Here is a 57,671-nt window from a genome sequence, read left to right as displayed (position 1 = left end):
CCTCCCAGTCCTTCACGGCGGAGGAGCTCACGGGCGCGGGCTACGGCACGGCCGGCCACCTGATGACCGTCATCGGCTTCACCGCCGCCGGCGACGTGATCGCCAACGATCCGAACTCGGCCGACAACCCCGCCGTGCGCCGCGTCTACCGCCGTCGGCAGTTCGAGAACAACTGGCTGCGGACCAAGCGTCACAACGCGGCCGGCAAGGTCGTCTCCGGCACCGGAGGCGTCTGCTACCTCTACGGTCCGATCAGGCCGAGCCCGGCCCAGGTCCTCGCGCTGCGGGCGGTCGGCGTGCTCTGAGAATTCGCATTGCCCCGAACGGCATGTAAGTGCAACATAAAGGGCAAAAGGGCAATAGGAGCTTCTCATAGGAGGCAGCCCGCCATGACCACCCAACCGAGAATCGAACACCACCCCGACCTCGCTGAGATGCGCTCGCGGTTCGAGCGGGTCACCAGCACCCCGAGCGCCCAGGTCGTCGAAGCACTGGCCCTGATGACGGGCCTCTACATCGCCGCTTCGCCGTGGATCGCCGGATTCAGCGGGCTCAGCTCGCTGGCGATCAACAACCTGATCGCGGGCCTGGCGTACTGCCTGTGCATGAGCGGACTCGGCTCCGCTTACGAACGCACCCACGCCATGGCCTGGACGGCGGTCGGTCTCGCCGCCTGGACGATCGTCGCGCCCTTCGTCATCTCCGGCGACGTCAGCACCACCCGCACGGTGTGGAGCAACGTCATCGCCGGCGGCATCGCCCTGTGCCTGGCACTGGCGATGGCGGGCATGGCGGGCCGCGACCGCACCACCTGATCCGGCACGCACCCCTCACGCCCCCGGTCCGCACCACGCGGCCGGGGGCGTGAGACATGCCACCCGTGACCATCGTCTCTACCGCGAGGGCCGCCCCCGCTGTCACATTGGAGGGCATGACCGCACACAGCGCCGCCCTGACCGCCCGCGCCCGCAACCTGGTCCGCACCGGCGGACCCGAGGACGATTCCTCCTCCTGGCTGGAGCACGTGCTCGGCTGGACCCTGGTCGTGGTCGTGGCCATGTTCGTCACCCAGGTCGGCTGGTTCTTCTAAGCCTCCGGCTCCGGCTCCACCCGCCAGTGCCCGTCCGGCACGCCCACCAGCCCGTACAGCGTCCGCACGGGCGAGCGCGCCGGCAGCAGCACCACCCCGGCCAGCAGGGCGAACCCCCCGGTCCCGGCCCACCACCCCAGCAGCCGGACGAGGACGCTCGCGCCCACCGCCCCCGCGAAGGGCAGCGCGTAGACCCCCGCCCCGGCGATCGCCACCGCGATCACCCGGGGCACCTTGAGGTCCGCCGCGGCGCCCGGCAGTCGCCAGCCCTCCACCAGCCAGCCGATCTCGGCCAGCAGCATCGTGCCGATGACGGCCGTCCCGAAGATCAGTACGGCCAGGAAGGTGCCCGAGGTCGCGAAGGCCAGGACGCCGTTCGCGACGCCCTGCGAGGACCAGTCGGCGAAGGCCCGCGGATCGGCGCTCAGCAGCCGCTCGTACCCCGTGCCGTCCCACCCGTGGATCAGGGTGAAGAACAGCAGGAAGTACCCGGCCACGGCCTGGAGGTACCCCCAGTACCCGGCCCCGACCAGGACGAACAGCCGCGCCGCCAGGAACCCGAGCAGCGCGCCGACCACCACCGAGGCCCCGTAGAAGAGGGCGAATCCGGCCCACACCCCGTCGTGGTCGCGGGCCGCGTGCATCGTCGCCCAGGCAGGGTTCTGCCAGAGCAGGTAAGCCCCGGTGGGGGCGGGCAGCAGGGCCGCGTAGAGCAGGGTGAGGGCCAGGTACGGATTGGCCGCGCGGCTCCTCGTGCGGACCCCCTCGCCCCGGACCGACCGCTGCCACCACTGGAGCTGGCGCCCGGCGGCCACCGCGAAGGTGGCGCCGATGCCGTACGCCCACAGCGGCGCGGCCTGGACGGGGATCACGAGGCCACCAGCCGCAGATCGTCGGTCTTGATCACGTCGGAGGTGACGAGCGCCTGCTCCGCGCTCACCCGGGTCATGAAGACGAACGGCGGGATGACCGGGGGAGCGGGCAGCCCGTCCGGGCTGAAGGTCACGCAGAGCAGCCCTTCGATGCACCCGCTGAACCTCGTCAGGTACAAGGTCACGTCGCCGCTCAGGTCGAGCCGCCTCGCGGCGAGCCCGTACTCCTCGCGGCCGTCGCGGCTGCGGAGCTCGTAGTCGGTGAGCGTGGCGGCCCGCATCCGCAGGACCAGCACCTTCAGCGGGCCGTCCGCCGTGGGCACGTGGGTGACCCCCGCGAAGGCGAACCCCTGCGGAGCGAAGAGCGAGGTGGTCACGGTCGGGGGCGTGCGCGCGGCCATCGGCGGACCGCCATGGGCGGCCCTCGCCTCCCCGGTGCCGCCCATCAGCGAGGCGAGCAGCACCACCGGCAGGGCGGCGGCCAGCGTGCGCGGCCCGCTGCCGTCCAGGCTCGGGAGGTACGGGCCCTGCTCGCCCGCCTCCGGGTCGGGCAGCGGGGTCCAGCCGAAGGCCAGCGCGCTGCCCGCGATGCCGAGCAGCATGCCGAGGAGGAAGCCGCCGAGGTTGGTCGCCACGAAGGACAGCACCGAAAGCAGCAGCGCGTGGACGGAGACGTAGGCCCGGGCCTGCGGCAGCAGCCACAGGAACAGGCCGGCGGCGATCAGCGCGAGGCCGATCCCGATGGCGGCGATCCCGCCGAGGCCCAGGCTGACCAGCACCGTGAGAGGGGAGAGCGGGACCAGCAGCAGCTCGGTCCCGCCCGCGATCACGAGCAGCCCGCCCCAGAAGGGGCGGGTGCGGCGCCAGGCGCGCAGTCGCCGCCGGGGGCCGGGCAGCGGGAGCCGTCGTTCCAGCCACCCGCTGCCCGGCCCGGCGGCCCCGCGCGGGCCTAGAAGCACTTCTTTCCGTCCAGGCTGACGTTCAGCTTCAGGCCCTTGAGGTGGAAGTTGCCGCCGGTCGCCGACCAGGCGTGCGACTTCACGTCCACCACCTCGATGTCCCCGGCCTGGAGGCCGAACTTGCCGGCCTCGCCCTTGATCCCGCCGACCTGATCGAGGGTGGAGGCGTCGCGGCCGATCTGGGCCGTCCCGAAGACGGCGTCGCCGGCCAGGTCCTCGCCGTCGATGACGAGATTGCTGGCGGTGACGTTGCCGGCCGGGCCGCCCGCGGTCAGCTTGAAGACCACCTTGCCCACCGGGGTGTCGACCTCGGCGGCCTGGCAGATGTCCGTGAGGGTGGCCTCGCCGATGCCGAGCAGCGCGACGGGATGCCCCTTGCCGTCGACGGAGCGGTCCGTGTGCACGTAGGAGGCCAGGCCCTTGCTGCTCAGTTTGGACGAGGAGACCTGGAAGCTGGTCCCCGAGACGGCGAAGGAGGCGGCGAGCGCGCCCTGCGCCATGACCATCGTCATCGCCCCGACCGCGACGACCGCGGGCATCGCGAGGGCGGCCGTCTTCTTCCAGTTGACCCGGCCCTCGGGTGCGTTTCTCTTGGTGCTCGTCCTGCCGTTGCCCATGAGGTGTTCCTCCCGTACGTCGTCCGGTGCGCAGGGGGAGTGCAAAGGGGGGTGCACAGGGGTCTGCCATACTGCGGGCTTCCTGTGGCAGTTCGAGGCTAGGGCTGAATTTGAATAATAGTCAACAGCGCGGAACGACCGGACGTTCGCAGGTTCGGCGGGCCGAACTGATAGCGATCGGCCGCAAGTTGTTCGCCGACACCTCGTACGACGCGCTCTCCATGGACGACATCGCCAAGCACGCAGGCGTGGCCAAGGGGCTCATCTACTACTACTTCAAGAGCAAACGCGGCTACTACCTGGCCATCGTCGAGGACTCGGTGGCCGAGCTCGTGGCCCGCGCCGCGGGCGAGAGCGAGCTGCCCAACGCGCAGCGGGTGCGCACCACCATCGACGGCTACCTGTACTACGCCGAGCACCACCAGGCCGCCTACCGCACCATCGTCACCGGTGGCGTCGGCTCCGACTCCGAGGTCCTCGCCATCCGCGACGCCGTCCGCGAGGAACTCATCGCGACCATCGCGGAAGGCGCGTACGGCCGCCGCGAGATCCCGCCGATCGCCCGGCTGGCACTGGTCGGCTGGCTGGCGGGCGTCGAGGGCAGCACCCTCGACTGGATCGGCCCGGGGGAGCCTGCGACGCAGGTCCTGGTGGAGGTCCCGGCGCAGGTCCCGGCCCAGGTCCCGGCCCAGGCTCCCGCGCGAGTTCCTGCGCCGGCTTGTGACGAGACTCCTGGCGGGACCGCCGCCGAGACTCCCGGCGACACCTCCGGCCAGACCTCCGAGTGTCCCCCTGGACACCCCCCTGAGCACCTCCCTGAGCACGCCCTCGCTCAGGCCCGGGAGGGCCGTGGGCCCGGGGTTCCCGGGCAGCCCGGCCACCCCGACCGGGCCGAGTTCGGCGCCCTGCTCGTGCGCACGCTGCGTGCGACCCTGACGGTGATCGAGGAGTTCGCCCCCGAGTGCCCGGCCCCGCCCGTCCCCGAGGAGGATCTCGCGCCCGTGACGGGAAGCCCCTGATCGGGCATACTCAACCGCCGCAGCCCCTTGAACTGGACCTTCCCGCGATCCGGGAGGGCACCATCGGCTGTGAGCCCCGAGACCCGGCGACGCGTACCACCCTCACGCGCCGCCCCGTGCTGGACGAGTGAGGAGAGCGCAGCCATGACCGACCGCGCGCCGCAGGTGGACCGATCGCTGCCCACCGAGGAGTCCCGCGACCTGCTCGCACTCGTACGCGAGATCGCGCAGCGGGAGATCCGCCCCCGGGCCGCCGAGGAGGAGGACGCCGGCAGCTTCCCCCGGGAGGTCTTCGGACTGCTCTCCGAGGCCGGACTGCTCGGGCTCCCGTACGCAGGCGAGTTCGGCGGCGGCGACCAGCCGTACGAGGTCTACCTCCAGGTGCTGGAGGAGCTGGCCGCTGCCCGGCTGACCGTCGGGCTCGGCGTCAGCGTGCACTCGCTGGCCTGCCACGGCCTGGCCGGCTACGGAACCAAGGAGCAGCAGGCCGCCCACCTGCCCGCCATGCTCGGCGGCGGGCTGCTCGGCGCGTACTGCCTCTCCGAGCCCGCCTCGGGCTCGGACGCGGCCTCCCTGACGACGAAGGCGGTCCGGGACGGCGACGGCTGGGTGATCAACGGCACCAAGGCCTGGATCACCCACGGCGGCGTCGCCGACTTCTACACGGTGCTGGCCCGCACCGGCGTGGCCGGCCCGAAGGGCATCACCGCCTTCCTGGTCCCGGGCGACGCGGAGGGCCTCACGGCCGCGGTCCCCGAGAAGAAGATGGGCATGAAGGGCTCGCCCACCGCCCAGCTGAACTTCGACGGCGTCCGGGTCCCCGACTCGCGCCGCATCGGCGAGGAGGGCCAGGGCTTCACCATCGCCCTCGCCGCCCTGGACGCGGGCCGCCTCGGCATCGCCGCGTGCGCGATCGGCGTGGCCCAGGCCGCCCTGGACGAGGCCCTGGCCTACGCCCTGGACCGCAAGCAGTTCGGACACCCCATCGCGGACTTCCAGGGCCTGCGGTTCATGCTGGCCGACATGGCGACGAAGATCGAGGCGGGCCGCGCGCTGTACCTCGCGGCGGCCCGGCTGCGGGACGCGGGCAAGCCCTTCTCCCGCCAGGCGGCGATGGCCAAGCTCTTCTGCACCGACGCGGCGATGGCCGTCACGACGGACGCGGTCCAGGTGCTGGGCGGCTACGGCTACACGGCGGACTTCCCGGTCGAGCGGCTGATGCGCGAAGCGAAGGTCCTCCAGATCGTGGAAGGCACGAACCAGATCCAGCGCATGGTGATCGCCCGCCACCTGGCGGGGCCGGAATCCCGCTGACAGGCCGGCCCGGGACACGTCCTTCGCGCCGGTCCTGGCCCACGGCCTGACCTGGATCGCGGCACGCAGCGGCGGGCGGCTCGTCGGCTACGTCAACGTGGCCTGGGACGGGGGCGCGCACGCCTTCGTCCTCTCGACACCACGGTGCACCCGGACGAGCGCCGCCACGGGCTCGGAGTGCGGGCGCGCAGTGGTTCCACGTGGACTACGAGCCGCACCTCGGCGCGTTCCTCGCCCGGTGCGGTTTCCGCCCGACGGCGGCGGGCCTGATCGCTCTGTGAGCGGTCAGCCGCCGCCGAAGAGGGGGCCGGTCGGCCAGATGGGCGAGGAGGCGATCCGGGACCACTCCGGATCGCGCTGCCCCGGCACGGTCCGGCCGTCCGCCTCCCACCGGGTGAGCAGCGCGCTGTAGATGGGCGGGTCGGGGGCCTGCCGAACCGATTCTTCGTACCCTGCGGCCGGCGCCCTTCGGCGGCGCCCCACCCTCGGCGTGGAAGTCTCCATCGTGGTCATACCGGGCCAACGCGTCACCGGACCCACGGGTAACCCCGCCCATCCGTTCGACCTGTCCCCACCCCCGACACCACCCGAGCCGTGCTCGCCGCACCCCTGCAGCCCGACGCCGGCCAAAACTCCAGCCCCGCCCGGCGTTTGAGGCGCGGGGGCGCGGGGGCAGGCCCCCCGAAACGGTGCCGCACCCGGCAACGGGTCCGGGACGCAGCCCCTGGGAACTGTGCGGGGGCAGGTCCCCCGAAGTGGTGCCGTACCCGGCAACGGGTGTGGGACGCAGCCCCTGGGAACCGTGCGGGGCAAGCCCCCCGAAACGGCGCCGCACCCGGCGACGGGTCCGGGGCGTAGCCCCGGGGAACGGTGGAAGGGCGGGTAGGGGACAGCCCCGCAGGGCGCCGCGGGTTCGGTGCCGACCGACCAGAGCTCCGGGCGCCCGGCCGGGGAGCACCCCCGGCGAGCACACCCCGGCCCGCCGGGCCCCACCCCGGGGTCAACCCCGCACCCCCAGGGGGCCCACGCCCAGGAGGGCCCGCCCCCCGTCGACGGCCCGCCCCAACCGGGCCCCCGCACGACGTGTCTCCCTGACAGTCTGTGCCACAACTCTGGCCCCCGCCCCGCAATCTGACGTACCGTCATTTCCGCTCAGGTGTCATCCCTCGCACCCGTATCCGGAGGTTCGTCATGCCCGCCGACCGGCCCGTACCGCTCGATGAATACCCCATCCACCAGGCCCCGTTGTCGATGAAGCACCTCGTCACCGGCGACCGCAACGCCTACGACCGCTGCATCTTCCACGTCTTCGACCACGCGGGCCGCGCCGTTCTGATCCTCGGCCTCGGGGTCTACCCCAACGCCGGCGTCATCGACGCCTACGCCACCCTCCGCGTCGGCGACGAACTCCTCGCGGTCCGGGCCTCCGACGCCCTCACCGACGACCGCATGAACCTCTCCGTCGGCCCGCTGCGCATCACCGTCGACGAACCCCTCCGGCGGATCACCCTCACCTGCGCCGCCGACCCCGAGGACCCCGACGGGCTCTCGTACGAGATCGCCTGGACCGCGGAGTTCCCCGCCGTGTGGGAGCCGCACCACACCCAGCGCCGGGGTGACCGCCTGATCCTCGAAGGTCGCCGCTTCGTCCAGGCGGGCAGCGTCACCGGCACCATCCGTGCCAAGGGCGAGGAGTTCACCCTCGACGCCGACTGGACCGGCACCCGCGACCGCAGCTGGGGCGTGCGCCCGATCCCCGGCGAGGAGGGCGGCCGGGCCGCCGAGGAGCACCGGCCCGAGGGCTTCCACTGGCTCTGGATCCCCGTCCGGTTCGAGGACCGCTTCCTCATGGTCATCACCCAGGAGGACGCCGACGGCCACCGGGCCCTCAGTGAGGCCGTCCAGGTCTTCCCCGAGGGCAGCGGCCGCCACGACGTGCAGCTCGGCTGGCCGCACACCGACATCCGCTACCGACCGGGCGGCCGCCACCCCGAGAGCGCCGTCGTCCACCTCACCGATCCGGCCGGCCGCAAACCCCTGGAACTCGGCGTGGAGATCCTGAACTCCTCCCCGCTCGCCGTCGGGGCCGGCTACCCGCCCGCCTCCGACTGGCAGCACGGCACCTGGCAGGGCCGCGGCTGGACCGACCGCCGCACCTACGACCTCTCCGACCCCGCGGCCCACCCCATGGCCGCCTTCGGCGTCACCGACCACTCGGCCCGCTTCACCCTCGAAGGCCGCACCGGCTACGGCATCTTCGAGCACGGCAGCTTCGGCCGCCACGACCCCAGCGGCTTCGCCGACTACAGCTCGGTGGCCCCTTAGGGCCTGTCACGGCGACCGGCACCTCACACCCAACAGCCAAGCCAGAGAAGGGGTTTCCCATGGCAGGACCGGCACCGCGCCCCCGTACCTCCACCCGCGAACCCGAGGAGCTGGGCCGGCGCCTCGCCGCCTGGCTCGACACCGAGCTCCCCGGCGCCAAGGTCACCAACATCTCCGTCCCCGGCTCCAACGGGATGTCCAGCGAGACCCTGCTCTTCGACATCGACCACCCCGACGCCCCGATCCGCGCCTGCGCCCTGCGCCTCGCCGCCGACCCGGCCGCCTACACCGTCTTCCCCACCTACGACATGCCCCGCCAGCACCGGGTCATGAGCCTGGTCGCCGCCCACACCGACCTGCCGGTCCCGCGCGTGCAGTGGCTGGAGGAGGACCCGGGCCCGCTCGGGGCCCCGTTCTTCGTGATGGCCCGCGCCGAAGGGCGCGTACCGCCCGACGTGATGCCCTACACCTACGAGGGGAACTGGCTGCACGCCGCGACCGACGCGCAGCGCGCCGCGCTCCAGGAGTCGAGCATCGCGCTGCTCGGCCGTCTGCACGACCAGTTCCCGCCGGAGGAGGCGTGGTTCCTCCTCCCGGACGGCGACGGGAGCCCGCTGCGCCGCCACGTAGAGTCCCAACGCGCCTACTACGACTGGGTGGTGGCGGGGAAGTCCCGATCACCGCTACTGGAGCGGGCGTTCGCCCGCCTCGAAGAGCTCTGGCCGGACGACGAGGGCGGCCCGGCCGTCCTCAACTGGGGCGACGCGCGCATCGGCAACGTCATCTACGAGGCCGACGGCTTTGAACCCGTGGCCGTACTCGACTGGGAGATGGCGGCCTGCGCCCCGCGCGAGGTCGATCTGGGCTGGACGGTCTACCTGCACCGCTTCTTCCAGGACCTGACCGTCAGCTTCGGCCAGCCGGGCCTGCCGGGCTTCCTGCGCCGCGAGGACATAGAGCGCCGGTACGCCGAACTCACCGGGCACACGCCGCGGGACATGGAGTTCCACACGCTCTACGCCGCCCTGCGGCACGGGATCGTGATGCTGCGCATCGCCTACCGGCAGGCGCACTTCGGCGAGGTGGAGATCCCGGCGGATCCCGACAGCTTGATCCTGCACCATGCCAGCCTCACCGCCATGGTGCAGGGAACGTACTGGTAGACCCCCGGCGGCCGCTCGGCCCGGGGCTCAGGCGGCCTGCGCGTGCTGGCGCATCTGCGGCATCGCCGCGAGCGCCGGCATCCGCACGGGACGCGAGCCGGGGCCGCCGACGTGCGAGAAGGGCTGCGTCCGCCAGTCCAGCCCCTGCGGTAGCGCCAGGTGGACGACGGGCTCCAGCTCGAGTTCCTCGGCGGGCTCGTCGTCACCGAAGCCGAGGGTGGGCAGCGCGTCGGAGGCGGGCCGTCCGGTGCCCGCGCACACCGTGAGCCCGAAGGGGTTCCACGGGGTCAGGCAGAGGGCGTGCTCCGGCAGGAACTCCTCGTCCGCGACGAGCGCGATCGACTGGCCGCAGTCGGGGCAGGTCGCGTGGTGGATCTCGAAGCCCTCGGAGTATTCGAGGTAGTCGTCGTCATCGGCGTAACCGCTCTCGACGATTTCCAGGGGCTCCGGTTCGGTACGACCGGCGCGCTTGGTGTTCAGCATGGATGTACTCCCCCTTGGGTGGGCCGGGCGGGCAGGTTCTTCGGCCACGGCCACCCCAAGCACTTCCCGTCGCGCGGCACGAGTAACCACATCAGGCCGCCGTACGCCCGCATACCCCTGTGGCCTTGGTCACATGCCTGCCGCAGGTGCCACCTCAATCCGTGGACACGGCTGGGCCTGAACGGTTCGGGGACGTAAGTTGTGCGGCTATGAGCGCAATGGAGGAGCTGGACCGCCAGATCGTGGATCTGCTCGTGCGGGACGGGCGGATGAGCTACACGGACCTGGGCAAGGCCACCGGACTGTCCACGTCGGCGGTCCATCAGCGAGTACGCCGGCTGGAGCAGCGCGGTGTCATCCGCGGGTACGCGGCCGTCGTGGACCCGGAGGCCGTCGGTCTCCCCCTCACGGCCTTCATCTCGGTCAAGCCCTTCGACCCGAGCGCACCCGACGACATCGCGGACCGGCTGTCCGGGGTTCCCGAGATCGAGGCCTGCCACAGCGTCGCGGGCGACGAGAACTACATCCTCAAGGTCCGCGTGGCCACCCCGCTCGAGCTGGAAGACCTCCTGGGCCGCCTGCGCGCCCTGGCCCACGTCTCCACCCGCACGACGGTGGTCCTCTCCACCCCGTACGAGGCCCGCCCGCCCCGGGTGTAAATCAGCCCCTCCGGCCAACCCCAGCCCCTCCGGCGTTTGAGGAGCGGGGGTCCGGGGCCAGGCCCCCGGGGAACGGGCGAAGGGCGGGTAGGGGAATCGCCCCCGGACCCCCTGCGAAGGGGCCGCGGTCCGGAACCGGGAACGCACCCGCCAGACTGTCGGCATGACAGACCGCACCGCCGACTCCGCCAACGCCGCCGGAGGCCCCCGCACCGCCGACTCCAGCCCCACCGCCGGAGGCCCCCGTACGGTCCTCCTGCGCGGCGGCGAGGTCCACAGCCCCGCCGATCCCTTCGCCACCGCGATGATCGTGGAGCGCGGCCACATCGCCTGGGTCGGCTCCGAGGGCGCCGCGGACGCCTTCGCGCAGGGCGTGGACGAGGTCGTCGACCTCGGCGGGGCGCTCGTCACCCCCGCCTTCACCGACGCCCACGTGCACACCACCTCCGCCGGCCTCGCCCTGACCGGCCTGGACCTCTCCACGGCCGCCTCCCTCGCCGAAGCCCTCCAGCGCGTGCGCGCGTACGCGGATGGCCGCCCCGCCGACCGGGTGCTGCTCGGCCACGGCTGGGACGCCGCCCGCTGGCCCGAGCGCCGCGCCCCCCGCAGGCAGGAGCTCGACGAGGCCACCGGCGGCCGCCCGCTCTACCTCAGCCGCATCGACGCGCACTCCGCCGTGGTGACCACGGCCCTGCTCCGGCTCGTACCCGAGGTCCGCGAGGCCGCCGACGAGCCGCTGACCCAGGGCGCCCACCACGCCGTACGCCGCGCCGCGCTCGGCGCCCTCACCCCGGCCCAGCGCGCCGAGGCCCAGCGGACCGCCCTCGACCGGGCCGCGTCCCTCGGGATCGGCTCCGTCCACGAGTGCGGCGGCCCGGAGATCTCCTCCCCGGAGGACTTCACCGCCCTCCTGGAGCTGGCGCGGACCCACCCCGGCCCCCGTGTCTTCGGCTACTGGGCCGACCGGGACCTCGCCCGGGTCAAGGAACTCGGCGCGGTCGGGGCCGCCGGCGACCTCTTCGTCGACGGAGCCCTCGGCTCGCACACCGCCTGCCTGCACGCCCCGTACGCCGACGCGGAGCACACCGGCGTCGACTACCTCGACGCGCGGGCCGTCGCCGAACACGTCGCCGCCTGCACCGAAGCGGGCCTCCAGGCGGGCTTCCACGCCATCGGAGACGCCGCGATCACCGCCGTGGTCACCGGGGTCCGGGCCGCCGCCGACAAGGTCGGCCTGGACCGCGTCCGTGCCGCCCGGCACCGGGTCGAGCACGCCGAGATGATGACCCCGGCCACCATCGCGGCCTTCGCCGAGCTCGGCCTCACGGCCTCCGTGCAGCCCGCCTTCGACGCGCTGTGGGGCGGCGAGCAGGGCATGTACGCCGACCGGCTCGGCGGCGAGCGCGCCCGCACCCTCAACCCGTACGCGGCCATGCTCAAGGCAGGCGTCCCGCTCGCCTTCGGCTCCGACGCCCCGGTCACCCCGCTCGACCCCTGGGGCGCCGTCCGGGCGGCCGCCTTCCACCACACCCCCGCCCACCGGATCTCCGCACGGGCCGCCTTCGCGGCCCACACGCGGGGCGGCTGGCGGGCCCTGGGACGCGACGACGCGGGCATCCTCGTCCCCGGCGCCCCGGCCGACTACGCGGTCTGGGACACGGCCGAACTGGTGGTGCAGGCCCCCGACGACCGGGTCGCCCGCTGGTCCACGGACCCCCGTTCGGGCACCCCCGGACTGCCGGACCTGACCCCCGGCGGCGAGCTGCCGGTCTGCCTGGCCACCGTGGTCGGCGGCCGGGAGGTATTCGTACGGCCACAGGGGTGATCCGGGTGGCCGTGGTTCGGTGAGGGCGGCCGGACCCGGATAGGTTCGGCCGGGTCCACCACCGGACGTCCGAACCGGACGGAGCCGATCGCACAGCCGCGCCCGCGCCTCGGGGGCGAGGGAAGGTTTCGCCGCAAGGGTGTCCCCCCTGCTTCGCAGGAGTGGGGCGGGGTTCCCCCCTGCTCCGAAGGGGCTTGGGGGCGGGTGGCCTCAGATCGGGGCCCTGCGGTCCAGTAGACAACGGTCAGGCGGCCCGCAGCCAGCGGGAGCCGGTCCGGCCCGAAGGACCGCGGGCCCCGATCGCTGTTCTAAAATCATCCTCTGCGACACGACGTACAGGATGTACGAGAACGCAAAAGGGGAATCAGTGAGCGACGGCGGACAGCGAAGCTACGGACCGCTCGGCACGGCCTTGGTGATCATTCCGACCTACAACGAGGCGGAGAACATCGGGCTGATCGTCGGCCGCGTCCGCGCGGCTGTACCCGGGGCCCACGTCCTGGTCGCCGACGACAACAGCCCTGACGGCACCGGAAAGCTCGCCGACGAGCTGGCCGCCGCGGACGACCAGGTCCACGTCCTGCACCGCAAGGGCAAGGAAGGACTCGGCGCCGCCTACCTGGCCGGCTTCGGGTGGGGCCTGGAGAACGGCTACGGCGTCATCATCGAGATGGACGCCGACGGCTCCCACCAGCCCGAGGAGCTGCCCAGGCTGCTCACCGCCCTGGAGGGCGCCGACCTGGTGCTGGGCTCCCGCTGGGTGCCGGGCGGCCGGGTCGTCAACTGGCCCAAGAGCCGCGAGTTCCTCTCCCGGGGCGGGTCCACGTACTCCCGGCTGATGCTGGGCGTCCCGATCCGCGACGTGACCGGCGGCTACCGCGCCTTCCGCCGCGAGACCCTCGAGGGGCTGGGCCTGGCCGACGTGGCCTCCGCCGGCTACTGCTTCCAGGTGGACCTGGCCCGCCGGGCCGTGCAGAAGGGCTTCCGCGTGGTCGAGGTGCCCATCACCTTCGTCGAGCGCGAGTTCGGCGACAGCAAGATGAGCAAGGACATCGTGGTGGAGGCCCTCTGGCGGGTCACCCAGTGGGGCATCAAGGAGCACGCCGGCAAGCTCTCGGGCAAGGTGTCGGACACGCTGACGGGCAAGCGGACGGGCAAGGCCCGGGACAAGTAGCCCGCGCGGGAGGTCGCCACCCCTAGGGGATGTCCGGTACCTCCGGCTGAGGACGTCTTTACTCCGGCCCAGGCACACTGGGGTTATGACGACCGGAGTTCCGACCTCTACGGCCCCCCGGCGGCGTTCGCCCGCCCGTACGTACCTTCCCCTGGCCATCGCGGCCTGGTTGATCCTGGAGATCTGGCTGCTCGGCCAGGTCGCCGGAATGATCGGCGGCGGGGGTGTCGCCCTGCTGCTCGCGGGCGGCCTGGTGCTGGGTGCGGTGGTCATCAAGCGGGCCGGGCGACGTGCCTTCAAGAACCTGACGGACACCTTCCAGCAGGCCCAGGAGGGCCGTCAGCCGACTCCGCCGCAGCCCGGCAAGCCCGGCTCGGGCAACGGGCTGACCATGCTGGCCGGCCTGCTCCTCATGATGCCCGGCCTGATCTCCGACGCGGCCGGTCTGCTGCTCCTGCTCCCGCCGGTCCGCTCCCTGATCGGCCGCCGGGCCGCCCGCTCCCTCGAGCGGAAGATGGCCTCCGCGCCGGCCGGCTCCTTCGGCGACGCCTTCCAGCAGGCCCGGATCCACTACCCGGACGGCAAGGTCGTCCCGGGCGAGGTCATCCACGGCGAGGTCATCCGCGAGGACGGGCCGCAGCGGCCCGACAACGGCCACCGGCCGCTGACCCCCTGACCACACTGACCCCCTGACCACACTGACCCCCTGAGCGCCCTGACCGGGAACCGTTCAGCGCGGCACCGCAAGACAGCACGAAGCCGAGGGGCCCCACCACACAGTGTGTGGTGGGGCCCCTCGGCTTCGTGCTGTCTTGCGGTGCCGCGGGTGCTGCTTGCCGCTGTGGCGTCCGGCTGTCAGGCGGACTTGCGGCTGTCCCGCGGATGCACGGCAATGTTCATGGCGCCGGAACGAAGGACCGCGAGCCTCTCGGCCAGCACTTCCTCCAGCTCCTCGCGGGTGCGCCGCTCCATGAGCATGTCCCAGTGCGTTCGCGCAGGCTTGCCCTTCTTCTCTTCGGGCCCATCCCCGTCAACCAGGAGTGCCATGGCGCCACACGCCTTGCACTCCCACTCCGGCGGAATTTCTGCCTCAACCGAGAACGGCATCTCAAATCGATGTCCGTTCTGGCATGCGTACTCCACCGCCTGGCGCGGGGCCAGATCGATGCCGCGGTCCGTCTCGTAGCTGGTAACCACGAGCCGCGTACCGCGGAGAGCTCGCTCACTCATGAATCGTGCCTCCCGGGCTTGTCGCCCACAGGACAGGTGTCGCTGTCGTCGTCATCCGGTCAACGTCCGGTCGGCGGTATAGATTCCCGCTCCGGGTCATGCGTCGCCCGTCGTACCGCCCCTTGTTGTACCCACCAGTGCCCGTTTTGTCACATCTGGCAGCAGATGTCACCCAACGTCTTCACTTCATAAGCACGCAGTAACGGTCCGCCTGGCAGGCCAAAGGCGTACACTACCGGCCCTTAGCTTGAACGTCGAAATTCGTTCCGAATTCGCGCGGCTGTGACCCCTCGGATGCGGCGGATCCCCGGTCAGATCCGCTCGGGTACAGGATTCCCCGCCGCCTCCACCGCGCGCCGCACCGGCACTCGGGCGAGCAGCACGAAACCCAGTGCGAAGAAGACCACCAACGAGATGATCGCGTCCCGGTAGCTGCCCGTGACCTGGTACGTGAGCCCGAAAACCAGCGGCCCCACCCAGCTCAGCCCCCGGTCGCTCATCTCGTACGCCGAGAAGTACTCGGCCTCCTTGCCCGCCGGAACCAGGTGCGAGAACAGCGAGCGGGACAGCGCCTGGCTGCCTCCCAGCACCAGCCCGATCATCGCGGCGAGTGCGAAGAACCACACCGGGGTCCGGGCCGGCAGGAAGTATCCGGCGGCCAGCGTCACGCCCCAGGCCGCCAGCGATCCGAGAATCGTCCGCTTGGCGCCGTACCGGAGGGCCAGCCGGCCCATCCCCAGCGCACCCGCCACCGCGAGGACCTGGACGAGCAGGATCGCCCCGATGAGGGTGGACTGCTCCAGCTTCAGCTCCTCCGATCCGTAGATCGAGGCCTGGGAGATCACCGTCTGCACGCCGTCGTTGTAGATCAGGTACGCCAGCAGGAACGACAGGGTCAGCGGGTAGCGCCGCATGTCCTTCAGGGTGGCGATGAGCTGCTTCCAGCCGCTGACGGCCGGGGCGGCGCCCGGCTCCCGGACCACGGCGCGGTCCCGCAGCCTGCGCAGCGGGATCAGCGCGAAGGCACCCCACCACAGGCCCGCGGAGGCCAGGCAGATGCGGATCGCCATGCCTTCGGTGAGACCGAAGGAGTCGTGGCCCATGTAGAGCGCCAGGTTCATCACGAGCATCAGCGAGCCCGAGGTGTATCCGAAGGCCCAGCCGCGCGAGGAGACCGTGTCCCGTTCGTCCGGCGTGGAGATCTGCGGCAGATAGGCGTTGTAGAGCACCATCGAGACCGACAGGGAGGCGTTCGCGACGATCAGGAGCAGTCCGCCCAGCAGGTAGCGCTCGCCCGCCAGGAAGAACATGCCGGCCGTCGCCGCGGCCCCGGTGTACGCGGCCACGGCCAGCAGCGGCTTCTTGCGGCCGGTCCGGTCGGCGACCGCCCCCGCCATCGGCATGAGCAGCACGGCCAGGATCACCGAGGCGGACACCGTGTAGGCGAAGAAGGAACCGGCCCGCACCGGGATGCCCAGCGGGTGCACGAAGCCCTCGGCGTCCGCCGCGGCCTTGGCGATCGACGTGAGGTACGGCCCGAGGAACACGGTGAGCACGCTCGCCGAGTACACCGACACCGCGAAGTCGTAGAAGTACCACCCGCGCTGCTCGCGCTTGCGCGCTGCCGTAGCCGCGGCCGTTGCCGCGCCGCCGGCTCTGCCGTCCTCGGCCCCCGGTTCCGCGTCTTCCGTCGTCTGCGCACTCATTGGTGCCCCCTCGCTGGTCCCCGTACCGCCGCGGCCGCCGCCACCTGGCGCGCAGCCGAACGGGCCGGTCAGGCCCAGGCTCCGCGCCGGTCCAGCACCGTGCGCAAGATGTCGATCCGGTCGGTCATGATGCCATCGACTCCCAGGTCCAGGAGAGCCTCCATGCGTTCCGGTTCGTTCACGGTCCACACGTGCACCTGGAGGCCCCGCTCGTGGGCCGTCCGCACGAACCTGCGATCCACCACGCGGATGCCCGCCTGGGTCTCCGGCACCTGCGCCGCCACCGCGCCCGCGCGCAGCGCGGCGGGGATCGCGTACGACCGCAGCCGCAGCCCGAGCACCCCCGCCACCCCGAACGAGGTAGCCAGGCGGGGTCCGGCGATCTTCTGGGCCCGGGCGACCCGGCGCTCGGAGAACGAGCCCACGCAGACGCGGTCCCAGACCCCGGTCCGCGCGATCAGGCCGACCAGGGGGTGCACGGCGGACTCGTCCTTGATGTCCACGTTCCACCGGGCGTCGGGGAACTCCTCCAGCAGGTCCTCGAAGAGCGCGAGGGGTTCGGTCCCGCCGGCCCGGACCTCGCGGATCCGGCTCCACGGCTGCTCCCGGATGCGCCCCCGTCCGTCGGTGACCCGGTCCAGGGTGGCGTCGTGGAAGGCGACCAGTTTCCCGTCGGCGCTGGCGTGCACATCGGTCTCGAAGTAGCGGTAGCCCGCGGCGGCGGCCCGCCGGAAGGCGGCGGCGGTGTTCTCCAGCCCGTCCGCGGCCCCGCCGCGGTGCGCGAAGGGGATCGGACCCGGGTGGTCGAGATAGGCGTGGGTTGGGCGTACGTGCGTCACCGCGGCAGTATGCCCCGTGCTCCCGCCGGCGCGGGAGCGCCCCCGGTGGCCGGTGGGTGAACGGCCGCCGAGTCGGTTCCGCGGCGTCCGGCGATCGAGGCCGGAGTACACGTCCGGGATGCCGCGGGGGAAGAGGTCGGGGGCCATCCTCCGGACGCTACAGGCGGACCCGATCCCGGGGCCTCCTCTATGTCGCGCGGGCACTCCGTGGCACCCTGGACCCCGCAGAACCAATCCAATGCGGGCCCCCGCGGGCCGGCAGGGGCCAATTCGACGAAGGTGGACCGGACGACATGGCGCAGTGGACCTCGGCCGTCGGTGCCGCACAGCTCGGCCGGCTCATCACCTCCCAGCAGGGCCGGACCGCCGCACCCGGCGGGCGCAAGCTGCCCGCGTACCGCTCGCTCGCCGACGGGGTCCGCCTGCTGGTCCTCGAAGGCCGCATCCCCGTGGCGGCCCGGCTCCCCGCCGAGCGGGAGCTGGCCGTCGCGCTCTCCGTCAGCCGCACCACCGTCGCCGCCGCCTACGAGGCCCTGCGCGGCGAGGGGTTCCTGGAATCCCGCCGGGGCGCGGGCAGCTGGACCTCGGTGCCCGCCGGCAACCCCATGCCGGCCCGAGGCCTGGAGCCCCTGCCCCCCGAGTCCCTCGGCTCGATGATCGACCTCGGCTGCGCCGCACTCCCGGCTCCCGAGCCCTGGCTCACCAAGGCCGTCCAGGGCGCCCTGGAGGAGCTCCCGCCGTACGCCCACACCCACGGGGACTACCCGGCCGGCCTGCCCGCGCTGCGCCGCATGCTCGCCGACCGCTACACCGAGCGCGGCATCCCGACCATGCCCGAGCAGATCATGGTCACCACGGGTGCGATGGGCGCCATCGACGCCATCTGCAGCCTCTTCGCGGGGCGCGGCGAGCGGATCGCCGTCGAATCCCCGTCCTACGCCAACATCCTCCAGCTCATGCGCGCCGCCGGGGTCCGCCTCGTGCCCGTCGCCATGGGGGAGGGGCTGACCGGCTGGGACATGGACGTCTGGCGCCAGGTGCTGCGCGACTCCGCCCCCCGCCTCGCCTACGTGGTCGCCGACTTCCACAATCCGACCGGGGCCCTGGCCTCCGACGAGCAGCGCCGCGCGATGGTCGAGGCGGCCCGTTCGGCGGGCACCGTCCTCGTCGCCGACGAGACGATGGTCGAGCTCCAGCTCGATCCGGCGATGGAGATGCCCCGCCCCGTCTGCTCCTTCGACCCGGCCGGCTCCACCGTCATCACCGTCGGCTCCGCCAGCAAGGCCTTCTGGGCGGGCATGCGCATCGGGTGGGTCCGCGCGGCCCCCGACGTCATCCGCAGCCTGGTGGCCGCCCGTGCCTACGCCGACCTGGGCACGCCCGTGCTGGAGCAGCTCGCGGTGGACTGGCTGATGCGCACCGGAGGCTGGGCGCAGGCCGTGGAGATCCGCCGGGACCAGGCCCGCGAGAACCGGGACGCCCTGGTGGCGGCGGTCCGCCGGGAGCTGCCGGACTGGGAGTTCCGGGTCCCGCTCGGCGGCCTGACCCTGTGGGCCCGCGCGGGCGGGCTCTCCGGTTCCCGGCTGGCCGAGGTGGGGGAGCGGGTGGGCGTACGGGTCCCCTCGGGGCCGCGGTTCGGCGTCGACGGGGCCTTCGAGGGGTACGTCCGGCTCCCCTTCACCGTCGGCGGCCCGGTGGCCGAGGAAGCGGCGGCCCGGCTGGCGGCCGCGGCCCGGCTGGTCGCCACCGGAGCGGGCGGCGGCGGCGCGGAGCCGCCGCGCACCTTCGTCGCGTAGGACAAGGCAGGCCACCGGCCAGGCCGGGGACCGGCCCTACGGGGCGTCCGCCGGGACCTCGGGGATCTCCGAGGCGTCGATCGCCGGGCCCTGCGCCTGGGCGGGCGGCTGGACGATGTGCAGCGGCTTGCCCAGGGTGACGTGGTCCGGGACGGGCTTGTGCGGCGCCTGCCGCTCGGGCAGCAGCTCCAGGACCGCCTGGCGGTGTCCCGGATGGGTGGCCTCGTCGTACGGGTCCGGCGTGGCCGGCACCTGGAGCCGGTGCACGGGACCGGCGCCGAGCCGGGCGTACCCGCGCCCCGGCGGCAGTACGGCCGTCGGCGTGGTGTGCGGGGGCAGCCCCAGCACGTCGGCGATCTGCTGGATCGTGGCGGCTCCGAGCACCACGCGGGCCCTGGTGTGCTGCCAGACGGAGTCGCCCAGCAGCTCCAGGTGGTCGAACTGCTCGGCCACCACCACGGTGACGTGCGCGGCGCGCCCGTGCCGCAGCGGCACCTGGAGCTGCGCGATCGGATCGGGGGCGCCCTCGGCGGCGGACAGGTGGGCCAGCACGCTGGGCCGGTCGAGCAGGATCCACAGCGGGCGGCGGGTGTCCTCGGGCGCGGGCCGGCCGGCTTCGCGGGCCCGGTGGGTGGCGATCAGGCGCCGCTCGGTCTCGCGGGCGGCCCATTCCAGGGTGGCCAGGGCCCCGGTCGGCCCGCACTCCACGGCGAGGACGCCGGCGCGGCCGGAGAGGCAGGAGTACTCGCCGGTGCCGCCGCCCTCCACGATCAGTACGTCGCCCCCGTGCCGCAGGGCCTGCAGGGCGACGGACCGCAGCAGGGTGGACGTACCGCTGCCGGGCTGGCCCACGGCCAGCAGGTGCGGCTCGGCGGAACGGGAGCCGGTGCGCCAGATGACCGGCGGCATGTCCCGGGGCTCGTCGCCGTCCAGGACGGGCAGCGTGCGCTGCACGCTGCCGCCGTCGGTGAAGCCGAGCACGGTCTCGCCGGGGGAGGTGACGAAGGGCTGGGCGGCGATACCTGTGGGCAGCGCCGCCAGCACGCACAGGTCGAGCTGGTTTCCCTCCTCGTCCCAGTCGAAGAGATACTCCCGTCCGCGCCCGGACTTGGCGTGCAGCAGTGCCTCGATCCGGGCCCTCGACGCGGCCTCGCCGTCGGTGAAGTAGGCCGGGTAGCGGATGTGGAGCCGGGTGACGCGGCCCGCCTCGTCGAACTCGTAGCCGCTGAAGGCCTTGTCCCACTCCCCGCCGTGGGCGAAGAGGGGGCTGGGGTCCTCCGGGATGGAGAAGTACGGCACGAGGGCTTCGTAGAGGGAGCCGAGCCGTTCGGTCTCGGCATCGCTGGGCCCGGTCTTCACCGGGGTGCGGTCGCGTCCCTGCCAGGCCGCCGCCGCCATGAGGGTGATCAGGGCGGTGAGGGGGCCGTAGGGGACGAGCGCGACCACGAGGACGCAGGCGGCCCCCAAAAACAGCGCGGGACCACGCTTGTCCTTGGGGGTGTCGCACCATTTGCGCCGTCCGGCCGAGGCCAGGACGCGCAGGCCCCGTCCGATGGTGAGGAGCGGATGGAGGACGTCCGTGGCGCTGTCGGCGGCCGTGCGAGCGAAGTCGCGGCCCCGGGTCAGCGACACGGTGCCGCTGCTGAGGATGCGGGGAAGTGGGCGCCGGGCCACGGGCGTCTCCTGGAGTTGTGGATGCTTCGGGGTGGGTGCCGGGGCCGGGCGCTAGAGCTTGATCCCGCCGAGAAGGCTCGCGAGGCTCGCCGTGCTCGCCGTGATGCTGGGGGCGATGGCGGAGCCGGCGAGGAAGAAGCCGAAGAGGGCGCACACGAACGCGTGCGTCAGCTTCATGCCGTCCTTCTTGAAGAACAGGAAGCAGATGATGCCGAGCAGGACGACACCTGAGATGGACAGGACCATGAGTCAGTTCTCCTGGTGGGTGGGGACAGTCACCATCAGTTCTTCCAGGCTCACAGGAAGTATCAATGCGATAAAAGGTGCATATGGGTGAATCCAGCAATCTTTCACTTGACCGGCCCATCCCGGCTGGCGCGCCTGGCGGGATGGGGGCGCGCGGGCCGCAGGGTGATCATTGCCTCGGCCCGCGCCGCTCATGTGCAGGTCCGGGCGCTACTCTGGCGCTTCACCCGTACGGACGCAGTGCCGTGCGCAGCCCTGCCCGTGAAAGGCGGTACGACCGATGAGTGAGCACGTCGAGAGCGGCTCCCGGGACTCCCGGGACTCCCAGGCCTCCCAGGACTCTCCGGACGTTCCCGACGAGGACGTCGTCGAGCTGGCCACCAAGATCTTCGACCTCGCCCGCCGCGGTGAGACCGAGACCCTCGCCGCGTACGTGGACGCGGGCGTCCCGGCGAACCTCACCAACGACCGCGGCGACACCCTCGTCATGCTCGCCGCCTACCACGGCCACGCCGACGCCGTCACGGCCCTGCTGGCCCGCGGAGCCGAGGCCGACCGCGCCAACGACCGAGGTCAGACCCCGCTCGCGGGTGCGGTCTTCAAAGGCGAGGAGGCCGTCATCCGCGCACTGCTCGCCGGGGGCGCCGACCCGAACGCCGGAACGCCCTCCGCCGTGGACACGGCCCGCATGTTCGCCAAGGCCGACCTGCTGGAACTTTTCGGAGCCAAGTAGTCCGCTTCTGCCGGTCCCCAGGCCGGTTCCAGGCCGGTCCAGACCTCACGGGTTGGTCACGGCGGCCTTAAATGTGGTCGCGGCGCACAAACCGCCTGGGTCATCATGGCGTCGGATTCGATTCGCGGACAGGGCGGACGGGCAGGAGCGGGCAGGACACAACGGGTGTCCGGCCCCTGCTCCTGGCCGGGGGACCGCCGCCCTGGCCGAGAACACCGACGAGAGTGAGAAGGCAATGGTCTACATCGAGCTGAACCAGACGGCGGACGTCCTCACATGCTGTTACGCGGCCCTGTGAATTCCGATTCCCGGTTGCGTCCCCAGCTTGATTTGAGGCCATTCCCATGTTCGAACCAGTCATAGCGCCGAGCGGCACCCTGCTCGGGCTCCTCCAGCGCGGCCGCGGCGACGGCACGCTGCACGCACTCGCGGCACCCAGGGCCGAGGCCCTCGCCGCGCTCAACCACTGCGTGGCCGGCGATCCGCGCCAGGACTGGCAGGTAGAGAACCGCTCCCTGTACTACGCACGCCTGTACCTGGACCTCGACGGCCCCCTGGGCGAGATCGAGGCCCACCTCTTCAGCGTCGACGACCTCCTCGACGAGGACGACCGCCGCACGGGCCTCGCCCTGTCCGTCCTGGGCCACCTGGCCTCGTACGGCCGTGACGACGCGCTCATGCTGCTGCGCCGGTACGCCGCCACGGGCGCCAACTGGGCCTGGGCCCTCGACGAACTCGCCCTGCGCGACGACGACGAGGGGCTGCGCTCACTGGCCTCCCCCGTCCTCGCCCGGTTCCCCGCCACCGCCGAGGGTGAGGCGCGGCTCGCCGCCGCCGTCCGTGACGCCTACGAGCCCAGGCCCTGGTGCCTGTGGGAAGAGGATCCCGGCGCCCCCGCCTACGCCGCGCGGCTGCGCGCCGCCCGCCAGCAGGGCTCCTTCGACCGCTGGCAGCGTCAGCTCACCCCGCGCGGCCCCCAGCCCGGCTGGGGCGTCCAGGCCGTCTTCGACTGGGCCGCCGACGGACTGCGCCGGGGCACCCCCCTGCACGTCCCGGCCGCCCGCTGCCTCGCCGCCGTGGCCACCCCCGAGGACCGCTCCGCGATCCTGGCGGCCGCCGCCGGCGCGTCCGGAGAGGCCGCCCGCGCCACCGCGCTGCACCACCTGGTCCTCGCCGAGCCGGAGAACCCGGCCGTACTGGACCTCATCGAAGCCGCCGGCGACGAGCCGGCCGTAGCCGCCTACGAGCGCATGTGCGGCCCCGCCGCCGTCGAGCGGGCCCGACGCTGGGTCCAGCGCCCCGACGCCCTCGGAACGGCCGCAGGGACCCTCCTGGCCGCCCGCGGCGGAGCCGAGGACGCGACCCTGGTCCTCGGGGCCCTGCGCTCCACCGTCCGCGGCTCGGGCCCGGACTCGACGCCGCTGTTCACCCTGGTCGACGGAGCGGGCCGGCTCCGCATCGGCTGCGCGGCGCCGGTACTGCGCCACATCTACCGCGAGACGTCCTCCTCCCATCTGCGGGGCCGCGCCGCGCGGGCCCTGGCGGCGACCGACCCCTCCTTCGCCGCGGGCTTCGCCGTCGAGTGCCTCTGGGACTGCGAGGAGACCACCCGGGAGGTGGCCGCCCGCCACGCGGAGACGGCCGACGCCCGAGTCGCCCCGCGCCTGCGCCGCCTGGCGGCCGACCCGGCTGAGGAAGAGGACGTCCAGTCGGCGGTACGGAGCAGGATCGCTCCGGAGTCGGCCGTGTAGCCGCGGAGCCGCGCACCCCTGCGGAACGCACCGCGCGGTGTGGCCGCGTAGCCGTGCACCCCTGCGGAACGCACCGCGCGGTGTGGCCGCGTAGCCGTGCACCCCTGCGGAACGCACCGCGCGGTGTGGCCGCGTAGCCGTGCACCCCTGCGGAACGCACCGCGCCCCCGGTCCGAGGAACGGACCGGGGGCGCGCTGTCGGTTGCCGACCGTCGGGCTACGGCTTGCGCGGAGGGCTCGACGTCGGGCTCGCCGTGGCGGATCCGCCCGTCCGGGCCTCCTTCTCCCGCTCCTCCTGCGCGACCCGCTGCTTGTCCTTGAGTACCGCGGCCTCCTTCGGGCTCAGGGTCCGCTGGGGGGCCTTGGCGGGGTCGGCGTAGACGGGCACGCAGGACGGCACCTTCGACGTCTCGACGGCGCCGAAGCCGACCGGGTGGATGTCCGAGTCGTCCACGGGCGTGCTCACCACCAGCGTGTGGCCCGGCGGCACGGTCTCCGGGGTGATCATCATCTGTGCGGACTCGTCCTGGGCACCGGCGAACTCACCTCCGCCCTCCCCGGGCGTGAGCCCCTGCGGGTAGGCCACGTTCGACGGGCACTGTTCCGACGGTTTGCGCGGCGCCACCGCCACCGTGATCCCCAGCTCCCGCAGCTCGCGGACCGTCCCGTCGACCCCGTCCGGGTGGTAAATGTGAACCGAGATGGTGCCGTCGTCGTTTCGGGACACGGCGTACGCGGGCGACGTACCGCCGCCGTCGCCGAGCACCGGCAGGGCCACCAGACCCGCGACCGCCGCCGCCACCGCGCCGAGGGCCATCGGGATCCGGTAGCGCCGGGCGGTTGACCGGACAGGGGCGGTGGCGGGGGGCCGGTCCGCGGCGATGGCCATGAGCTCGGCCTTGAGCCGCTCCTCGAACGCGGTGGGCCTGCTGCTCATCGGACTACCTCCAAGTGCGCTTCCGGGGTGGGAAACGGGGCGGGTTCGGTGGCGCGCAGGGCGCGCCGGGCACGGTGCAGGCGCACGCGGACCGTCGTCGTGGTGACGCCCAGGGCCTGCGCCGCCTCCGCCGGCGCGAGGCCGTCGACCACGACCAGGTCGAGCGCCGCGCGCAGCGGCTCGGACAGGGCGGCGTGCCGCTCGGCGACGGCCCGGTAGGCCCGCTCCGCGTCGATCCGCTCCTCCAGCGCGGCCACGTCCTCGTCGTCGAGGAGCCGGCGGCCGCTGAGCCGGGCCAGGGCGCCGCTCTCGCGGGCCAGGCCGCGGGCGTGGCCCGACAGGACGTTGCGGGCGATGCCGAACAGCCAGGCGACCGGCACGCCCCGGTCGGGCCGGTAGCCGCCCGCCGACCCCATCGCCGCGAGGAAGACGTCCGCCGTCAGGTCCGCCGCCACGTGCGGATCGGCGACCCGGCGGGTGACGAAGCCGAGGACGGCGTCGACGTGCTCCTCGTAGAACCTGCCGAACCCCTCGGGCGTGGTGAGATCCGGAGGCCCGGCCTCCCGTGATGGGTTGCGCACCCGTTTCCTCCCCGGTGTGCGGGGCCCCTGCGGCCCCGTTCACCCGTACTTGGCATCTGCCGCGCGAAGCGTTTCACCGCCCCCGCACGGCGGGTGCTCAGCGGCTGCGCACGAACCGCACGGGCACCCCCGGCCGGGCCTGGGCCGCCGCGTCGAGCGCGGGGCCCGGCGGGACGACGCCGACGACCGGATAGCCGCCGGTGACCGGGTGGTCGGCCAGGAAGACCACCGGCTGCCCGTCCGGCGGAACCTGAACCGCACCGAGCACCATCCCCTCGCTCGGCAGCTCCCCGCCCCGGCTCCGGACCAGCGGCGGCCCCTCCGTGCGCAGCCCGATGCGGTTCGAAGCGGCCGAGACCCGGTACACCGCCCGCAGCAGCAGTCCCGTCACCGACTCCGCCGTGAACCAGTCGGCCCGTGGCCCCAGCCGCAGCGGAAGCACCAGTTCCGGGGGCGGGCCCGGCGCCGCCGGGGCGTCCGCCCCGGCCACCGGATCCGGACCCGGCGCGCCCACCGGCAGCAGCGTCCCCGCCGACAGGACCGGCGGGCCCAGGCCCGAAAGCAGATCGGTCGAGCGACTGCCGAGCACCGGCCCGACCGCGAACCCTCCCCGCACCGCGACGTAGCCGCGCAGGCCCGACTCCGCCCGGCCCACCTCCAGCTCCGCCCCGGCGCGCAGCAGGACCGGGGCTCCCCAGGCCGCCGCGCGCCCGTCGACCCGTACCGCGCAGGGCGCCCCGGTCACCGCCACGATCACCGGGCCGCCCACCGCCCGCAGACCCACGCCGTCCAGGGTCGTCTCCAGCACCGCCGCTCCCGACGGGTTGCCCAGCAGCCGGTTCGCCAGCCCGTGCGCCCCCGTGTCGAGGGCCCCCGAACGGGGGACACCGAGGTGGGCGTACCCGGGCCGCCCAAGGTCCTGGACGGTGGTCAGCGCGCCCGCCCGTACGACCTCCAGGGCCCTCACGGTGCCGCCTCCGTCTCGGCGAACCGCACCCGTACCCCCGGCGCGAACAGCGCGGCCGGCTCGCGCGCCGGATCCCACAGCACCGCGTCGGTGGACCCGATCAGCTGCCAGCCGCCGGGGGAGGAGCGCGGGTAGACCCCCGCGTACTCGCCCGCCAAGGCCAGCGAGCCCGCGGGCACCGCCGTACGGGGCGTCGCGCGCCGGGGCAGGTGGAGGCGGGCAGGCAGGCCCGTCAGGTAGCCGAAGCCCGGGGCGAACCCGCAGAAGGCCACCCGGAAGGTGATCGCGCCGACGATGCCGGGCACCTCCCCGGGGGACACCTCCCACAGCGCGGCCACCTCCGCGAGGTCCGGACCGTCGTAGCGCACCGCGACCGTCACCGGGGGCGGCCCGTCGGCCGGCGCCAGGGGGGCGACCCGCCAGCGGACGATCCGGTCCGCGAGGGCGCGCGGCTCCCGCACCCCGTCCAGCAGGACCGTCCGGGCCGCCGGCACGATGTCCCGTACGCCGCCCAGCTCGCCCGCGTCCCGGCGGCGCAGCAGCTCCGCGTGGAGCGCGGCCACCTCCTCGGCGGAATCCACCTCCAGCAGCAGCGCCCCGGTTCCGGCCTCCAGCACCCTCACGCGAAGGCCTCCACCCGGACCCCGGCGCCGCCGAGCGCCCCGCGGACGCGCAGGGCCAGCTCCGCCGCCCCGGGGGTGTCCCCGTGCAGGCACAGGGAGCGGGCGGCCACCGGGATCCGGGTGCCGTCGGCGGCAGTCACCTCGTGCCCGGCGGCCATGTCCACCGCGCGGGCCACCACCGCGTCCGGGTCGTGGACCACGGCGCCCGGCTCACCGCGCGGTACGAGGGTGCCCGCGGGCGTGTACGCGCGGTCGGCGAAGGCCTCCGGGACGGTCGCCAGCCCGGCCCGCCCGGCGGCGGCGAGCAGCAGGGAACCGGGCAGCCCGAGCACCGGGAGCCCGCCGGGACCGGCCGCGAGCAGCACCCCGGCCACGACGGCGCCGGCCTGGCCGGAGTCGTGCACGGTGCGGTTGTAGAGGGCCCCGTGCGGTTTCACGTACGACACCCGGGAACCGGCCGCCCGCGCGAAGACCTCCAGCGCCCCGATCTGGTAGGCCACCTCGTCGGCCAGCTCCCCGGCCGGCACGTCCATGGAGCGGCGGCCGAAGCCCGCCAGGTCCCGGTACGAGACCTGCGCGCCGATCCGCACCCCGCGGGCGGCCGCCAGCTCGCAGACGCGGCGCATGATGGACGGGTCGCCGGCGTGGAAGCCGCAGGCGACGTTGGCGCTCGTGACGACGGACAGCAGGGCCTCGTCGTCGGTCAGCGTCCACCGCCCGAAGCCCTCGCCGAGGTCGGCGTTGAGATCGATCACGGGGCCGGCCGCCGGGGTCTCCGGCGTGATCATGGAAGCCATGCGGTGAGCGTAGAACAGGGCGCGGGCCAGGGTGCGGGCCGCGCTCGCGCCGACGGCGGGAGGATCGGGCGAACCATCCCGTTTGGGATGTTGTCAGGGTCAGCGCCTAGTCTTTGCCCGTGACTCTCCCTGCCCCGGCGAAGACCCTTCCCTCCCCGGCGCCGGGCCCGGCCGCCGACGAGGGCCTGGCCCGGCGGCTGCGCGCGCTCGCCTGCACCGCCCCGCTGCACGACCTCGACGTACGCAAGGCCAATCTGGCCGGCGAGTACGGGGTCTACGCGATGGCGGAGGTCGCGCTCGCCGCGATCGACCTGGTCACGCTCAACATGGACTTCGACACCGGAGCCGACCACGAGCAGATAGTGGCCCGTCTGCTGCCGAGGGTCGCCGCCCAGGCGCCGGCCCGTCCGGCGGCCGAGCACGAGCGGGTGGCCCGCTGGGTGCTGGAGAACCTGATCAACGTCGGCAGTGTCGACCGCGGATTCCGCGCGATCTACGGCACGTTCGGCCCGGACGGGGTCTACGTCCGCCGCGACTACGACTTCAAGCTCATCGAGGAAGTCCCGGGCTACGGCGGCGCGGTGTACCTGCGCACCACGGACGAGGCCGTCAACGTCCTGGTCGGCGCCCTCGACACGGACGTCACCAGCGCGCAGATCGCCGCCGAGGTCAAGCTGGAGGTCCTGATCAGCCGGGGCCGGCTCGCCGACGCCCAGCTCGCCGCCGAACAGGCCCGCTACCGCACCGTCCAGTACGCCGAAACCCTGCGCCGCACGCTCGACGCGACCCGGCGCAACGTACGGGCCGTGGACTGGCTGGTGACCGTCCCCGACATGATCGCGGAGGCCCTGGACCACGTCGCCGACCGCTACCGGCACGAGAACGCGATCCTGACCAACATCCGCAAGGCCCGCGACGAAGCCGAAGAACCGGACAACAAGCGTCGCGCCGCCGAGCTCGTCGACATCGTCAAGGACTGCATCCGCCGCCACACCCAGCTCCAGTCCCGCCTGCTCGACGCCGGACCGCTCTTCCGCGCCGAACAGGACCGCCAGGCCTTCGCGGCCCCCGCGCCGCGCTCCGGGATCGACCTCTACGGGCAGCTCGTGGCCCCGACGCTGCCGCTCCCGGTCGCCCGGGCCATCCGCGTCACGGACGCCTTCTTCGCGTCGGGCGCAGGGCTCCGCACACCCGTCTCGGTGCGCGTCGCGGACCTGGTCGAGATCCTGCTGACCCCTCCGGTGGAGCGTGAGCACCTGGGTCTGGAAATGCCGGAGCCGGACCTGATCGCGACCCCGGACGACAGCCGCTTCAGCGAGGAGCAGCTCACCGCCGCGAGGGCACTCCTCGAACTCCCGCACGACGCCCCGCGCCGCCTGTCCGGGCTCCTCGCGGAGGCCCGCCGCTCCGACCCCGATCTGCCCTACCTGGTGGCCCTGCTGGCCGTCCACGCGGCGAGCCCGGCGGTGGGCACGGCGTACCGCCAGGGCGAGGAACGCCTCCTCTTCGCGGTCGACGACGGCACGGAACTCGAAGACCCCGAATTCGGCGGCGCGGACCTCATCGTCGGCACCGCCCTCCTGGACGCGGCAGCCATGACGGCGGACCGCACGGAGGCGGCATGACCCCGTCCTCGCCGGGCGCGGGCCCGGGGACGATCGCACCGACAGTCGGCCGGGCCGCCGCCCCCGGGACCGCGCCCGGGCCGGCCCCCGGGCCCGCGCCCGGCCTCACGCCTTCACGCGGCCGGGCTGCACGGCCCGGCGGTGCCGCGCGCCCGGGCGGGCCCGCAGGCTCCGCCGCCGGGGCGGAGCTCCTGGTGGCCCGGTCCCACCCGGGGGTGTGGGGGCTCGCCCCCGCTTTCGGGAAGGGGCGGGGCGGGGGAAGAACCGTCCCCGCCGTCCCCGCGACCGTCCCTGCTGTCGCTGTCGCTGTCGCTGGCTCCGGTCCCGCCGCCGAGCCCGCCCGGCCTGCGGACGCCGCCGCCGGGCCTGCCCCAGAGCGGCCCACGCACGCCGGGCCGCGAGCCGCCGGGCCGCACAACGCCCGTGCCGGGCGCACCCGCAGCAGCAACCGCACCCGGCACCCCCGCACCCGCACCCGCACCCGTACCACCGAGGAGATCCACCCGTGAGCGACCACCACGCCGAGCAGCACCCCGCGTGGAGCGAGCCCGACGCGCACGCAGCCCCGGCTCCGGTCCAGGCAACCGCCGCGGCTCAGCCCCCGCAGGGTGCCCTCACCCCGGCGGACGCCGCCGACGCGGCCCGCCTCGTCGCGTTCGGGCTCCAGCCCAAGCTGCTGCCCGCCCGCGACGCCGAGTACGCCGAACTGCTGCGCCGCTACCGCGAGGACCCCGCCTTCGCCCGGCTCGCCGACGCCGTCGCCACCGGCCTCGGCCTCGTCGTCCTGGAGGTGTCCTCCCGCGCCGGCATGGCCGTGGCCGCCGGCGAGGACTCCGTCTTCGCCGTCCGCATGGGCGACTACGCCCGCCGCGCCACCGCCGACTCCGCGGACCGTTTCCTGCACGGCCTCGCCCACCTCGCCGTGGCGGCCCTGGCCTTCCCCCGCCCCGAGGACCTCGCCGACGACGGCTACATCGGCCGGATCACCGTCAACGGCGTCGACGCCTTCGTCCGGCAGACCTGCCGCCGCCTGGAGGAGCGCGCCGAGGAACTCGGCGAGAACACCGACCCGGCCTCCGACGCCCCCGGCCTGGAGGCCGCCTGGCGGGTCTACGCCCGCCGCAGCGCGACCGGCGCCACCAAGGACGCCCGCCGGCTGGCCGGTTCCACCACCGGCATCGTCGGCAAGGCCGCCGCCTTCCTCACGGACTCCGGCTTCCTCCAGCGCACCGGGGACGAGGCCGGAGGCACGTACCGCACCACCCCCCGCTACCAGCTCCAGGTCCGCGACATGGCGGGCAGCGCGGCCATGGCCGAGCTCCTCGACCTCGGCGTGGTCCCCGTCAGCGACGGCTCCGCCAGCCTGCTGCCGCCGCCCGAGGGCGACGACCTCGAACTCGCCGCCGACGCGGGCCTGCCCTTCCACGCCTGAACCGCCCCACCCGCCCGGGCGACCCGCGACGCCCGCCCGCCACCCGTCCCCGTACGACCTACGAAAGACCACGAGAGTCCGCCGCCATGTACGAGCTGTCCCGGATCCGCCTCTACTCCATCGGGCCCGCCGGCGCGCGCTACGCCGACACCGTGCTCGACCTGCGCGGAGTCGGCGAGCCGGTGCCCCACCCGGCGCCCACCCAGGCGGAGTTCTTCGAGGACGAGCCCACCGGCCCGCCGCGCCGCCCCGCGCCCGCCGGGGTGCTCTTCCTCGAGAACGGCGGCGGCAAGTCCGTCCTGCTCAAGCTGATCTTCTCGGTGATGCTGCCCGGCCACCGCAACACCCTGGGCGGCGCAAGCTCCGGCGTCCTGCGCAAGTTCCTGCTGGCCGACGACTGCGGCCACGTGGCACTGGAATGGCAGCACACCCAGACCGGCGAGTGCGTGGTCGTCGGCAAGGTCAGCGAATGGCGCGGCCGCCAAGTCTCCAACGACCCGCGCAAATTCGCCGAGGCCTGGTACTCCTTCCGCCCCGGGCCGGGTCTCAGCCTGGACAACCTCCCGGTGGCCGAGGCCACTTCGGTGCGCCCGCCCGTGGAAGGCGCCTCCGGCGCCCAGGGGCGGCGCCGCACCATGAAGGGCTTCCGTGACGCCCTGACCGAAGCCGGCAAGGCGTACCCGCACCTCGAGGTGTACTTCGAGGAGATCCACGACCGCTGGAACGAGCACCTCACCGAAGTCGGCCTCGACCCCGAACTCTTCCGCTACCAGCGCGAGATGAACGCCGACGAGGGCGAGGCCGCCGGCCTCTTCGCGGTCAAGAAGGACTCCGACTTCACCGACCTGCTGCTGCGCGCCGTCACCGACACCCGAGACACGGACGGCCTCGCCGACCTCGTCCACGGCTTCGGCAACAAACTCGGCCGCCGCGCCGAGCTGATGGCCGAACGGGAGTTCACCGCGGGCTCCGTGGACCTCCTCACCAAGATCGTCGAGGCCGCCGCGGCCCGCTCCCGGCTCCGCGACGTCCACGCCGGCGCCGAACGCCGTACGCGCACCCTCGCCCGGCGCCTGTCCGCCCGCGCCGGCGAGGAGCGCGGCCGCGCCGCCGACCTCGCGCAGCGGGTCACCGGCGCCGCCCACCAGGTCACCGCCGCCGAGTCCGCGCGCACCCGCAGCGCCGCCGTCTCGGCCGAACTGGCCTACCGGCACGCCTCGCTGGCCCTGACCGTCGCCGACAAGGCCGCCGCCGCGCAGCGCCGCGAACTCCTCGAAGCCCGCACCCTGCACTCCGCCTGGCAGGCCGCCGAACACGTCCTGCGCCACCGCTCCGCCGCCGACCGCTCCGCCCGGGTCGCCGCCGCGATCCTGGAAGCCGAGCGGGACGCCGCCCCGGCGCTCGCCGCCCGGGCCACCGCCGCCACCGAGCTCGTACGGGCCCTGCACGCCGCCGCCGAACAGGGCGAGCGGGCCGCCAACGAGGAAGAGGAGCGCTCCGCCGTCCTCCAGGAGACCGGCGAGTCCTCCCACCGCGCGGCCACCGCCGCGGCCACGGCCGCCCAGCGGGCCCGCAGCGAGGCCGAGCACCTGCGTGCCCGCCTCGCCGAGGTCCAGCAGGAGACCGCCGAGGCCGTCCGGTCCGGCTGGCTCGACGACTCCGCCCCCGACGCCGACCCGGCGCGCGCCGCCCTGGCCGCCGCCGACGCGGAGAAGACGGCCGTGGCCGCCTGGGACGAGTCCCGCGAGGCCTCCCGCGCAGCCGCCGAGGCCGCCCGCGAGGCCGCCGCGGCGGAATCCCGCGCGGAACTCACCGCCGCCCGCGCGGCCGACGCCGCCGACGCGGCCGAGGCGGCCCACGACGCCGAGCACCGGTCCGCCGCGTCCCTCGCCGGAGCCCCGCGCCTGGCCGCTCTCCTGGGCCTCCCGGACGCCCCGGGAGCGACCGGGACGGGTGATGCGCCCCAGGGCGCCGCCGGGACCCCCGCACCCGGCCGCGCGGGCGCCGAGACGGCTCCCGCCCCCGGCCGACCGGGCGCCGACGCGACTCCCGCCGCCGGGCTCACGGTCGCCGACCTCGACCGGGGCGCCGACGAACTGCGCGAACTGCTGACCCGCGGAGTCGCGACCGCCGAACGCCAGCTCTTCGACCTGCGCACCGCCGCCGCCGACGACTCCCGCATCCTCGGCGCCCTCGGCGACGGCGGCCTGCTGCCGCCCGGCCCCGACGTCCTCGCCACCGTCGAGTTCCTCGGCGAACACGGCATCCCGGCCCTCCCCGGCTGGCGCTACCTCGCCCAGTCCGTGGACCCGGCCGACCACGCCGCCGTCCTCGCCGCCCGCCCCGAACTCGTCGACGGCGTCGTCATCACCGACCCCGACACCCACTCCCGGGCCCGCGAGGTCCTCTCCGGTGCCGCCCTGCTGCCCCGCTCCACCGTCGCCGTCGGCACCGCCGCGGCCCTGCTGGCGCCGGTTCCCCCGGCCGGCGACGCCACGGGGTCCGGCACCTTCGGTATTTTCATCGTTCCGCCGAACCCGGCCATGCACGACGAGCACGCCGCCGACGAGGAGCGCCAGGCACTGCGCGCCCGCGCCACCGCCCGCGACACCGAGATCCGCGAGCTCGCCGCCCGCCTGTCCGGCGACCGCGAACTCGCCGCCCGGCTGCGCTCCTGGCGCACCGGCTGCCCGCCCGGCCGCCTCACCGAGCTCGCGGAGCAGGCCGCCGCCGCCCGCGGCTTCGCCGAGGAGACCGACGCCGAGCTCGCGGAGGCCCGTACCGTACGCGCCGAGGCCGACGAGGCCGCCGCCGACGCCGCGCGCGTCCGCGACGAGCGCCAGGACACCGCCCAGCGCGCTCGCCGCGTCGCGGACGCCCTCGCCGGTCTCGCGTACCGGCTGCGCGAGCGCGCCGGCTGGCAGAGCAAGCTGCGCGAACTCGCCGACGACGGCGCCGAGTCCGAGGCCCGCGCCGAGGTCTGCCTCGACCGGGCCCGGGCCGCCGACGAGGACCGCCGCGCCGCCCAGCGCGCCGCCGACGACGCCCGCCGCACCGCCCGCGCCCTGCGCGCCGAGCGTGCCGAGATCGCCGGAGCCCCCGATCCGCTGCCCGAGGATGACGGCACGGCCAAGGCGCCGCTCCCGGCCCTCCGCGAGGCCTACCGCGCCGCCTCCCAGCTCTACGAGAAGGTCGGCGTCGGCGCCGACCTGCGCTCCGAACAGGCCCGCGCCGAGAGCGACGAGTCGGTGGCCCTCGCCGAACTAGACCGCCTCACCAACAAGGTCCGTACCCGAGCGGCCCAGCTCCTCGAAGGCACCGACGGAGCCGACGGCCCCTCCCGGCAGGCCGCGGCCGCCCGCGCCGAGGCCCTCGTGCAGATGCTGGAGACCCGCGCCTCCACCGCGAGCGAGCAGCTCGGGCGGCTGCGCGGCGAGGCCGAACGGCACGCCCCCGCCGAGGGTGGGGCACACACCGAGCTGCCCGAGGAGCTGATCCCCGACAACGTCGAGGACGCCCAGGCCATGCTCCGCACCGCCACCGCCCAACTCGCCGCCCACACCGCCGCCGTGGAGTCCGCCCGCGCGGCCCACGCCGACCTGCTGCGCGCCCACCGCACCGCCGAGGAGGGCACGGGCGGCTTCGAAGAGACCGCGGCCATGCTCCGGGACCTCCTGCGGGACCACACCCACCAGGAGGACGAGCAGGAGCCGGTGGCCCACCCCGGCAGCCTGGAGGAGGCCCGCCAGTCGGCCACCGAGGCCCGCCGTTCGCTACGGGCCTGCGCCGCCGACCTGTCGGCCGCCGAGGCCGCGGTCCGCGAGGCGAGCGACATCCTGGTCCGGCACGCCAACGCCAACCGCTACGAGCAGGTGCGCACCCCCGCGCGCCAGCAGATCCGCGAACTGCCCGCCTCCGCCCTCCCCGAGCACGCCGCGGCCTGGGCCGTTGCCTTCGCCCCCCGGCTGCGCGTCCTCACCGACGAGCTGGCGCAGCTGGAGCGCAACCGGGACAGCATCGTGGACCGGCTGAGAGGCCTCGTGGAGTCGGCCCTGGCCACCCTGCGCTCCGCCCAGCGGCTCTCCCAGCTCCCCGAGGGCCTGGGGGAGTGGTCGGGCCAGGAGTTCCTGCGCATCCGCTTCGAGGAGCCCGACCAGGCCACCCTCACCGAGCGGCTCGGCGAGGTCATCGACGAGGCGACCCGCGCCGCCGTGAAGAAGAACAGCACCGCCTCCTTCGGCGAGGGCCGCCGCGACGGCATGTCGCTGCTCCTGCACGGCGTCCAGGCGGCCCTGGAACCCAAGGGCATCGCGGTGGAGATCCTCAAGCCCGACGCGGTGCTGCGCGCCGAGCGGGTCCCGGTCGGCCAGATGGGCGACGTGTTCTCCGGCGGGCAGCTGCTCACCGCCGCGATCGCCCTGTACTGCACCATGGCGGCGCTGCGCAGCAACGACCGGGGCCGCGACAAGCACCGGCACGCGGGCACGCTCTTCCTCGACAACCCGATCGGGCGCGCGAACGCCACGTACCTGCTGGAACTCCAGCGGGCCGTCTCGGACGCGCTCGGCGTCCAGCTGCTGTACACCACGGGCCTGTTCGACACCACCGCGCTGGCCGAGTTCCCGCTGGTGATCCGGCTGCGCAACGACGCCGACCTGCGCGCGGGGCTCAAGTACATCAGCGTCGAGGAACACCTGCGCCCCGGCCTGCCCCAGCAGTTCGCGGACGGGGAGACGATCCACGGCGAGATCACGGCGACCCGCATGTACCGACGCAGCTGAACCTCTCTCAACGCGCCGGGCGGGTCCGGGCCGGGGACCCGGCACCGGCCCGGTCCGCCTCAGCCCCGCCCCGTCCCCGTCGGCGGCGGCCAGATTCCGTTGGCCTCGCCGCGCGCGGGTATGCGGGGCGGCAGGGGAGGCGCCGAGCGGGCCTCCCGGCGCGCCTTGCGGCGCTCGCGCCGCCGGCCCCGCGCCGTACTGCTGGGCTCCGAGAGCACCCCGTGGCGCTGGTTCCACGTCTGCCGGGTGATCAGCACGTCGAGCACGCCCCACGTGGCCACGACCACGCCGGCTATCGCGCACAGCGACAGCGGAAGCGCCAGCCAGGAGCCCGTGACCGTCAGGAAGAAGGAGATCGTCGCGTCCGTCAGCGTCACCGCGACGATCAGCACCGCCCGCACGGCGGACGTCCGCACCGGGTCCGGCATGGGCCTGCGCCCCGCCGGCTGGTCCACCCACAGGGCCCGCCCCCGCTGCGCCCCGGTCCCGGCGCCGCCGTCCGCGCTGTCCGCGTAGCCCTCGTAGCCCTCGTACTTCTTCGCCATGGTCGGCTCCCTCCCCTCCACGCGGCCGCTCATGCCCGCCCCGAACAGGTAGACGCACGAACGGGCCGATAGATTCCCGGATCACGGACGCGCCGAGGGCCCCGAAGTATCGCGGAACGAAGAATTCCAGCCATCCATTCCGCGACGGGAACCGAGGCCCCACCAAGTGTCATCTGCCACATATCGGGCCGCACTTCACGGGAACTATCGGACAACTCGTGATCTTCGTCCAGGGGTCAGGCCGAAAACGTCCGGACAGGCCTTCGAAGGTTCGCCGTGGCAGTAGTAGGCTCACGCCGTTTAAATGACGGAACACCAACCCCCGGTAACGGGGTTGAGCTGGGGAGGCTGGGGAGGCCATGCGCTTTCGCGGGAAGTCCATCCGCCGGAAGATCGTGGCGTTGCTCCTTGTGCCGCTCGTCTCCCTGACCGCCCTCTGGGCCTTCGCAACGGTGATCACCGGCCGGCAGGCCGTCCAACTCCTCGGTGTCGCCTACGTCATCGACAAGGTCGGCTACCCCGTGGAGGACGTCGTCCGCGTCATCCAGAAGGAGCGCCGCCAGACCCTCGTGGTCATCGGCGACCCGCGCGCCGCCGTCGCCAACACCGAGCTGCTCCTGAGCCGTGCGGCCACCGACGAGGCGGTCGAGAAGATCTCCGCCGACGCCACGGACCCCGAGGTCGCCGACGAACTCGACCCGGCCTCCTTGCGGCACTTGAGCTCCGTCCTCGAGGCGTTCCGCAGCATCGGAGCGCTGCGCAGCGCGGTGGACGGGGGCTCCCTCGACACCAACCAGGCGCTGGAGCTCTACAACCGGCTCGTGGACCCCTGCTACGACTTCCTCATGAACCTCCACGCGCTCCAGGACGTGGAGATGGACAAGCAGGGCCGCGCCCTCGTCGGCATCACCCGTGCCCGCGAGACGCTCTCCCGCGAGGACGCCCTGATCGCCGGGGCCCTGGCCGCCCGCAACGTCAGCCAGGCGGACATCCGGCACGCCTCCGACTTCGTGGCCAACCGCAAGCTGCTCTACGAGTTCAACCTCGCGATCCTCCCGGCCTCCGACCGGGAGCAGTTCGAGCAGTACTGGAACAACCCGGAGAGCCGTTCCCTGCGCGAGGCAGAGGAACGATTCCTCGTCCAGGGTCCGACCCACAGCCCGCGCAACGTGACCGCCACCCAGTGGGACGCCGCCGCCGGCAAGGTGCTCGAAGACCTCGCCGTCATGGGCACCGCCGCGGGCGACCGCTATCAAAAGCGCGTCGAACCCGTGGCCATGGACGTCCTGGTGCAGGCCGCCCTCGCCGGGGTGCTCGGGTTCATCGCCCTCATCGTCTCCCTCGTCCTGTCGATGCGCATCGGCCGCGGACTGATCCGCGACCTGTCCCGGCTCCGCAAGGAGGCCCACGAGGTCTCCGGCATCCGCCTGCCCGGCGTGATGCGCCGCCTCGCCGCGGGCGAGCACGTGGACGTGGAGACCGAAGCCCCCCGCCTGGAGTACGAGAAGGACGAGGTCGGCCAAGTCGGCCAGGCCCTCAACACCCTCCAGCGCGCGGCCATCGAGGCCGCCGTCAAGCAGGCCGAGCTGCGCCGCGGGGTCTCCGAGGTCTTCGTCAACCTGGCCCGCCGCAACCAGGTGCTGCTGCACCGCCAGCTGACCCTGCTCGACACCATGGAGCGGCGCACCGAGGACACCGAGGAGCTCGCCGACCTCTTCCGCCTCGACCACATGACCACCCGCATGCGCCGCCACGCCGAGGGCCTGGTGATCCTCTCCGGAGCCGCGCCCTCCCGCCAGTGGCGCAAGCCCATCCAACTGATGGACGTCGTACGGGCCGCCGTCGCCGAGGTGGAGGACTACGAGCGCATCGAGGTACGGCGGCTGCCGCGCCTGGGCATCGCGGGCCCGGCCGTGGCCGACGTCACCCACCTCATCGCCGAACTCCTGGAGAACGCCACCGTCTTCTCCCCGCCGCACACGGCCGTCCAGGTCCTGGGCGAGCGCGTGGCCAACGGTTTCACCCTGGAGATCCACGACCGCGGCCTCGGCATGACCCCCGAGGCGCTCTTCGACGCGAACCTCCGGCTCAGCGAGACCTCCGAGTTCGAACTCTCCGACACCGACCGGCTCGGCCTGTTCGTCGTCAGCCGGCTCGCACACCGCCACGAGGTCAAGGTCCGCCTCCAGATCAGCCCCTACGGAGGCACCACCGCGGTGGTCTTCCTCCCGGTGGCCCTGCTGACGGAGGCTCCCGAGACCAATGGCGCCGGCATCCGGCTGGCCGGCAAGGCGCCCGGCGGACCGGTGGGCGCCTCCCGGCGGAGGGCCGTCGCCGAGAGCGGCGCCGCGGGCCGCCGGCTTCCTGCCGGCGCCGAGCGAGGCCCCGTCGAGCTGGAGGCCCCGATCGGCATGCTGGAGCTGGACGAGCCCGTCCCGGCCCCGGAGGACGCCCCCGACGGCACCGCGGGCTCCGCCGGAGCCGCCGGGCTCACCGGGGTCTCCGGAGCCAAGGGCAGGCCCGCCATGGCCACCCTCGACGACGAGACCCCGCCGAACGGCATCTCGCGCACCTCCCTGCTCGGCTTGCGCCCGCCCGGCCGCCCGCACACGGACCGGCACACCGACCACGGCGGTCCCCGCAAGGGCGACCGCAGCGCCGACCGCATGGGCGAGCGGGCCGCGGACGGCTCCGGCGACCGCGCGGGCCTCTGGAAGGGCGACCGGTCCGCCGACGCCCCCGCCGAGCGGGGCGGCGCCCGGCTCACCGACCGCGACCCGGGCCGGGACGGCCTGCGCGACCGCGACCGGAGCCACGACCGCGGCCGGGACCGTGACCGCCGTGACCACCGCGACCGCGAGCGGGAGCCCCTCCCGCCCACCGGCCCGGTCCGCCTGGAGCCGGCGCGCGCGGACTCCGCCCGCCCCGACGGTGCCCGCTCGCCCGGCGCCGTACCGCTCCCGCGACGCCGCCCGACCCCGACCCTGGTGGCCGAGCACGGCCGCCGCGTGGAGCCACGTCCCGTCTCGGCGGTCCCGGACCCCGCGCAGGAGGCGCCGGTCCCGAACGGCACGGCGCACCCCGCGGCCGCGCCCTCCGGGGCGACCCTGCCCCGCCGGATCCGCCAGGCCAGCCTCGCCCCCCAGCTCAAGGACGCCCCGGCCCCGGCCCCCGCCGAAGCCGCCGCGGACCCGGGGGCCGACCGCGACGCCGAGGACGTACGCCGGCGCATGTCCTCGCTCCAGCGCGGCTGGACCGCGGGCCGAGACCACCACGCGCGGCAGCAGGCACCGCAGGCACAGCAGGCAGAACGGACAGAGCAGCCGGCCGACCCGACGCAGCAAGCACGGCGCCCCGCACCACACCAGTCCGTGACCGAGGCCGGCAACTCTGCCGCCACCGGTCCCGGAAGCGAGAACGAAGGGGACGGTCGATGACCGCACCGCAGTCCGGCAACGACACCAGGGGCCGCGGCTCCGGCCCGCTCAACTGGCTCCTCGACGAGCTCGTCGACCGGGTCGCCAGCATCCGCAAGGCCGTGGTCCTCTCCGGCGACGGCCTGCCCACCGGAAGCTCCAAGGACCTCACCCGGGAGGACAGCGAGCACCTGGCCGCCGTGGCCTCCGGTTTCCACAGCCTCGCCAAGGGCGTCGGCCGCCACTTCGACTCCGGCAGGGTCCGCCAGACCGTGGTGGAACTGGACGAGGCGTTCCTCTTCGTCATGGCGGCCGGCAACGGCAGCTGCCTGGCCGTGCTCACCGACGCCGACTCCGATGTCGGCCAGGTGGCGTACGAGATGACGCTCATGGTCAAGCGGGTCGGTGACCACCTGGCGACCGCCCCGCGCACCGGGCTGCCAGCCGGAGGGTGAGACGGACGGCATGAGCGACCCAGGCCAGGACCACCCCGCCCACACCCCCGCCACCGCCTCGGACGCCGCCTCCGACGGCGCTCGCGACCAGTGGTTCGACGACGACGCGGGTCCGGTGGTCCGTCCGTACGCGATGACCCGCGGCCGGACCAGCCACGCCGGACAGCACCGACTCGACCTGATCGCGCTGGTGGTCGCGGAGTCCGCGGCCGCCGACCCGGTCTGGGACACGACCCTGTCCCCGGAACACGCCGACATCCTCGGGCTCTGCCTGCTACGCCCGCAATCCGTCGCGGAACTCGCGGCCGAACTCGACCTCGCGGTCGGGGTCGTACGCGTCCTGATCGGCGACCTCGTCGACGACGAACTGGTGCACGTGACCCGGCCGGTCCCCCCGGCCGAACTGCCCGACGAATCCATTCTGCGTGAGGTGATCGATGGCCTTCGGGCGCTCTAGCCGCACCGGCGCCATGCATGCCGTGACGCCGGTCGAGCCGCTGACCCTGAAAATCCTGGTCGCGGGCGGTTTCGGGGTGGGCAAGACCACCCTGGTCAGTGCGGTGAGCGAGATCAGACCGCTCCGGACGGAGGAACGCCTCTCCGAGCCGGGCCGCGGCATCGACGACACCGGGGGAGTGGAGGGCAAGAACACCACCACGGTGGCCATGGACTTCGGGCGCATCACGCTGCGCGAGGACCTGGTGCTGTACCTGTTCGGCACGCCAGGACAGAACCGCTTCTGGTTCCTGTGGGACGAGCTGGCGCAGGGCTCGCTCGGAGCCGTCGTCCTCGCGGACACCCGGCGGCTCTCCGACTGCTTCGCCGCCATCGACTACTTCGAACGGCGCGAGATCCCCTTCCTGGTCGCGGTGAACTGCTTCGACGGAGCCGAGCAGTACCCCGTGGTGGCCGTACGGGAAGCCCTGGACCTCACCCCCGAGGTCCCGGTGCTGCTGTGCGACGCACGGGACCGGGAGTCGGTGAAGGACGTCCTGGTGGGGGTCGTGGAGCACGCGATGACCCTGGCCAGGGCCCGCCGCCAGGGCCTGGCGGCGCCCTAGGGGCGCCTTCGGGCCGGGCCACGACATGGAGGCGGCCCGTACCCCCGCCGACTGGGGTACGGGCCGCAGCTCTCATGGGGGGATCCGGGCGTCCCGGTGGCGGCGCGGGACCGTGGAGAGAGTGTGAACCCGCCACTGGGGGCCGTCAAGCATTCGGACAGCAGCCGCTGTTCAGCGGCCCACCACGGCCTCAGGCCGTCTAGCGCACGGCCACGACCGCCGATCCGTGCCCGAACAGCCCCTGGTTGGCGGTGATTCCGGCCCGCGCCCCCGGCACCTGCCGCTCCCCGGCCGTGCCCCGGAGCTGCCAGGTCAGCTCGCACACCTGGGCGATGGCCTGAGCCGGCACCGCCTCCCCGAACGACGCCAGTCCACCACTGGTGTTGACGGGGATCCGCCCGCCGAGCGCGGTCGCGCCCTCCCGTACGAGCTTGGCCCCCTCGCCCTCCCCGCACAGGCCGATGTCCTCGTACCACTCCAGCTCCAGCGCGGTGGACAGGTCGTAGACCTCGGCGACCGAGAGGTCGTCCGGTCCGAGCCCGGCCTCCTCGTACGCGGCCCGCGCGATCGAGGCCCGGAAGGAGCCGGGCACCGGTACGGCCGCGGTCGTCGAGTCGGTGGCGATGTCCGGCAGGTCCAGGACGGTACGGGGATACGTGGGCGTCACCGTGGACACGGCCCGGATCCGCACCGGGTCCGTGACCCCCCGCGAGCGCGCGAAGTCCATGCTGCTCAGCACGAGCGCCGCGCCCCCGTCGGAGGTGGCGCAGATGTCGAGCAGCCGCAGCGGATCGGCGACGATCGCCGAGGCGGCCACCTCCTCGGCCGTCACGGCCTTGCGGTAGCGGGCGTTCGGGTTCAGCAGCCCGGCCGCCGCGTTCTTCACCTTGACCTGCGCGAAGTCCTCACCGGTGTCCCCGTAGAGGGCCATCCGGCGCCGGGCGTACAGCGCGAAGTACGCCGGGTTCGTGGCCCCCAGGACCCGGAAGCGCAGCCAGTCCGGGTCGTCCGGCCGGTCGCCCCCCGCCGGCGCGAAGAAGCCCTTCGGGGCGGCGTCCGCCCCGACCACCAGCACCACGTCGGCCAGCCCGGCCAGGATCTGCGCCCGGGCCGCGCCGATGGCCTGGGCGCCGGACGCGCAGGCCGCGTACACGCTGGTCACGCGTGCGCCCTGCCAGCCCAGCGCCTGCGCGAAGGTGGCTCCGGCCACGTAGCCCGGGTAGCCCGACCGCACGGTGTCGGCCCCCACGATCGACTGCACGTCGGTCCAGTCCAGCCCGGCGTCGGCGAGCGCGGCCCGCGCGGCGGCCCGCCCGTACTCGACGAAGCTGCGGCCCCACTTGCCCCACGGGTGCATGCCGGCCCCGAGGACGGCGATGTCGGTGACGGCGGCGCTCATCCGGCCACCACCCCGACGGGCCGGAACTGCCAGGTGGTCCGGGCGGCGCCGTCGGCATCCTCGTTCAGCACGCCGCCGACCACCTCGACCTCCATCCCGACCTCCAGATCGCCCACGCCCACCCCGGGCACCGTCTGCCCGAGCACGACCATCCCCTCGGCCTCCAGCTCCACTGCGACCAGGGTGTACGGGGTCCAGGGCGCGTCCGGGTCGGACACGTACGGCGCGGGCGGCCGGTACCGCCCGTCCGTGTAGGACCAGACCCGGCCGCGCGGGGAGAGCGGGGTCTCGGCGAGCTCGCCGCCGCCCGGGCAGCGCGGATTGCGGCAGTACGCGTCCTCGCGCGGGAAGAACACGGCGGCGCAGGCGGAGCACCGGGTGCCGAGCAGGCGGAACCCGCCGTCGGCGTCGTCCCCGGTGAACCACCCGCTGACCACGGGTGTGCGTGTGCGTTCCAAGACCCCTCCCGAAACAGATTTCTGACGAACCGTCAGAAGTCTGTCAGGGAACGAGCGGGAGCGCATCCCCGGGAACGCACTCCTCGCACGGGTTCTCGGCGAGCCACTTCCGCGCGATCTCGCCGAGCTCCGCGTCCCGCCCGGCCAGCATCATCCGGATCATCTGCGCGTCCCCGCGCAGCGACCAGGCCGGATTGCCGAAGGTGGCGGGGTTGTTCCGCTCGATCAGGAAATGCGCCGGCCACGCCGTCCCGTACCCGATCAGAGGGAGGGCCGCGATATAGCGCTTCCGGCCGCGGGCCAGCCCGTAGGCGGTGAGCGCGAGACCGGTGAGGGTGCCGGTGAGATGGATCCAGCGGGTGGCGGCGCGGGAGTGCATGGCGACGTAGTAGGGCCAGAACTCCTCGTACGAACTGAATGTCATGCGGGAACGGTACTCAGCGGTGAACGGAGGCGACAGAGACGGGAAAATCGAAATACGAGTCCGGGAACGCCTCCGGTGCGTACGTGAAATGCCACCACTCCTGAGGCAGGTTCACGAACCCCTGCGCGCCGAGCAGGCGCCCGAGCAAGTCCCGGTGCTCACGGGCCGCGCCCGTCACGCGCGGGCTGTCGGTGTGCGCGAGCGGATCGAAGAAGTCGAAGGGCGTCCCCATGTCCAGGGGCCCCCGGCCCACCTCCGCCAGCGTCACGTCGACGGTGCTGCCACGGCTGTGCCCGGACCTCTCGGCGATGTACCCCTCCGGGATCAGCCGTTCCTTGGCCACCTCCGGATAGAACTCCGCCTTCGTCCGCTGATCCGCCCCGTCCCGGGCCCACCGCACGAACCGGTCGACGGCCCGCTGCGGCCGGTAGCAGTCGTACACCAGCAGCGAGTACCCACCGCGCAACGCCTCGCGCTGCGTCCGCCGCAGCGCCTCGGCGGCGGGCCGGGCGAGCAGGCAGACGGGCTCGTCATAGCCGTCCACGACCGCCCCGGTGAAGTTCCGCGACGTGGCGTACCGCATCTCCTGCCGGATGGTCGCATCCACCTCGCCCACCACGGCGAACCCGACGGCCGGAGCGGCCGGCCCCACGGGGGAACCCGGGGGCGGGACCGCCACGCCGTCCGGGACCGCCGGTCCGGATGCGGAGCCCGGTTCCGGCGCGGCCACCGCCCCCGGCGCGGCCACCGCCGCCAGCATTCCCAGCACGCTCACCCATCCCGCAACGACCGGCATCCGCATACCCCTTGGCATACCATCGCCGCATGCCGGCGCACCTGAAGGACTCGCACTGCTCCTCCTGCGGAGCCCTGTTCGATTCGGCCGACTGGCCCCGTACCTGCCCCTCGTGCGGCGCGGTCGCCTACCGCAACCCCCTCCCGGTCGCCGTCGCCCTCCTCCCCGTCGAGGACGAGCTCGGCACCGGCCTGGTGGTCATCACCCGCACCATCGAGCCCGCCCTCGGCGGCATCGCCCTGCCCGGCGGCTTCATGGACTTCGGAGAGGACTGGCGCGAGTCCGTCGTCCGCGAACTCCGCGAGGAGACCGGCATCCACGCCCCGGCCTCCGAGGTCGCCCTCGCCGACACCCTCAGCTCCCCGGGCGGCCACCTGCTCGTCTTCGGCCTGCTGCCCGTGAGTCCCACCGCCTCCCTTCCCGCATCGGCCCCGACGGACGAAACCACCGGCTGGCACGTCCTGCGCGGCCCGGAGGAACTGGCGTTCCCGCTCCACACGGAGGCCGCGGGGGCATGGTTCGAGGGCCGGTACGCCTAGGTACGCGCAGGCACGCGCACGGCCCGGGCGGGGCGGGGCGGGGCGGGGCGGCCGCGATCCCGGCCGCCCCGCCCCGTCCACCTCAAAGCCCCCGCAGCACCACGCCGTCCACCCGCCGCCCGTCCTCGTCCTCCACCACCACCGCGTCTCCGGCCCACCGCACCACGTACCGTTCCACCTCGCCCGGCTCGAAGCCCGGCCCCGGATCCCGGATCACCACCCCGCCGCCCGTGCGGCCCCGCGCCGGGGCCCACGCCTCCAGGGCCACCGACCCGTCGGCCGCCCGCACCGGCAGCAGCGACCCGGCCCGCGCCAGCACCGGGATCCGGTCCGCCGGGGCGTCCAGCAGGATCTGGCCCGGACCCTCGTACGCCCGGCCCGTCGCCGTGTCGTACCAGCGCCCGCGCGGCAACCGGACCGCCCGCCGGTCCGACCCGCACTCCAGCACCGGAGCCACCAGCAGGGCGTCACCCAGCAGGAACGCGTCCTCGCAGTCCCGAAGCGCCCGGTCCTCCGGCGCCCCCCACCACAGCGGCCGCACGTACGGAGCACCCGTCCGCCGCGCCAGATGGGCCAGCGTCACGAAGTACGGCCGCAGCCGCTCCCGTTCCGTCAGGACGGCCCGCGCCGCCCGGGTGGTCTCCTCCCCGAACTCCCACGGCTCCCGCCGCCCCGCCCAGATCGCCGCATGGGTCCGGAACAGCGGCAGGTAGGACCCCAGTTGCAGCCACCGCAGGTACAACTCCGGTGAGGGGGAGCCCCAGAACCCGCCGATGTCCGGCCCCGAGTACGGCACCCCGCACAGCCCGAGGCCCAGGACCAGCGCCAGCGAGGCCCGCAGCCCGTCCCAGCTGCTGTCCACGTCGCCCGACCACGTGCCCCCGTACCGCTGCATCCCCGCCCACCCCGACCGGGAGAAGAGGAACGGCCGCTCGGCCGGGCGCAGCCGTACGAGCCCCTCCCAGCCCGCGCGCGCCATCGCGAGGGCGTACACGTTGTGCGCTTCCCGGTGGTCCCCGCCGGCCCCGTCCAGCGCGTGCCGCGCCGAACGGGGGAGCGTCCGGTCCCCGAACGGGGCGAAGGAGACCGGCTCGTTCATGTCGTGCCAGACCCCGGCGAAGCCCTGAGCGAGCCGCTCCGCGTACAGCCCGCCCCACCACCGCCGCACCGCGGGATCGGTGAAGTCCGGGTACGCGCACTCGCCCGGCCACACCTCGCCCCGGACCTCCCGCCCCGCCGCGTCCCGTACGAAGGCTCCGTGCGCGCCGACCGCGAGCCCCGAGGCGTGCACCGGATCGCCGGTCTTCACCGCCGGGTCGACGATGGAGACCAGCCGGACGCCACTGTCCGCCAACTCCCTTGCCAAGCCGGGTAGATCGGGAAACCGCTCGCGGTCCACGGTGAAGACCCGGTGGCCGTCGTAGTGGTCGATGTCCAGATGGACGGCCGACAGCGGCAGCCCGCGCCCCGCGTACCCCGCCACGATCCGCCGCACCTCCGCGGCGCTCCCGAACCCCCACCGCGCGTGCTGGTACCCGAGCGCCCACTCCGGCGGCACGGCGGCCCCGCCGGTCAGCCCGGACCAGCCCTGCAGCACCCGCCCGGGCGGCCCCACCAGTACCCAGCACCGCAAGGGGCCGCCCTCCATGCGCAGTTCACAGGAGCCGGGCCGGTCGACGCCCGAGCCGGCGCCCTCCTCGCCCTCCCGCAACACCGCGCGCCCGTCCCAGGAGTTGTCGTGGAAGACCAGGTGCGTGCCCGCGTCCGCGACCACCAGCTGCACGGGCATCGTGATGTACAAGGGGTCCTCGCCGGAACCGGCCCCGGAGCCGAACCCGCCTTTGGGATCGGTGTTCCACAGCCGGTAGCTCCCGTCCCGCAACCGCGGCCCCACCGCCCGCCCGCCCAGCCCGAACACCCGCGCGTCCGCCGCCACCTCGCTCCGCAATAACCACCGCCCGCCCCCGCGGCCCGCCCCGCAGGCTTCGCCGCCACCCCCGGTGCCGGCGCGGCCGGCCGCTCCCTCGGCCCGGCCCCCACCGTCGGCCCCGCCGTCCGTTCCGTCCCCGCTCCCCGGCCCGGCCGCATCACCCCCGGACCCGGCGGAGCCCACCCGCTCCCACCACCGCGGCGGCAGATCCCGCCGCAGCACCGTCCCGCCGGGGGTGCGCACCTCCACCGCCCCGTGCCGGGACACCGCCACCGTCACGCGCTCGGACACCACCCGCCACCCGCCGTCGGTGTCCGGTTCCAGCACGGCGCGCGGATCGGGCTCCGGCCCGCTGCCGACCACCGCGTACGAGGGCGTCGGCGCGGCACCGTCCCAGCCCCAGAACACCGCCCCGCCCACGGTGACCCGGACCAACAGCTCCGAACGGGTGAACCGGAGCACCCCGCCACCCGCCCGGGGCTCCGTACCGGTCAGCACGCCCGGCACCCGCGCCCGCTCCGCGCCCCGGGGCGCGAGCCCCGCCGCGTCCACGCGCCGGTTGCGCCACGCGGAGCGCCAAGCGCGCCGCCCCCGCTCGCCGCCGAGGTCCTTCACCGCACGCACCAGCCCACGACCGTCCATGGCGCCCACCCTGCCACCGCCACTCGGCCCACAAGGCGCCGTTCAACTGCCGTTCACCCGCAAAAGGATCACAGCCGACCGCCGATGACGGCTCTGGTGCGGATGTCGATCACATGGCATCGTCCCTGTGAGCCCCCGTGCGCACACCCCGCGCGCGATGGCACCGTACGAACACCACACGCCACACACCACGCCAGACCACGACACGCCCACGAGGCGCGAACCGCAGACGTGACCGGGAGCCGACGCATGACCGCAGCAGCCACCCCCTCCGAGCCCCTCTGGTCCCCGGGCCCCGACCGGATCGCCGCGGCCCGGATCACCGCCTTCCAGGCCTGGGCCGCCGAACACCACGGCGCCCCCGCGGACGGCGGCTACCCGGCCCTGCACAGCTGGTCCGTCGACGAGCTGGACACCTTCTGGCAGGCCGTCGCCGAGTGGTTCGACGTACGGTTCACCACCCCGTACGAGTCCGTCCTCGCGGACCGGTCCATGCCGGGCGCGCGCTGGTTCGAGGGCGCCACCCTCAACTACGCCGAGCACGCCCTGCGCGCCGCCGAGGACCCGGCACGCGCCGCCGACGCGGCCCTGCTGCACGTCGACGAGACCCACGAGCCCACCCCCGTCACCTGGGCCGAGCTCCGCCGCCAGGTCGGCGCGCTCGCCGCCGAACTGCGCGCCCTGGGCGTGCGCCCCGGTGACCGGGTCAGCGGCTACCTCCCCAACATCCCCGAGGCCGTCACCGCGCTCCTCGCCACCGCCGCCGTCGGCGCCGTCTGGACCTCCTGCGCCCCCGATTTCGGCGCCCGCAGCGTCCTGGACCGCTTCCAGCAGGTGGAGCCGGTGGTCCTCTTCACCGTCGACGGCTACCGCTACGGCGGCAAGGAACACGACCGCCGCGACACCGTCGCCGAACTGCGCGCCGAGCTCCCCTCGCTGCGCGCCGTCGTCCACATCCCGCTCCTCGGTACGCCGGCCCCCGCGGGCGCCCTCGACTGGTCGGCCCTCACCTCGGGCGACACCGAGCCGGTCTTCGAAGCGGTCCCCTTCGACCACCCGCTCTGGGTCCTCTACTCCTCGGGCACCACCGGCCTGCCCAAGGCCATCGTCCAGTCGCAGGGCGGCATCCTCCTCGAGCACCTCAAGCAGCTCGGACTGCACTGCGACCTGGGCCCCGAGGACCGCTTCTTCTGGTACACCTCCACCGGCTGGATGATGTGGAACTTCCTCGTCTCCGGCCTGCTGACCGGAACGACCGTCGTGCTCTACGACGGCAGCCCGGGCTACCCCGACACCGGTGCCCAGTGGCGGATCGCGGAGCGGACCAAGGCCACGCTCTACGGGACCTCCGCCGCCTACGTGATGGCCTGCAGCAAGGCGGAGGTCCATCCCTCCCGCGACTTCGACCTCTCCGCGGTGAAGTGCGTGGCCACCACCGGATCCCCGCTGCCTCCCGACGGCTTCCGCTGGCTCCACGACGAGGTGGCCGAGGACCTCTGGATCGCCTCGGTCAGCGGCGGCACCGACGTCTGCAGCTGCTTCGCCGGAGCCGTCCCCACCCTCCCGGTCCACATCGGGGAGCTCCAGGCCGCCTGCCTGGGCACGGACCTCCAGGCCTGGGACCCCTCCGGCAAGCCCGTCACCGGCGAGGTCGGCGAGCTCGTCGTCACGAACCCCATGCCGTCCATGCCGATCCGCTTCTGGAACGACCCCGACGGCAGCCGCTACCGCGACAGCTACTTCGAGATGTTCCCCGGCGTCTGGCGCCACGGGGACTGGATCACGATCACGGACCACGGCTCCGTCGTCATCCACGGACGCTCCGACTCCACCCTGAACCGCCAGGGCGTCCGGATGGGCTCCGCGGACATCTACGAGGCCGTCGAGCGACTGCCCGAGATCAAGGAATCCCTGGTCATCGGCCTGGAGGAACCGAACGGCGGGTACTGGATGCCGCTCTTCGTCCACCTCGCGCCCGGCGCCGTCCTCGACGACGCCCTCCGCTCGCGGATCAAGGCCACGATCCGCGAGGAGCTCTCCCCGCGCCACGTCCCCGACGAGGTCATCGAGGTCCCGGGCATCCCGCACACCCTGACCGGGAAGCGCATCGAGGTCCCGGTCAAGCGCCTCCTCCAGGGCGCCCCCATGGCCAAGGCGGTCAACCCCGGCTCGGTCGACAACCTCGACCTCCTGCACTTCTACGAGGAGCTGGCCCGCACCCGCACCCGCGGCTGAGGCAAGCGGCCACTGTCAGTGGCGATGATTACTCTGAGTGAGCAAATGATCGCGTCACTCAGGGGGAACCATGCCACGCTCGAACGACACCGGGACCGCCACCACGGGCCGTCCGGCCCGCACCGGCAGGCGCCGCACCCTGCGCCGCGAAGTCCCCAGCACCGTCGGCCTCCTGGCCGACGCCGGGGACTTCGCGGCCATGCGCCGATACCGCAGCTTCACCTTCGACGACCACCGCGACTACCTGAACCACGTGGACCGGCTGCTCCGCTCCCTCGCGGCCCAGGGCATCCACACCACCGTCGCCCTCTTCGACGCCGAGGAGTACGCCGACTACTGCGCGGACCACGGGCTGGACCCGGACACCCCCGGGTCCCGCACCCGCTTCACCGCCGAACTGGGCGGCGCCACCGGCGGCCTCCCGTACGCCGGCCAGCCGATCGACGAACTGGTCCCGCTCCTCGTGGACGCGGCCGTCCGGCAGGCCACCTGGGAGTACGCGAGCTCGCTGCTGGCCGAAGTGGGCCGCTGCGCCGACTGCGGAGAAGACATCGGGACCGCCTCGCTCGAGCGCGCCGCCGAGGCGCTCCGGCACCTGGTGGACCGGGCCGGTCCGGGCCACCACCACTTGGTGTGCAGCGTCCCGGCACAGGACGAACAGCTCGTGGCCGTTTTGCACGCCGACACGGACGACGGCCCCGGCGGCCGGCCCCGGGTGGACGGTCGCGACGGCCTGGACTTCGTGACCGTACTCGCCGCGGGCCTGGCCCTCGGCGGGCCCGGGGGACTGGTCCTGCGCAGCACCACCGAGGGCGACCGGGACCGCGTACACGGCTGGCGCCTGGACCGCGGCCGACTGGTACCGCTCTCGGCGGCGGCCGTCTTCAACGCCTACTGCACCGACGCCGACACCGGAGACCCCGTGGGCCCGGAGCCCGGCGTCGAGTACTGCCCCGGCTACGAGGTGGACGAACCGGGCCCGCACCACTGAGCCGGGCGCACCCCGCCCACCCTCGAACGGCCGAGGGGCCCCCGCCACCGGCGAAGGCCCCTCGAACGTCTCCAACTACTTGCCCTACTTGCCCTACTCGCCGGACAGGACCGCCTGGGCGGCCACCCGGGCCTCCTCGGCGCTGTCCGCGGCACGCGCGGCGGCAGCCGCACGCTCGCACTGCGCGAGGGTGTACTTGGCCAGCGTCGCCCGCACGTAGGGAATCGAAGCGGCACCCATCGAAAGCGAGGTGACACCCAGACCCGTCAGCACACAGGCCAGCAGCGGGTCGGAGGCGGCCTCGCCACAGACGCCACAGCTCTTGCCCTCGGCCTGAGCGGCCTCGGCCGACATGGCGATCAGGTCGAGCAGCGCGGGCTGCCACGGGTCCTGCAGCCGCGATACGGCGCCGACCTGACGGTCGGCGGCGAAGGCGTACTGGGCCAGGTCATTGGTGCCCAGCGAGAGGAACTCGACCTCCTGGAGGATCGAGCGCGCCCGCAGCGCGGCGGAGGGGATCTCCACCATGGCACCGAACTTCGCCTTCAGACCGGCCTCGCGGCACGCGTCCGCGAACGCCTTGGCGTCGATGCGGTCGGCCACCATCGGGGCCATGACCTCGAGGTAGACCGGCAGCCCTTCGGCAGCCTTCGCCAACGCGGTGAGCTGCGTGCGCAGCACGTCCGGGTGGTCGAGCAGCGAACGCAGACCACGAACACCCAGAGCCGGGTTCGGCTCGTCGGCCGGGGTCAGGAAGTCCAGCGGCTTGTCGGCGCCGGCATCCAGAACACGTACGACGACACGACCCTCGGGGAAGGCTTCGAGGACCTTGCGGTACGACTCGACCTGCTTCTCCTCGGTCGGCGCGTGCTTGCTGTCGTCCAGGAAGAGGAACTCGGTGCGGAACAGGCCCACACCCTCCGCCCCGGCATCGACGGCCGCCGGCACGTCCGCCGGACCGCCGATGTTGGCCAGCAGCGGCACCTTGTGACCGTCGGACGTCGCGCCCGGACCGGAGGACGAGGAGAGAGCGGCCTTGCGCTCGGCGGCCGCGGCCTCCAGCTCGGCCCGCTTCGCCGCGCTGGGCTCCACGAACAGGTCGCCGGTGCTGCCGTCGACGGCGATGACCGTACCTTCGGCGATCTCACCGGCACCCGGCAGCGCGACGATGGCCGGCACGCCGAGCGCCCGCGCGAGGATCGCGCTGTGGCTGGTCGGGCCGCCTTCCTCGGTCACGAAACCGAGGACCAGCGCCGGGTCGAGCAGAGCGGTGTCGGCGGGAGCCAGGTCCCGCGCGATCAACACGTACGGCTCGTCGCTGTCGGGCACACCCGGCATCGGCACGCCGAGCAGGCGCGCGACGATGCGGTTGCGCACGTCGTCCAGGTCGGCCACACGCCCGGCCATGTACTCACCGGCACCGGCGAGCAGGTCACGGTAGGCGGCGAACGCGTCGTACACACCGCGCTCGGCGGTGCTGCCGACGGCGATGCGCCGGTCGACGTCCGCCATGAGCTCGGGGTCCGTGGCGATCATCGCCTGGGCCTCGAGCACGTGCTGGGCTTCGCCACCGGCCAGCTGGCCCCGGGCGATCAGGTCGGCCGATACAGCTTCCACGGCCTGACGGGCGCGCCCCTGTTCGCGCTCCGCCTCGTCCGCGGTGATCTGCCTCGCCGGCGGTTCGAGAACCGCCGTGCCCATGTGCCGAACCTCGCCGATCGCCACACCGTGGCTCACGCCGACGCCTCGCAGCGTTGTCTCCATTTCACCTGTCTCCGATTGAGCGGCGGGTCCACCCGCCGCGTTGGATGTGCCAGTGCGTCTAGAAGGCGAAGGTCACTGCCAGCCGAAGAGGGCGTCCCCGGCCTTGACGTCTCCGGTCTCGATCACGCCGGACAGGGAATCGGCAGTCGCTTCCAGTGCCACGACGGGGCAGATGGGGGACTTGCCGGCGGCCACGACCGCGGCGGGGTCCCAACGAATGACCTCTTGGCCGCGGGTCACGGTGTCGCCCTTGTTGACGAGCAGCTCGAAGCCCTCGCCGTTGAGCTGAACGGTGTCGATGCCCAGGTGCGTGAGTACACCGTGGCCTTCGCCGTCGACGACGACGTACGCATGCGGGTGCAGGGAGACGACTACACCGTCGACGGGGGACACCGCCGCCGAAGGCTCGCGCACGGGATCAATGGCGGTGCCCGGTCCCACCATCGCGCCGGAGAACACCGGGTCGGGCACTGCCGCGAGTCCGATGGCGGTCCCGGCAAGTGGGGACGTCACGCTGGTCATGGGGGCCTCCCAGGGGTGGGGCTTCGTCGTGTCGCCGTCACTACCTGTCGCGAACGGCGTACTCTCCAGAAGGATAAGTCACAACATGTTCGGGTTCGCCCGATGTTGGTCCCGATCCGGACTGGTCCTTCGGCCTGGAGACTAGTGGACTAGACCGGTGGACTAGACCATACGCCTGAATCGATTTGCTTGGGTCCCTGCAGACCTGTACTGTCGTGACTCCCGCCAGGACGCCCCGCGTGAACATTTCGCGAACGGCTGATGGACGGGACTCCTCCTCTCTCTAGTTCTGATCTTGATCTCACCTTCTTTCCGCATGCCTATTCGGCAAAACGGAGAGTGGTCAGAGGGAAAGAAAAGAACTGCTAGAGTCGGACTCGCCGGAAAGGGAAAACGCGAAAGCGGATGACCTGGAAGGCGGAAAACAAGCGAGACAGACTCTGATAGAGTCGGAAACGCAAGAACAGAACAGAACAGAACGAAAGCCCGGAGGAAAGCCCCAGTAATTGTTACTGAGGGTGAGTACAAAGGAAGCGTCCGTTCCTTGAGAACTCAACAGCGTGCCAAAAATCAACGCCAAAAAGTTGATACCCCGTCCATTTCGGTGGATGAGGTTCCTTTGAAAAAGACCTGTGAGGTCACGGCTTCGGCTACGACACTTGCAGGCAATTACACAGCGAGGATGCAGTGGACGGTCGGTCTTATTCCGACATGACTGTCCCGCTCTAAGTGCGTGTGCACCGGATTACCGGTAAACATTCATGGAGAGTTTGATCCTGGCTCAGGACGAACGCTGGCGGCGTGCTTAACACATGCAAGTCGAACGATGAAGCCCTTCGGGGTGGATTAGTGGCGAACGGGTGAGTAACACGTGGGCAATCTGCCCTTCACTCTGGGACAAGCCCTGGAAACGGGGTCTAATACCGGATAACACTCCTGCCTGCATGGGCGGGGGTTAAAAGCTCCGGCGGTGAAGGATGAGCCCGCGGCCTATCAGCTTGTTGGTGGGGTAATGGCCCACCAAGGCGACGACGGGTAGCCGGCCTGAGAGGGCGACCGGCCACACTGGGACTGAGACACGGCCCAGACTCCTACGGGAGGCAGCAGTGGGGAATATTGCACAATGGGCGAAAGCCTGATGCAGCGACGCCGCGTGAGGGATGACGGCCTTCGGGTTGTAAACCTCTTTCAGCAGGGAAGAAGCGAAAGTGACGGTACCTGCAGAAGAAGCGCCGGCTAACTACGTGCCAGCAGCCGCGGTAATACGTAGGGCGCAAGCGTTGTCCGGAATTATTGGGCGTAAAGAGCTCGTAGGCGGCTTGTCACGTCGGATGTGAAAGCCCGAGGCTTAACCTCGGGTCTGCATTCGATACGGGCTAGCTAGAGTGTGGTAGGGGAGATCGGAATTCCTGGTGTAGCGGTGAAATGCGCAGATATCAGGAGGAACACCGGTGGCGAAGGCGGATCTCTGGGCCATTACTGACGCTGAGGAGCGAAAGCGTGGGGAGCGAACAGGATTAGATACCCTGGTAGTCCACGCCGTAAACGTTGGGAACTAGGTGTTGGCGACATTCCACGTCGTCGGTGCCGCAGCTAACGCATTAAGTTCCCCGCCTGGGGAGTACGGCCGCAAGGCTAAAACTCAAAGGAATTGACGGGGGCCCGCACAAGCAGCGGAGCATGTGGCTTAATTCGACGCAACGCGAAGAACCTTACCAAGGCTTGACATATACCGGAAAGCATTAGAGATAGTGCCCCCCTTGTGGTCGGTATACAGGTGGTGCATGGCTGTCGTCAGCTCGTGTCGTGAGATGTTGGGTTAAGTCCCGCAACGAGCGCAACCCTTGTCCTGTGTTGCCAGCATGCCCTTCGGGGTGATGGGGACTCACAGGAGACCGCCGGGGTCAACTCGGAGGAAGGTGGGGACGACGTCAAGTCATCATGCCCCTTATGTCTTGGGCTGCACACGTGCTACAATGGCCGGTACAATGAGCTGCGATACCGTGAGGTGGAGCGAATCTCAAAAAGCCGGTCTCAGTTCGGATTGGGGTCTGCAACTCGACCCCATGAAGTCGGAGTTGCTAGTAATCGCAGATCAGCATTGCTGCGGTGAATACGTTCCCGGGCCTTGTACACACCGCCCGTCACGTCACGAAAGTCGGTAACACCCGAAGCCGGTGGCCCAACCCGTAAGGGAGGGAGCTGTCGAAGGTGGGACTGGCGATTGGGACGAAGTCGTAACAAGGTAGCCGTACCGGAAGGTGCGGCTGGATCACCTCCTTTCTAAGGAGCACAGTACCGATTGCAGACAAACGTTCTGCACGGTCAGCTCAGGGTGGAACGTTGATTAGTTGGCACGGTTTCCAAAACCTTCTGTGAGTACTGCTTCGGCGTGGAAAACAGTTTGAGTGGCGGGGATCGTGCTTGGCACGTTGTTGGGTATCTGAGGGTACGGCCGAAAGGCTTTATCTTCGCGATGCCGGCCCCAGTGAACTCGCCAGCTTGTCTGGTGGGGTGATGGGTGGCTGGTCGTTGCTTGAGAACTACACAGTGGACGCGAGCATCTGTAGGCCAAGTTTTTAAGGGCGCACGGTGGATGCCTTGGCACCAGGAACCGATGAAGGACGTGAGAGGCCGCGATAGGCCCCGGGGAGCTGCCAACTGAGCTTTGATCCGGGGGTGTCCGAATGGGGAAACCCGGCAGTCGTCATGGGCTGTCACCCACTGCTGAACACATAGGCAGTGTGGAGGGAACGCGGGGAAGTGAAACATCTCAGTACCCGCAGGAAGAGAAAACAACCGTGATTCCGGGAGTAGTGGCGAGCGAAACCGGATGAGGCCAAACCGTATGCGTGTGATACCCGGCAGGGGTTGCGCATGCGGGGTTGTGGGAATTCTTTTGATCGGTCTGCCGGCCGGTCGGCGAGTCAGAAACCGTTGATGTAGTCGAAGGACATGCGAAAGGTCCGGCGTAGAGGGTAAGACCCCCGTAGACGAAACATCAGCGGCTTGCTTAAGAATCTCCCAAGTAGCACGGGGCCCGAGAAATCCCGTGTGAATCTGGCGGGACCACCCGCTAAGCCTAAATATTCCCTGGTGACCGATAGCGGATAGTACCGTGAGGGAATGGTGAAAAGTACCGCGGGAGCGGAGTGAAATAGTACCTGAAACCGTGTGCCTACAAGCCGTGGGAGCGTCGCTGTATGTGCTTGCACATACAGTCGTGACTGCGTGCCTTTTGAAGAATGAGCCTGCGAGTTAGCGGTGTGTAGCGAGGTTAACCCGTGTGGGGAAGCCGTAGCGAAAGCGAGTCCGAATAGGGCGATTGAGTTGCACGCTCTAGACCCGAAGCGGAGTGATCTAGCCATGGGCAGGTTGAAGCGGAGGTAAGACTTCGTGGAGGACCGAACCCACCAGGGTTGAAAACCTGGGGGATGACCTGTGGTTAGGGGTGAAAGGCCAATCAAACTCCGTGATAGCTGGTTCTCCCCGAAATGCATTTAGGTGCAGCGTCACGTGTTTCTTGCCGGAGGTAGAGCACTGGATAGGCGATGGGCCCTACCGGGTTACTGACCTTAGCCAAACTCCGAATGCCGGTAAGTGAGAGCGTGGCAGTGAGACTGTGGGGGATAAGCTCCATGGTCGAGAGGGAAACAGCCCAGAGCATCGACTAAGGCCCCTAAGCGTACGCTAAGTGGGAAAGGATGTGGAGTCGCAGAGACAACCAGGAGGTTGGCTTAGAAGCAGCCACCCTTGAAAGAGTGCGTAATAGCTCACTGGTCAAGTGATTCCGCGCCGACAATGTAGCGGGGCTCAAGCGTACCGCCGAAGTCGTGTCATTGCAGCAATAGGGCCAACGCCCGCTGTGATGGGTAGGGGAGCGTCGTGTGCCGGGTGAAGCAGCAGCGGAAGCTAGTTGTGGACGGTTCACGAGTGAGAATGCAGGCATGAGTAGCGATACACACGTGAGAAACGTGTGCGCCGATTGACTAAGGGTTCCTGGGTCAAGCTGATCTGCCCAGGGTAAGTCGGGACCTAAGGCGAGGCCGACAGGCGTAGTCGATGGACAACCGGTTGATATTCCGGTACCCGCTTTGAAACGCCCAATATCGAATCAGGCGATGCTAAGCCCGTGAAGCCGTTCCGGACCCTTCGGGGAAAGGAAAGTGGTGGAGCCGGCGAACCAGACTTGTAGTAGGTAAGCGATGGGGTGACGCAGGAAGGTAGTCCAGCCCGGGCGGTGGTAGTCCCGGGGTAAGGGTGTAGGCCGAGGGGTAGGCAAATCCGTCCCTCATATAAGGCTGAGACCTGATGCCGAGCCGATTGTGGTGAAGTGGATGATCCTATGCTGTCGAGAAAAGCCTCTAGCGAGTTTCATGGCGGCCCGTACCCTAAACCGACTCAGGTGGTCAGGTAGAGAATACCGAGGCGTTCGGGTGAACTATGGTTAAGGAACTCGGCAAAATGCCCCCGTAACTTCGGGAGAAGGGGGGCCATCACTGGTGATCGGATTTACTCCGTGAGCTGGGGGTGGCCGCAGAGACCAGCGAGAAGCGACTGTTTACTAAAAACACAGGTCCGTGCGAAGCCGTAAGGCGATGTATACGGACTGACGCCTGCCCGGTGCTGGAACGTTAAGGGGACCGGTTAGTCACATTTCGGTGTGGCGAAGCTGAGAACTTAAGCGCCAGTAAACGGCGGTGGTAACTATAACCATCCTAAGGTAGCGAAATTCCTTGTCGGGTAAGTTCCGACCTGCACGAATGGCGTAACGACTTCTCGACTGTCTCAACCATAGGCCCGGTGAAATTGCACTACGAGTAAAGATGCTCGTTTCGCGCAGCAGGACGGAAAGACCCCGGGACCTTTACTATAGTTTGATATTGGTGTTCGGTTCGGCTTGTGTAGGATAGGTGGGAGACTTTGAAGCGGCCACGCCAGTGGTTGTGGAGTCGTCGTTGAAATACCACTCTGGTCGTGCTGGATGTCTAACCTCGGTCCGTGATCCGGATCAGGGACAGTGTCTGATGGGTAGTTTAACTGGGGCGGTTGCCTCCCAAAAAGTAACGGAGGCGCCCAAAGGTTCCCTCAGCCTGGTTGGCAATCAGGTGTTGAGTGTAAGTGCACAAGGGAGCTTGACTGTGAGACCGACGGGTCGAGCAGGGACGAAAGTCGGGACTAGTGATCCGGCGGTGGCTTGTGGAAGCGCCGTCGCTCAACGGATAAAAGGTACCCCGGGGATAACAGGCTGATCTTCCCCAAGAGTCCATATCGAC

Annotated in this window: 46 protein-coding genes, 2 rRNA genes and 1 pseudogene (2 of these 49 only partly in view); 26 read left to right on the top strand and 23 right to left on the bottom strand. The window is 72.3% G+C overall.

The features are described 5' to 3' along the window. From OG247_RS08685 to OG247_RS08675, 3 genes are all read left to right on the top strand, one after another. Positions 1 to 305: the 3' portion of a peptidase C39 family protein gene (locus OG247_RS08685; protein ID WP_327251694.1), read on the top strand. The gene continues 1,111 nt to the left of window position 1, outside the view; 305 of the gene's 1,416 nt are visible here — the last part of the coding sequence; its start codon lies beyond the left edge, outside the window; the stop codon is at positions 303 to 305. Positions 306 to 389: 84 nt separating this feature from the next. After that, positions 390 to 815, top strand: a complete 426-nt coding sequence (locus tag OG247_RS08680; RefSeq protein WP_266910589.1) for an SPW repeat protein — start codon at positions 390 to 392, stop codon at positions 813 to 815. A 116-nt stretch (positions 816 to 931) separates the two neighbouring features. Beyond that, a complete protein-coding gene (locus OG247_RS08675) occupies positions 932 to 1,090 on the top strand; it encodes an SCO1431 family membrane protein (protein ID WP_243341628.1) in 159 nt (52 codons plus the stop codon). Here OG247_RS08675 and OG247_RS08670 read toward each other — a convergent pair. The 3 genes from OG247_RS08670 to OG247_RS08660 are packed head-to-tail and all read right to left on the bottom strand — an operon-like array spanning position 1,087 to position 3,460. Continuing rightward, positions 1,087 to 1,962, bottom strand: coding sequence for a hypothetical protein (locus OG247_RS08670; RefSeq protein ID WP_327251693.1), 876 nt, complete (start codon positions 1,960 to 1,962; stop codon positions 1,087 to 1,089). The two genes, OG247_RS08675 and OG247_RS08670, sit on opposite strands and share 4 nt — an antisense overlap. After that, entirely contained in the window at positions 1,959 to 2,921 is a 963-nt protein-coding gene (locus OG247_RS08665) for a DUF6114 domain-containing protein (RefSeq protein ID WP_327251692.1), read from the bottom strand. The genes OG247_RS08670 and OG247_RS08665 overlap by 4 nt, the downstream gene beginning before the upstream one ends. Continuing rightward, entirely contained in the window at positions 2,912 to 3,460 is a 549-nt protein-coding gene (locus OG247_RS08660; RefSeq protein WP_442813589.1) for a DUF6230 family protein, read from the bottom strand. The genes OG247_RS08665 and OG247_RS08660 overlap by 10 nt, the downstream gene beginning before the upstream one ends. Positions 3,461 to 3,648: 188 nt before the next feature. Here OG247_RS08660 and OG247_RS08655 point away from each other — a divergent pair. Next, positions 3,649 to 4,170 (top strand): annotated as a pseudogene (locus OG247_RS08655) (TetR/AcrR family transcriptional regulator); the annotation flags it as partial. Positions 4,171 to 4,701: 531 nt separating this feature from the next. Continuing rightward, positions 4,702 to 5,871: an acyl-CoA dehydrogenase family protein gene (locus tag OG247_RS08650; protein ID WP_327251690.1), complete on the top strand. Its 1,170-nt coding sequence runs from the start codon at positions 4,702 to 4,704 to the stop codon at positions 5,869 to 5,871. A gap of 285 nt (positions 5,872 to 6,156) precedes the next feature. Here OG247_RS08650 and OG247_RS08640 read toward each other — a convergent pair whose 3' ends face one another. Continuing rightward, positions 6,157 to 6,375, bottom strand: a complete 219-nt coding sequence (locus OG247_RS08640; protein ID WP_327251689.1) for a hypothetical protein — start codon at positions 6,373 to 6,375, stop codon at positions 6,157 to 6,159. Positions 6,376 to 7,062: 687 nt separating this feature from the next. Here OG247_RS08640 and OG247_RS08635 point away from each other — a divergent pair. After that, complete coding sequence (locus tag OG247_RS08635) at positions 7,063 to 8,196, top strand: hypothetical protein (protein WP_327251688.1); 1,134 nt, start codon at positions 7,063 to 7,065, stop codon at positions 8,194 to 8,196. A 59-nt stretch (positions 8,197 to 8,255) separates the two neighbouring features. Further along, the gene (locus tag OG247_RS08630) at positions 8,256 to 9,359 is read left to right on the top strand and encodes a phosphotransferase family protein (protein WP_327251687.1); all 1,104 of its coding nucleotides are present in this window, start codon (positions 8,256 to 8,258) and stop codon (positions 9,357 to 9,359) included. Between the two features lie 27 nt (positions 9,360 to 9,386). Here OG247_RS08630 and OG247_RS08625 read toward each other — a convergent pair whose 3' ends face one another. After that, on the bottom strand, positions 9,387 to 9,842 hold the full coding sequence (locus OG247_RS08625) for a hypothetical protein (RefSeq protein ID WP_327251686.1): 456 nt from the start codon (positions 9,840 to 9,842) through the stop codon (positions 9,387 to 9,389). Between the two features lie 218 nt (positions 9,843 to 10,060). On the opposite strand from OG247_RS08625, the gene OG247_RS08620 reads away from it, so the two are divergent. From OG247_RS08620 to fxsA, 4 genes are all read left to right on the top strand, one after another. Then, on the top strand, positions 10,061 to 10,501 hold the full coding sequence (locus tag OG247_RS08620) for an Lrp/AsnC family transcriptional regulator (protein WP_326593949.1): 441 nt from the start codon (positions 10,061 to 10,063) through the stop codon (positions 10,499 to 10,501). 163 nt (positions 10,502 to 10,664) lie between these two features. Next, entirely contained in the window at positions 10,665 to 12,326 is a 1,662-nt protein-coding gene (locus tag OG247_RS08615) for an amidohydrolase (RefSeq protein WP_327251685.1), read from the top strand. Positions 12,327 to 12,666: 340 nt separating this feature from the next. Further along, the gene (locus OG247_RS08610; protein ID WP_327251684.1) at positions 12,667 to 13,500 is read left to right on the top strand and encodes a polyprenol monophosphomannose synthase; all 834 of its coding nucleotides are present in this window, start codon (positions 12,667 to 12,669) and stop codon (positions 13,498 to 13,500) included. Positions 13,501 to 13,585: 85 nt separating this feature from the next. Beyond that, a complete protein-coding gene (gene fxsA / locus OG247_RS08605; RefSeq protein WP_327251683.1) occupies positions 13,586 to 14,176 on the top strand; it encodes an FxsA family membrane protein in 591 nt (196 codons plus the stop codon). Between the two features lie 179 nt (positions 14,177 to 14,355). Here fxsA and OG247_RS08600 read toward each other — a convergent pair whose 3' ends face one another. The 3 genes from OG247_RS08600 to OG247_RS08590 all read right to left on the bottom strand — a co-directional run bounded on the left by OG247_RS08600 (position 14,356) and on the right by OG247_RS08590 (position 17,275). Further along, positions 14,356 to 14,730 (bottom strand): RNA polymerase-binding protein RbpA, encoded by a 375-nt coding sequence (locus OG247_RS08600; protein WP_007262928.1) that lies wholly within the window; start codon positions 14,728 to 14,730, stop codon positions 14,356 to 14,358. Positions 14,731 to 15,041: 311 nt separating this feature from the next. Beyond that, positions 15,042 to 16,436 (bottom strand): MFS transporter, encoded by a 1,395-nt coding sequence (locus OG247_RS08595; protein WP_327251682.1) that lies wholly within the window; start codon positions 16,434 to 16,436, stop codon positions 15,042 to 15,044. Between the two features lie 68 nt (positions 16,437 to 16,504). Then, the gene (locus OG247_RS08590) at positions 16,505 to 17,275 is read right to left on the bottom strand and encodes a glycerophosphodiester phosphodiesterase (RefSeq protein ID WP_327251681.1); all 771 of its coding nucleotides are present in this window, start codon (positions 17,273 to 17,275) and stop codon (positions 16,505 to 16,507) included. A 293-nt stretch (positions 17,276 to 17,568) separates the two neighbouring features. On the opposite strand from OG247_RS08590, the gene OG247_RS08585 reads away from it, so the two are divergent. Beyond that, positions 17,569 to 19,071 carry an SCO1417 family MocR-like transcription factor gene (locus OG247_RS08585; RefSeq protein WP_327251680.1) on the top strand — a complete coding sequence of 501 codons (1,503 nt, stop codon included), beginning with the start codon at positions 17,569 to 17,571 and terminating at the stop codon, positions 19,069 to 19,071. A 36-nt stretch (positions 19,072 to 19,107) separates the two neighbouring features. Here OG247_RS08585 and OG247_RS08580 read toward each other — a convergent pair whose 3' ends face one another. After that, complete coding sequence (locus OG247_RS08580; RefSeq protein WP_327251679.1) at positions 19,108 to 20,745, bottom strand: hypothetical protein; 1,638 nt, start codon at positions 20,743 to 20,745, stop codon at positions 19,108 to 19,110. Positions 20,746 to 20,796: 51 nt separating this feature from the next. Continuing rightward, positions 20,797 to 20,991 (bottom strand): hypothetical protein, encoded by a 195-nt coding sequence (locus OG247_RS08575; protein WP_007262923.1) that lies wholly within the window; start codon positions 20,989 to 20,991, stop codon positions 20,797 to 20,799. A gap of 280 nt (positions 20,992 to 21,271) precedes the next feature. Between OG247_RS08575 and OG247_RS08570 the strand changes: the two genes are divergently transcribed. Further along, entirely contained in the window at positions 21,272 to 21,724 is a 453-nt protein-coding gene (locus OG247_RS08570) for an ankyrin repeat domain-containing protein (RefSeq protein ID WP_327251678.1), read from the top strand. A gap of 344 nt (positions 21,725 to 22,068) precedes the next feature. After that, positions 22,069 to 23,475: a HEAT repeat domain-containing protein gene (locus OG247_RS08565; RefSeq protein ID WP_327251677.1), complete on the top strand. Its 1,407-nt coding sequence runs from the start codon at positions 22,069 to 22,071 to the stop codon at positions 23,473 to 23,475. 217 nt (positions 23,476 to 23,692) lie between these two features. On the opposite strand, the gene OG247_RS08560 is transcribed toward OG247_RS08565, so the two are convergent. From OG247_RS08560 to OG247_RS08540, 5 genes are all read right to left on the bottom strand, one after another. Then, on the bottom strand, positions 23,693 to 24,412 hold the full coding sequence (locus OG247_RS08560; RefSeq protein ID WP_327251676.1) for a hypothetical protein: 720 nt from the start codon (positions 24,410 to 24,412) through the stop codon (positions 23,693 to 23,695). Beyond that, positions 24,409 to 24,993 carry an RNA polymerase sigma factor gene (locus OG247_RS08555; RefSeq protein ID WP_327251675.1) on the bottom strand — a complete coding sequence of 195 codons (585 nt, stop codon included), beginning with the start codon at positions 24,991 to 24,993 and terminating at the stop codon, positions 24,409 to 24,411. The genes OG247_RS08560 and OG247_RS08555 overlap by 4 nt, the downstream gene beginning before the upstream one ends. 97 nt (positions 24,994 to 25,090) lie before the next feature. Next, complete coding sequence (locus OG247_RS08550; protein ID WP_327251674.1) at positions 25,091 to 25,960, bottom strand: biotin-dependent carboxyltransferase family protein; 870 nt, start codon at positions 25,958 to 25,960, stop codon at positions 25,091 to 25,093. Beyond that, positions 25,957 to 26,583 (bottom strand): 5-oxoprolinase subunit B family protein, encoded by a 627-nt coding sequence (locus OG247_RS08545; protein ID WP_327251673.1) that lies wholly within the window; start codon positions 26,581 to 26,583, stop codon positions 25,957 to 25,959. Before OG247_RS08545 ends, OG247_RS08550 begins: the two co-directional genes overlap by 4 nt. Further along, positions 26,580 to 27,380 carry a LamB/YcsF family protein gene (locus OG247_RS08540; RefSeq protein WP_327251672.1) on the bottom strand — a complete coding sequence of 267 codons (801 nt, stop codon included), beginning with the start codon at positions 27,378 to 27,380 and terminating at the stop codon, positions 26,580 to 26,582. Before OG247_RS08540 ends, OG247_RS08545 begins: the two co-directional genes overlap by 4 nt. Before the next feature lie 119 nt (positions 27,381 to 27,499). On the opposite strand from OG247_RS08540, the gene OG247_RS08535 reads away from it, so the two are divergent. The 3 genes from OG247_RS08535 to OG247_RS08525 all read left to right on the top strand — a co-directional run bounded on the left by OG247_RS08535 (position 27,500) and on the right by OG247_RS08525 (position 35,218). Beyond that, entirely contained in the window at positions 27,500 to 29,005 is a 1,506-nt protein-coding gene (locus tag OG247_RS08535) for a hypothetical protein (protein WP_327251671.1), read from the top strand. Positions 29,006 to 29,510: 505 nt separating this feature from the next. Further along, the gene (locus OG247_RS08530; protein WP_327251670.1) at positions 29,511 to 30,437 is read left to right on the top strand and encodes a hypothetical protein; all 927 of its coding nucleotides are present in this window, start codon (positions 29,511 to 29,513) and stop codon (positions 30,435 to 30,437) included. Between the two features lie 86 nt (positions 30,438 to 30,523). Further along, positions 30,524 to 35,218 (top strand): hypothetical protein, encoded by a 4,695-nt coding sequence (locus tag OG247_RS08525; RefSeq protein ID WP_327251669.1) that lies wholly within the window; start codon positions 30,524 to 30,526, stop codon positions 35,216 to 35,218. A gap of 59 nt (positions 35,219 to 35,277) precedes the next feature. Here OG247_RS08525 and OG247_RS08520 read toward each other — a convergent pair whose 3' ends face one another. Next, entirely contained in the window at positions 35,278 to 35,763 is a 486-nt protein-coding gene (locus OG247_RS08520) for a hypothetical protein (protein ID WP_327251668.1), read from the bottom strand. A 359-nt stretch (positions 35,764 to 36,122) separates the two neighbouring features. On the opposite strand from OG247_RS08520, the gene OG247_RS08515 reads away from it, so the two are divergent. Genes OG247_RS08515 through OG247_RS08500 form a run of 4 tightly spaced genes read left to right on the top strand, consistent with a single transcriptional unit; the run spans position 36,123 to position 40,695 of the window. Next, a complete protein-coding gene (locus OG247_RS08515; RefSeq protein WP_327251667.1) occupies positions 36,123 to 39,200 on the top strand; it encodes a sensor histidine kinase in 3,078 nt (1,025 codons plus the stop codon). After that, positions 39,197 to 39,634: a roadblock/LC7 domain-containing protein gene (locus OG247_RS08510; RefSeq protein ID WP_327251666.1), complete on the top strand. Its 438-nt coding sequence runs from the start codon at positions 39,197 to 39,199 to the stop codon at positions 39,632 to 39,634. The genes OG247_RS08515 and OG247_RS08510 overlap by 4 nt, the downstream gene beginning before the upstream one ends. A 10-nt stretch (positions 39,635 to 39,644) precedes the next feature. After that, positions 39,645 to 40,091, top strand: coding sequence for a DUF742 domain-containing protein (locus OG247_RS08505; protein WP_327251665.1), 447 nt, complete (start codon positions 39,645 to 39,647; stop codon positions 40,089 to 40,091). Continuing rightward, entirely contained in the window at positions 40,072 to 40,695 is a 624-nt protein-coding gene (locus OG247_RS08500; protein ID WP_327251664.1) for a GTP-binding protein, read from the top strand. Before OG247_RS08505 ends, OG247_RS08500 begins: the two co-directional genes overlap by 20 nt. A 199-nt stretch (positions 40,696 to 40,894) precedes the next feature. On the opposite strand, the gene OG247_RS08495 is transcribed toward OG247_RS08500, so the two are convergent. The 4 genes from OG247_RS08495 to OG247_RS08480 are packed head-to-tail and all read right to left on the bottom strand — an operon-like array spanning position 40,895 to position 43,772. Continuing rightward, entirely contained in the window at positions 40,895 to 42,094 is a 1,200-nt protein-coding gene (locus tag OG247_RS08495; RefSeq protein WP_327251663.1) for a lipid-transfer protein, read from the bottom strand. Next, complete coding sequence (locus OG247_RS08490) at positions 42,091 to 42,552, bottom strand: Zn-ribbon domain-containing OB-fold protein (protein ID WP_327251662.1); 462 nt, start codon at positions 42,550 to 42,552, stop codon at positions 42,091 to 42,093. Before OG247_RS08490 ends, OG247_RS08495 begins: the two co-directional genes overlap by 4 nt. A gap of 43 nt (positions 42,553 to 42,595) precedes the next feature. Continuing rightward, entirely contained in the window at positions 42,596 to 42,976 is a 381-nt protein-coding gene (locus OG247_RS08485) for a DUF962 domain-containing protein (protein WP_327251661.1), read from the bottom strand. Positions 42,977 to 42,989: 13 nt separating this feature from the next. Then, positions 42,990 to 43,772 carry a M15 family metallopeptidase gene (locus OG247_RS08480; protein ID WP_327251660.1) on the bottom strand — a complete coding sequence of 261 codons (783 nt, stop codon included), beginning with the start codon at positions 43,770 to 43,772 and terminating at the stop codon, positions 42,990 to 42,992. 29 nt (positions 43,773 to 43,801) lie between these two features. Here OG247_RS08480 and OG247_RS08475 point away from each other — a divergent pair, with 29 nt between their 5' ends. Beyond that, positions 43,802 to 44,311: an NUDIX domain-containing protein gene (locus OG247_RS08475; RefSeq protein WP_327251659.1), complete on the top strand. Its 510-nt coding sequence runs from the start codon at positions 43,802 to 43,804 to the stop codon at positions 44,309 to 44,311. 82 nt (positions 44,312 to 44,393) lie between these two features. Here OG247_RS08475 and OG247_RS08470 read toward each other — a convergent pair whose 3' ends face one another. After that, entirely contained in the window at positions 44,394 to 46,883 is a 2,490-nt protein-coding gene (locus OG247_RS08470; RefSeq protein WP_327251658.1) for a glycoside hydrolase family 31 protein, read from the bottom strand. A 249-nt stretch (positions 46,884 to 47,132) separates the two neighbouring features. Between OG247_RS08470 and OG247_RS08465 the strand changes: the two genes are divergently transcribed. Continuing rightward, on the top strand, positions 47,133 to 49,118 hold the full coding sequence (locus OG247_RS08465; RefSeq protein ID WP_327251657.1) for an acetoacetate--CoA ligase: 1,986 nt from the start codon (positions 47,133 to 47,135) through the stop codon (positions 49,116 to 49,118). Between the two features lie 70 nt (positions 49,119 to 49,188). After that, entirely contained in the window at positions 49,189 to 50,109 is a 921-nt protein-coding gene (locus tag OG247_RS08460) for a hypothetical protein (RefSeq protein ID WP_327251656.1), read from the top strand. A gap of 93 nt (positions 50,110 to 50,202) precedes the next feature. Here the strand turns inward: OG247_RS08460 and ptsP are convergent, their stop codons facing one another. Further along, complete coding sequence (gene ptsP / locus OG247_RS08455; RefSeq protein ID WP_327251655.1) at positions 50,203 to 51,873, bottom strand: phosphoenolpyruvate--protein phosphotransferase; 1,671 nt, start codon at positions 51,871 to 51,873, stop codon at positions 50,203 to 50,205. Positions 51,874 to 51,945: 72 nt separating this feature from the next. After that, positions 51,946 to 52,395 carry a PTS sugar transporter subunit IIA gene (locus OG247_RS08450; protein ID WP_327251654.1) on the bottom strand — a complete coding sequence of 150 codons (450 nt, stop codon included), beginning with the start codon at positions 52,393 to 52,395 and terminating at the stop codon, positions 51,946 to 51,948. A 758-nt stretch (positions 52,396 to 53,153) separates the two neighbouring features. Between OG247_RS08450 and OG247_RS08445 the strand changes: the two genes are divergently transcribed. Together OG247_RS08445 and OG247_RS08440 are read left to right on the top strand one after the other, a co-directional pair. Beyond that, positions 53,154 to 54,678, top strand: a 16S ribosomal RNA gene (locus OG247_RS08445). A gap of 286 nt (positions 54,679 to 54,964) precedes the next feature. Continuing rightward, positions 54,965 to 57,671, top strand: a 23S ribosomal RNA gene (locus OG247_RS08440); it runs 417 nt beyond the window's last position. The 16S and 23S rRNA genes sit together here, the layout of an rRNA operon.

It is taken from the genome of Streptomyces sp. NBC_01244, from assembly GCF_035987325.1.
Classification (GTDB): domain Bacteria; phylum Actinomycetota; class Actinomycetes; order Streptomycetales; family Streptomycetaceae; genus Streptomyces.
This window is presented reverse-complemented; position numbering and strand designations above follow the sequence as displayed.

Bases quoted from the DNA above. Each gene is read 5' to 3' on its own strand.
- OG247_RS08520 (WP_327251668.1), bottom strand. From the start codon at position 35,763: ATGGCGAAGAAGTACGAGGGCTACGAGGGCTACGCGGACAGCGCGGAC.
- OG247_RS08525 (WP_327251669.1), top strand. From the start codon at position 30,524: ATGTACGAGCTGTCCCGGATCCGCCTCTACTCCATCGGGCCCGCCGGC.
- OG247_RS08515 (WP_327251667.1), top strand. From the start codon at position 36,123: ATGCGCTTTCGCGGGAAGTCCATCCGCCGGAAGATCGTGGCGTTGCTC.
- OG247_RS08575 (WP_007262923.1), bottom strand. From the start codon at position 20,991: ATGGTCCTGTCCATCTCAGGTGTCGTCCTGCTCGGCATCATCTGCTTC.
- OG247_RS08625 (WP_327251686.1), bottom strand. From the start codon at position 9,842: ATGCTGAACACCAAGCGCGCCGGTCGTACCGAACCGGAGCCCCTGGAA.
- OG247_RS08470 (WP_327251658.1), bottom strand. From the start codon at position 46,883: ATGGACGGTCGTGGGCTGGTGCGTGCGGTGAAGGACCTCGGCGGCGAG.
- OG247_RS08675 (WP_243341628.1), top strand. From the start codon at position 932: ATGACCGCACACAGCGCCGCCCTGACCGCCCGCGCCCGCAACCTGGTC.
- OG247_RS08475 (WP_327251659.1), top strand. From the start codon at position 43,802: ATGCCGGCGCACCTGAAGGACTCGCACTGCTCCTCCTGCGGAGCCCTG.
- OG247_RS08620 (WP_326593949.1), top strand. From the start codon at position 10,061: ATGGAGGAGCTGGACCGCCAGATCGTGGATCTGCTCGTGCGGGACGGG.
- OG247_RS08480 (WP_327251660.1), bottom strand. From the start codon at position 43,772: ATGCCGGTCGTTGCGGGATGGGTGAGCGTGCTGGGAATGCTGGCGGCG.
- OG247_RS08450 (WP_327251654.1), bottom strand. From the start codon at position 52,395: ATGACCAGCGTGACGTCCCCACTTGCCGGGACCGCCATCGGACTCGCG.
- OG247_RS08510 (WP_327251666.1), top strand. From the start codon at position 39,197: ATGACCGCACCGCAGTCCGGCAACGACACCAGGGGCCGCGGCTCCGGC.
- OG247_RS08505 (WP_327251665.1), top strand. From the start codon at position 39,645: ATGAGCGACCCAGGCCAGGACCACCCCGCCCACACCCCCGCCACCGCC.
- OG247_RS08560 (WP_327251676.1), bottom strand. From the start codon at position 24,412: ATGAGCAGCAGGCCCACCGCGTTCGAGGAGCGGCTCAAGGCCGAGCTC.
- OG247_RS08540 (WP_327251672.1), bottom strand. From the start codon at position 27,380: ATGGCTTCCATGATCACGCCGGAGACCCCGGCGGCCGGCCCCGTGATC.
- OG247_RS08630 (WP_327251687.1), top strand. From the start codon at position 8,256: ATGGCAGGACCGGCACCGCGCCCCCGTACCTCCACCCGCGAACCCGAG.
- fxsA (WP_327251683.1), top strand. From the start codon at position 13,586: ATGACGACCGGAGTTCCGACCTCTACGGCCCCCCGGCGGCGTTCGCCC.
- OG247_RS08570 (WP_327251678.1), top strand. From the start codon at position 21,272: ATGAGTGAGCACGTCGAGAGCGGCTCCCGGGACTCCCGGGACTCCCAG.
- OG247_RS08635 (WP_327251688.1), top strand. From the start codon at position 7,063: ATGCCCGCCGACCGGCCCGTACCGCTCGATGAATACCCCATCCACCAG.
- OG247_RS08680 (WP_266910589.1), top strand. From the start codon at position 390: ATGACCACCCAACCGAGAATCGAACACCACCCCGACCTCGCTGAGATG.
- OG247_RS08650 (WP_327251690.1), top strand. From the start codon at position 4,702: ATGACCGACCGCGCGCCGCAGGTGGACCGATCGCTGCCCACCGAGGAG.
- OG247_RS08595 (WP_327251682.1), bottom strand. From the start codon at position 16,436: ATGAGTGCGCAGACGACGGAAGACGCGGAACCGGGGGCCGAGGACGGC.
- OG247_RS08495 (WP_327251663.1), bottom strand. From the start codon at position 42,094: ATGAGCGCCGCCGTCACCGACATCGCCGTCCTCGGGGCCGGCATGCAC.
- OG247_RS08565 (WP_327251677.1), top strand. From the start codon at position 22,069: ATGTTCGAACCAGTCATAGCGCCGAGCGGCACCCTGCTCGGGCTCCTC.
- OG247_RS08600 (WP_007262928.1), bottom strand. From the start codon at position 14,730: ATGAGTGAGCGAGCTCTCCGCGGTACGCGGCTCGTGGTTACCAGCTAC.
- OG247_RS08610 (WP_327251684.1), top strand. From the start codon at position 12,667: ATGTACGAGAACGCAAAAGGGGAATCAGTGAGCGACGGCGGACAGCGA.
- OG247_RS08460 (WP_327251656.1), top strand. From the start codon at position 49,189: ATGCCACGCTCGAACGACACCGGGACCGCCACCACGGGCCGTCCGGCC.
- OG247_RS08585 (WP_327251680.1), top strand. From the start codon at position 17,569: ATGGCGCAGTGGACCTCGGCCGTCGGTGCCGCACAGCTCGGCCGGCTC.
- OG247_RS08615 (WP_327251685.1), top strand. From the start codon at position 10,665: ATGACAGACCGCACCGCCGACTCCGCCAACGCCGCCGGAGGCCCCCGC.
- OG247_RS08500 (WP_327251664.1), top strand. From the start codon at position 40,072: ATGGCCTTCGGGCGCTCTAGCCGCACCGGCGCCATGCATGCCGTGACG.
- OG247_RS08485 (WP_327251661.1), bottom strand. From the start codon at position 42,976: ATGACATTCAGTTCGTACGAGGAGTTCTGGCCCTACTACGTCGCCATG.
- OG247_RS08465 (WP_327251657.1), top strand. From the start codon at position 47,133: ATGACCGCAGCAGCCACCCCCTCCGAGCCCCTCTGGTCCCCGGGCCCC.
- OG247_RS08660 (WP_442813589.1), bottom strand. From the start codon at position 3,460: ATGCCCGCGGTCGTCGCGGTCGGGGCGATGACGATGGTCATGGCGCAG.
- ptsP (WP_327251655.1), bottom strand. From the start codon at position 51,873: ATGGAGACAACGCTGCGAGGCGTCGGCGTGAGCCACGGTGTGGCGATC.
- OG247_RS08640 (WP_327251689.1), bottom strand. From the start codon at position 6,375: ATGGAGACTTCCACGCCGAGGGTGGGGCGCCGCCGAAGGGCGCCGGCC.